Annotated in this window: 49 protein-coding genes and 2 pseudogenes (1 of these 51 only partly in view); 28 read left to right on the forward strand and 23 right to left on the reverse strand. The window is 71.4% G+C overall.

All coding sequences use genetic code 11. The features are described from left to right. A protein-coding gene (locus ACIODU_RS01940; RefSeq protein WP_356418356.1) for a glycosyltransferase crosses the window boundary here: on the forward strand, positions 1-603 show its 3' portion. It extends 273 nt beyond the left edge of the window; the window shows 603 of its 876 coding nt (coding positions 274-876); its start codon lies beyond the left edge, outside the window; the stop codon is at positions 601-603. A gap of 217 nt (positions 604-820) precedes the next feature. After that, positions 821-1,831 (forward strand): ABC transporter substrate-binding protein, encoded by a 1,011-nt coding sequence (locus tag ACIODU_RS01945; protein WP_401763496.1) that lies wholly within the window; start codon positions 821-823, stop codon positions 1,829-1,831. Positions 1,832-1,841: 10 nt separating this feature from the next. Here ACIODU_RS01945 and ACIODU_RS01950 read toward each other — a convergent pair whose 3' ends face one another. The 4 genes and pseudogenes from ACIODU_RS01950 to ACIODU_RS01965 all read right to left on the reverse strand — a co-directional run bounded on the left by ACIODU_RS01950 (position 1,842) and on the right by ACIODU_RS01965 (position 7,513). After that, positions 1,842-3,242, reverse strand: a complete 1,401-nt coding sequence (locus tag ACIODU_RS01950; protein ID WP_401762819.1) for a lysine N(6)-hydroxylase/L-ornithine N(5)-oxygenase family protein — start codon at positions 3,240-3,242, stop codon at positions 1,842-1,844. Further along, positions 3,239-4,798: a pyridoxal phosphate-dependent decarboxylase family protein gene (locus ACIODU_RS01955; RefSeq protein ID WP_401762822.1), complete on the reverse strand. Its 1,560-nt coding sequence runs from the start codon at positions 4,796-4,798 to the stop codon at positions 3,239-3,241. Before ACIODU_RS01955 ends, ACIODU_RS01950 begins: the two co-directional genes overlap by 4 nt. 629 nt (positions 4,799-5,427) lie before the next feature. Continuing rightward, positions 5,428-6,816 (reverse strand): annotated as a pseudogene (locus ACIODU_RS01960) (diaminobutyrate--2-oxoglutarate transaminase family protein); the annotation flags it as partial. 109 nt (positions 6,817-6,925) lie between these two features. Then, on the reverse strand, positions 6,926-7,513 hold the full coding sequence (locus ACIODU_RS01965; RefSeq protein ID WP_401762824.1) for a GNAT family N-acetyltransferase: 588 nt from the start codon (positions 7,511-7,513) through the stop codon (positions 6,926-6,928). Positions 7,514-8,067: 554 nt separating this feature from the next. Between ACIODU_RS01965 and ACIODU_RS01970 the strand changes: the two genes are divergently transcribed. Next, complete coding sequence (locus tag ACIODU_RS01970) at positions 8,068-8,460, forward strand: VOC family protein (protein WP_401762826.1); 393 nt, start codon at positions 8,068-8,070, stop codon at positions 8,458-8,460. Positions 8,461-8,494: 34 nt separating this feature from the next. Here the strand turns inward: ACIODU_RS01970 and ACIODU_RS01975 are convergent, their stop codons facing one another. Then, the gene (locus tag ACIODU_RS01975) at positions 8,495-9,001 is read right to left on the reverse strand and encodes an Imm1 family immunity protein (protein WP_401762829.1); all 507 of its coding nucleotides are present in this window, start codon (positions 8,999-9,001) and stop codon (positions 8,495-8,497) included. A gap of 57 nt (positions 9,002-9,058) precedes the next feature. After that, a complete protein-coding gene (locus tag ACIODU_RS01980) occupies positions 9,059-9,484 on the reverse strand; it encodes a hypothetical protein (RefSeq protein ID WP_401762831.1) in 426 nt (141 codons plus the stop codon). A 152-nt stretch (positions 9,485-9,636) separates the two neighbouring features. Here ACIODU_RS01980 and ACIODU_RS01985 point away from each other — a divergent pair, with 152 nt between their 5' ends. Continuing rightward, positions 9,637-11,643: an FG-GAP repeat domain-containing protein gene (locus ACIODU_RS01985; RefSeq protein ID WP_401763498.1), complete on the forward strand. Its 2,007-nt coding sequence runs from the start codon at positions 9,637-9,639 to the stop codon at positions 11,641-11,643. Here ACIODU_RS01985 and ACIODU_RS01990 read toward each other — a convergent pair. From ACIODU_RS01990 to ACIODU_RS02000, 3 genes and pseudogenes are all read right to left on the reverse strand, one after another. Continuing rightward, positions 11,644-12,822: pseudogene (locus ACIODU_RS01990) on the reverse strand (Cmx/CmrA family chloramphenicol efflux MFS transporter); the annotation flags it as partial. 244 nt (positions 12,823-13,066) lie between these two features. Continuing rightward, a complete protein-coding gene (locus ACIODU_RS01995) occupies positions 13,067-13,258 on the reverse strand; it encodes a hypothetical protein (protein ID WP_356418344.1) in 192 nt (63 codons plus the stop codon). Next, on the reverse strand, positions 13,255-13,425 hold the full coding sequence (locus ACIODU_RS02000; protein ID WP_356418342.1) for a hypothetical protein: 171 nt from the start codon (positions 13,423-13,425) through the stop codon (positions 13,255-13,257). The genes ACIODU_RS01995 and ACIODU_RS02000 overlap by 4 nt, the downstream gene beginning before the upstream one ends. A 121-nt stretch (positions 13,426-13,546) precedes the next feature. Between ACIODU_RS02000 and ACIODU_RS02005 the strand changes: the two genes are divergently transcribed. Next, positions 13,547-14,377, forward strand: a complete 831-nt coding sequence (locus ACIODU_RS02005) for a helix-turn-helix domain-containing protein (protein ID WP_401762835.1) — start codon at positions 13,547-13,549, stop codon at positions 14,375-14,377. Beyond that, positions 14,374-14,589, forward strand: coding sequence for a DUF397 domain-containing protein (locus tag ACIODU_RS02010; protein WP_401762838.1), 216 nt, complete (start codon positions 14,374-14,376; stop codon positions 14,587-14,589). The genes ACIODU_RS02005 and ACIODU_RS02010 overlap by 4 nt, the downstream gene beginning before the upstream one ends. Before the next feature lie 166 nt (positions 14,590-14,755). Here ACIODU_RS02010 and ACIODU_RS02015 read toward each other — a convergent pair whose 3' ends face one another. After that, entirely contained in the window at positions 14,756-15,781 is a 1,026-nt protein-coding gene (locus ACIODU_RS02015) for a hypothetical protein (RefSeq protein WP_401762841.1), read from the reverse strand. Positions 15,782-15,998: 217 nt separating this feature from the next. Between ACIODU_RS02015 and ACIODU_RS02020 the strand changes: the two genes are divergently transcribed. The 3 genes from ACIODU_RS02020 to ACIODU_RS02030 are packed head-to-tail and all read left to right on the forward strand — an operon-like array spanning position 15,999 to position 18,306. Further along, positions 15,999-17,093, forward strand: coding sequence for an LLM class flavin-dependent oxidoreductase (locus ACIODU_RS02020; RefSeq protein ID WP_401763500.1), 1,095 nt, complete (start codon positions 15,999-16,001; stop codon positions 17,091-17,093). 2 nt (positions 17,094-17,095) lie between these two features. Then, on the forward strand, positions 17,096-17,812 hold the full coding sequence (locus ACIODU_RS02025; protein WP_401762844.1) for an FMN reductase: 717 nt from the start codon (positions 17,096-17,098) through the stop codon (positions 17,810-17,812). 11 nt (positions 17,813-17,823) lie between these two features. Further along, complete coding sequence (locus ACIODU_RS02030) at positions 17,824-18,306, forward strand: universal stress protein (RefSeq protein WP_401762846.1); 483 nt, start codon at positions 17,824-17,826, stop codon at positions 18,304-18,306. 82 nt (positions 18,307-18,388) lie between these two features. Here the strand turns inward: ACIODU_RS02030 and ACIODU_RS02035 are convergent, their stop codons facing one another. Then, on the reverse strand, positions 18,389-18,766 hold the full coding sequence (locus ACIODU_RS02035; protein ID WP_356418332.1) for a hypothetical protein: 378 nt from the start codon (positions 18,764-18,766) through the stop codon (positions 18,389-18,391). Positions 18,767-19,009: 243 nt separating this feature from the next. Here ACIODU_RS02035 and ACIODU_RS02040 point away from each other — a divergent pair, with 243 nt between their 5' ends. The 5 genes from ACIODU_RS02040 (at position 19,010) to ACIODU_RS02060 (ending at position 24,606) form a co-directional block, all read left to right on the forward strand. Beyond that, on the forward strand, positions 19,010-19,963 hold the full coding sequence (locus ACIODU_RS02040; protein ID WP_401762849.1) for a hypothetical protein: 954 nt from the start codon (positions 19,010-19,012) through the stop codon (positions 19,961-19,963). 342 nt (positions 19,964-20,305) lie between these two features. Next, positions 20,306-20,662, forward strand: coding sequence for a hypothetical protein (locus tag ACIODU_RS02045; RefSeq protein WP_237531260.1), 357 nt, complete (start codon positions 20,306-20,308; stop codon positions 20,660-20,662). Positions 20,663-20,866: 204 nt separating this feature from the next. Then, positions 20,867-21,919 carry an endonuclease/exonuclease/phosphatase family protein gene (locus ACIODU_RS02050; RefSeq protein ID WP_401762853.1) on the forward strand — a complete coding sequence of 351 codons (1,053 nt, stop codon included), beginning with the start codon at positions 20,867-20,869 and terminating at the stop codon, positions 21,917-21,919. A gap of 47 nt (positions 21,920-21,966) precedes the next feature. Then, positions 21,967-22,227, forward strand: coding sequence for a DUF2630 family protein (locus tag ACIODU_RS02055; protein ID WP_356418328.1), 261 nt, complete (start codon positions 21,967-21,969; stop codon positions 22,225-22,227). A gap of 51 nt (positions 22,228-22,278) precedes the next feature. Further along, on the forward strand, positions 22,279-24,606 hold the full coding sequence (locus tag ACIODU_RS02060) for an FUSC family protein (RefSeq protein ID WP_401762856.1): 2,328 nt from the start codon (positions 22,279-22,281) through the stop codon (positions 24,604-24,606). On the opposite strand, the gene ACIODU_RS02065 is transcribed toward ACIODU_RS02060, so the two are convergent. Both ACIODU_RS02065 and ACIODU_RS02070 read right to left on the reverse strand, forming a co-directional pair. Continuing rightward, positions 24,599-25,033: an ATP-binding protein gene (locus tag ACIODU_RS02065; protein WP_356418324.1), complete on the reverse strand. Its 435-nt coding sequence runs from the start codon at positions 25,031-25,033 to the stop codon at positions 24,599-24,601. The genes ACIODU_RS02060 and ACIODU_RS02065 overlap by 8 nt on opposite strands. A gap of 690 nt (positions 25,034-25,723) precedes the next feature. Next, positions 25,724-26,203, reverse strand: a complete 480-nt coding sequence (locus ACIODU_RS02070; protein WP_401762859.1) for an RNA-binding S4 domain-containing protein — start codon at positions 26,201-26,203, stop codon at positions 25,724-25,726. A gap of 178 nt (positions 26,204-26,381) precedes the next feature. Here ACIODU_RS02070 and ACIODU_RS02075 point away from each other — a divergent pair, with 178 nt between their 5' ends. Next, the gene (locus ACIODU_RS02075) at positions 26,382-27,881 is read left to right on the forward strand and encodes an APC family permease (protein ID WP_401762862.1); all 1,500 of its coding nucleotides are present in this window, start codon (positions 26,382-26,384) and stop codon (positions 27,879-27,881) included. 19 nt (positions 27,882-27,900) lie between these two features. Continuing rightward, positions 27,901-28,932 (forward strand): hypothetical protein, encoded by a 1,032-nt coding sequence (locus ACIODU_RS02080; protein ID WP_401762865.1) that lies wholly within the window; start codon positions 27,901-27,903, stop codon positions 28,930-28,932. 117 nt (positions 28,933-29,049) lie between these two features. On the opposite strand, the gene ACIODU_RS02085 is transcribed toward ACIODU_RS02080, so the two are convergent. Then, entirely contained in the window at positions 29,050-31,116 is a 2,067-nt protein-coding gene (locus ACIODU_RS02085; protein WP_401762868.1) for a PhoX family protein, read from the reverse strand. Between the two features lie 458 nt (positions 31,117-31,574). Between ACIODU_RS02085 and ACIODU_RS02090 the strand changes: the two genes are divergently transcribed. Both ACIODU_RS02090 and metG read left to right on the forward strand, forming a co-directional pair. Next, positions 31,575-33,977, forward strand: a complete 2,403-nt coding sequence (locus tag ACIODU_RS02090) for a VWA domain-containing protein (RefSeq protein WP_401762870.1) — start codon at positions 31,575-31,577, stop codon at positions 33,975-33,977. A gap of 128 nt (positions 33,978-34,105) precedes the next feature. Beyond that, positions 34,106-35,710, forward strand: a complete 1,605-nt coding sequence (metG, locus tag ACIODU_RS02095; protein ID WP_401762873.1) for a methionine--tRNA ligase — start codon at positions 34,106-34,108, stop codon at positions 35,708-35,710. Between the two features lie 160 nt (positions 35,711-35,870). Here the strand turns inward: metG and ACIODU_RS02100 are convergent, their stop codons facing one another. Next, on the reverse strand, positions 35,871-36,695 hold the full coding sequence (locus tag ACIODU_RS02100) for a L,D-transpeptidase family protein (protein WP_401762876.1): 825 nt from the start codon (positions 36,693-36,695) through the stop codon (positions 35,871-35,873). Between the two features lie 400 nt (positions 36,696-37,095). Between ACIODU_RS02100 and ACIODU_RS02105 the strand changes: the two genes are divergently transcribed. Next, entirely contained in the window at positions 37,096-37,566 is a 471-nt protein-coding gene (locus ACIODU_RS02105; RefSeq protein ID WP_401762879.1) for a DUF5707 domain-containing protein, read from the forward strand. A gap of 128 nt (positions 37,567-37,694) precedes the next feature. Here the strand turns inward: ACIODU_RS02105 and aspS are convergent, their stop codons facing one another. Further along, positions 37,695-39,479 (reverse strand): aspartate--tRNA ligase, encoded by a 1,785-nt coding sequence (aspS, locus tag ACIODU_RS02110; protein WP_401762881.1) that lies wholly within the window; start codon positions 39,477-39,479, stop codon positions 37,695-37,697. Positions 39,480-39,614: 135 nt separating this feature from the next. On the opposite strand from aspS, the gene ACIODU_RS02115 reads away from it, so the two are divergent. Continuing rightward, on the forward strand, positions 39,615-41,879 hold the full coding sequence (locus tag ACIODU_RS02115; RefSeq protein ID WP_401762884.1) for a SpoIIE family protein phosphatase: 2,265 nt from the start codon (positions 39,615-39,617) through the stop codon (positions 41,877-41,879). Between the two features lie 211 nt (positions 41,880-42,090). Here the strand turns inward: ACIODU_RS02115 and ACIODU_RS02120 are convergent, their stop codons facing one another. The 3 genes from ACIODU_RS02120 to ACIODU_RS02130 form a co-directional block, all read right to left on the reverse strand. Beyond that, positions 42,091-43,347 (reverse strand): AI-2E family transporter, encoded by a 1,257-nt coding sequence (locus ACIODU_RS02120; RefSeq protein WP_401763502.1) that lies wholly within the window; start codon positions 43,345-43,347, stop codon positions 42,091-42,093. A 93-nt stretch (positions 43,348-43,440) separates the two neighbouring features. Beyond that, positions 43,441-44,397, reverse strand: coding sequence for a pirin family protein (locus ACIODU_RS02125; RefSeq protein WP_401763505.1), 957 nt, complete (start codon positions 44,395-44,397; stop codon positions 43,441-43,443). A gap of 157 nt (positions 44,398-44,554) precedes the next feature. Further along, positions 44,555-45,040 (reverse strand): SseB family protein, encoded by a 486-nt coding sequence (locus ACIODU_RS02130; RefSeq protein WP_161307010.1) that lies wholly within the window; start codon positions 45,038-45,040, stop codon positions 44,555-44,557. Positions 45,041-45,276: 236 nt separating this feature from the next. Between ACIODU_RS02130 and ACIODU_RS02135 the strand changes: the two genes are divergently transcribed. The 3 genes from ACIODU_RS02135 to ACIODU_RS02145 all read left to right on the forward strand — a co-directional run bounded on the left by ACIODU_RS02135 (position 45,277) and on the right by ACIODU_RS02145 (position 49,012). Further along, a complete protein-coding gene (locus tag ACIODU_RS02135; protein ID WP_401762887.1) occupies positions 45,277-47,103 on the forward strand; it encodes an acyl-CoA dehydrogenase in 1,827 nt (608 codons plus the stop codon). A gap of 263 nt (positions 47,104-47,366) precedes the next feature. Continuing rightward, complete coding sequence (locus tag ACIODU_RS02140) at positions 47,367-48,665, forward strand: M18 family aminopeptidase (RefSeq protein WP_401762889.1); 1,299 nt, start codon at positions 47,367-47,369, stop codon at positions 48,663-48,665. 131 nt (positions 48,666-48,796) lie between these two features. After that, on the forward strand, positions 48,797-49,012 hold the full coding sequence (locus tag ACIODU_RS02145) for a DUF6458 family protein (RefSeq protein WP_356418299.1): 216 nt from the start codon (positions 48,797-48,799) through the stop codon (positions 49,010-49,012). 77 nt (positions 49,013-49,089) lie between these two features. Here the strand turns inward: ACIODU_RS02145 and ACIODU_RS02150 are convergent, their stop codons facing one another. The 3 genes from ACIODU_RS02150 to ACIODU_RS02160 are packed head-to-tail and all read right to left on the reverse strand — an operon-like array spanning position 49,090 to position 51,206. Further along, entirely contained in the window at positions 49,090-49,632 is a 543-nt protein-coding gene (locus ACIODU_RS02150; RefSeq protein WP_401762892.1) for an NUDIX hydrolase, read from the reverse strand. 5 nt (positions 49,633-49,637) lie between these two features. Then, positions 49,638-50,759, reverse strand: coding sequence for an adenosylhomocysteinase (locus tag ACIODU_RS02155; RefSeq protein ID WP_401762894.1), 1,122 nt, complete (start codon positions 50,757-50,759; stop codon positions 49,638-49,640). A gap of 12 nt (positions 50,760-50,771) precedes the next feature. Then, a complete protein-coding gene (locus tag ACIODU_RS02160; protein WP_401762897.1) occupies positions 50,772-51,206 on the reverse strand; it encodes a hypothetical protein in 435 nt (144 codons plus the stop codon). A 153-nt stretch (positions 51,207-51,359) separates the two neighbouring features. Here ACIODU_RS02160 and ACIODU_RS02165 point away from each other — a divergent pair, with 153 nt between their 5' ends. The 3 genes from ACIODU_RS02165 to ACIODU_RS02175 are packed head-to-tail and all read left to right on the forward strand — an operon-like array spanning position 51,360 to position 53,972. After that, positions 51,360-52,460 (forward strand): helix-turn-helix domain-containing protein, encoded by a 1,101-nt coding sequence (locus tag ACIODU_RS02165; RefSeq protein WP_356418293.1) that lies wholly within the window; start codon positions 51,360-51,362, stop codon positions 52,458-52,460. Positions 52,461-52,474: 14 nt separating this feature from the next. Further along, positions 52,475-53,143 carry a YdcF family protein gene (locus ACIODU_RS02170; RefSeq protein WP_401762900.1) on the forward strand — a complete coding sequence of 223 codons (669 nt, stop codon included), beginning with the start codon at positions 52,475-52,477 and terminating at the stop codon, positions 53,141-53,143. Beyond that, on the forward strand, positions 53,112-53,972 hold the full coding sequence (locus tag ACIODU_RS02175) for a WbqC family protein (protein ID WP_401762903.1): 861 nt from the start codon (positions 53,112-53,114) through the stop codon (positions 53,970-53,972). The genes ACIODU_RS02170 and ACIODU_RS02175 overlap by 32 nt, the downstream gene beginning before the upstream one ends. Positions 53,973-54,003: 31 nt before the next feature. On the opposite strand, the gene ACIODU_RS02180 is transcribed toward ACIODU_RS02175, so the two are convergent. After that, entirely contained in the window at positions 54,004-55,851 is a 1,848-nt protein-coding gene (locus tag ACIODU_RS02180) for an NHL domain-containing thioredoxin family protein (RefSeq protein WP_401762906.1), read from the reverse strand. 69 nt (positions 55,852-55,920) lie between these two features. On the opposite strand from ACIODU_RS02180, the gene ACIODU_RS02185 reads away from it, so the two are divergent. After that, positions 55,921-56,631: a phosphotransferase gene (locus ACIODU_RS02185; RefSeq protein ID WP_401762909.1), complete on the forward strand. Its 711-nt coding sequence runs from the start codon at positions 55,921-55,923 to the stop codon at positions 56,629-56,631. Positions 56,632-56,640: 9 nt separating this feature from the next. Next, complete coding sequence (locus tag ACIODU_RS02190; RefSeq protein ID WP_356418283.1) at positions 56,641-57,135, forward strand: LURP-one-related family protein; 495 nt, start codon at positions 56,641-56,643, stop codon at positions 57,133-57,135. Positions 57,136-57,138: the final 3 nt, after the last annotated feature.

Here is a 57,138-nt window from a genome sequence, read left to right on the forward strand (position 1 = left end):
CTGCTCATCGAGGCCGACGTCATCACCCGTGTGGCCGATCTGTACGAGGCCGACCCGGAGCTGGGCATCGTCAGCTTCCGCATCGCGGACGAGACCGGCTTCACCCAGCGGCGCCACGTGCCGCGGCTGCGCGCCGACGACCCGATGCGGGCCGGCGAGGTGACCACCTTCCTCGGCGGCGGCCACGCGCTCTCGATGCCGATGCTGGCGGAGACGGGCGGCTGGCCGGACGCGTTCTTCTTCACGCACGAGGAGACCGACCTCGCGTGGCGCGCGCTCGACGCGGGCTGGAAGATCCGGTACGAGCCCGGCCTGGTGCTCCAGCACCCGCGCACGTCCCCCGCCCGGCACGCCGAGTACTACCGTATGACCGCCCGCAACCGCGTCTGGCTGGCCCGCCGCAACCTGCCCGCCCCGCTCGTCCCGCTCTACCTGGGCACGTGGATCCTGCTGACGGTGGCCCGTACCCGTTCCATGACCGGGCTGCGCGCCTGGTTCGGCGGCTTCGCCGAGGGCGTCAGAACGGCGTGCGGCACGCGCCGCCCGATGCGCTGGAGCACGGTACGGCGCATGACGGCGCTGGGCCGCCCGCCGGTCATCTGACCTGAGCGCGGGTCACCTGATCTGAATACGAGTCACCTGAGCCCACGTCACTCTCGCCACCTTCCTCGCTCTCCTCGCTCCCGTCCGAAACGCGTCGCCCCGAGGCCGTCTGGCCCCACCCCCCTCCTCATGGTTAGGCTCGCCTAACCCACGCCACGTCCCGGACCGACCCCGGGGCACCGCCGAGGAGGCCCCCGCCGTGTCCGTCGTGTCCGTCGTGTCCACACCCCTCGCCCGCCGGCTCACGGCCGCCGCCACCGCCGCCGCCTTCCTCCTGACGCTCACCGCGTGCGGCGGCAACGGCGCCGGAAACGGGGCGTCCGGTACGGACAGCTCGTCCGGGTCGTCCGGCGGGGACGGGGCACCGCCCGCGGCCACGCACACCCTCGCCACGGTCATGGGCGACGTGAAGGTCCCCCACACCCCCCGCCGGATCGTCGTCCTGGACACCGACGCGCTGGACTCCGTCGTCACCCTCGGCACAACTCCGGTCGGCGCCACCACCGTTGCCGACGGCGCGCCCCTCTCCGCCTACCTGCCCGCCGACCGCCTCAAGGGCGTCGAGCCCGTCGGCCTGATCGGCGCGCCGAACCTGGAGGCGATCGCCGCGCTCAAGCCGGACCTGATCCTGAGCAGCAAGGTCCGCGACGGGAAGAACTACGGCGCGCTGTCCGCGATCGCCCCCACCGTCTTCTCCGAGACCACAGGCCCCAGTTGGCGCCAGAACTTCGCCCTGCACGCCGAGGCCGTCGGCAAGAAGCCCGAGGCCGACAAGATCGCCGCCGCCTACGACGCGCACGTGGCCCGGCTCACCACCGCGCTGGGCGGCCCCGCCGAGGCGAAGAAGACGAAGGTCGGGTTCGTACGGTTCGTGGAGGGCGCCGACACCCGCCTCTACCTCAACGACACCTTCGTGGGCTCTCTGTTCAAGGACCTCGGCGTGGGCCGCCCCGCCAACCAGGACACCGCCGGCTTCTCGCTCGACGTCAGCCCCGAGCAGATCGACAAGGCCGACGCGGACGTCCTCTACCACTCCACGTACGGCGACCCGGCCAAGGCAAAGGAGACCGCGACCACCGCGGGCCCCCTGTGGAAGAACCTCACCGCCGTGAAGAAGGGCCACGCGTTCGCGGTGGACGACAACCTGTGGATGCTCGGCATCGGCTACACCGGCGCGGACAAGATCCTCGACACGATCGAGAAGACGTACGTCTCCGCGCGGCGTTGAGGCAGGCACCCTAGGGCGTGTCCGGCGCCCCGTCCGGCACCCCGTCCGGCACCCCGAACGTCGTCCACGCCGCGCGCTCCGGAAGCCTCAACACCGTACGTCCGGCAACGGCGTTGAGGATCGTCGCCGCCCGCCACGCGCCCAGCGTCAGGTCGGGGGCGCTCACGCCGTGCGTGTGCAGCTCGGCGTTCTGGACGTACAGGCCGCCGGACACGTGGGGCGCGAGGGTCACCCGATAGTCCGCGTCGACGCGGTAGCGGCCCTTCCCGTCCCAGTCCACGAGCTTCGACAGGGGCTCCAGGAAGGCGGGGCGGACCGCCGCGTACCCCGTGGCCGACACGATCGCCGACGTACGGACCTCGAACCGCTCGTCGCGCTCGGTGTGCAGGCAGGTGAGCCGGTACCCGCCCCCGTCCGGTACGGGCTCCGCCGCCACGACCGCCACGCCGGGATGCAGGGCGGTACGCGGCTCCGTACCGCCCACCGTCCGTTCGTACAGCTCGTCGTGGATCGCGGCCAGCGTCTCCTCGCTCACGCCCTTGTACAACTGCCACTGCTCCCGCACCAGTTGCTCGCGCCGCCGCTCCGGGAGCCCGCGGAAGTAACGGATGTAGTCGGGGGTGAAGTGCTCCAGGCCGATCTTGGAGTACTCCATGGGCGCGAAGGCGGGGGTCCTGGCGAGCCAGCGGACGTACGGCCCTGTCGCCCCGCCGACCATCCCCTCTCCCACGGGCTGCTGCCGCAGCAGATCCAGCACCACCTCCGCCCCCGACTGTCCGGCCCCGATCACCGTGACGTCGCCGAGACCGGCCAACTCGGCGCGGTGCGTGCGGTAGTCGGCGCTGTGCAGGACCCGGCCCCGGTGCTCGGGGCCGCCGGTGATCAGGGGCAGCAGCGGCTCGGGGACGACGGGCTGCGTGCCGACGCCCAGCACCACGTGCCGCGCCAGGACCCGCGTCGGGACCCCCGCCGCAGAGCGGTACGTGACGGCGAACGCCTCGGCGCCCTCGACCCACGCCAACTCCGTGACCCGCGCGTCGAATCGGCAGGACGCCAGGCGCCCGGCGACCCAGCGGCAGTAGTGGTCGTACTCCCTGCGGGGTATGTGGAACCGTTCCGAGAAGAAGAACGGGAACATCCGGTCGTGCTCCCGCAGGTAATTCAGGTACGACCAGGGGCTGGTGGGGTCGGCCATCGTCACCAGGTCGGCCAGGAAGGGGACTTGGAGCGTGGTTCCGTCGAGGAGCAGTCCCGGGTGCCAGGAGAAGTCCGGCTTGGCGTCCAGGAACAGCGCGCGCAGGCCGGGCACGCCGTCGCAGAGCGCGGCGAGGGAGAGGTTGAACGGCCCGATGCCGACGCCCAGGAGGTCGTGGACATGCGGCAGTTCATGTGCGTCCGTCTGAGGGGTCACAGCAGGTCCTCCTCGGCCCGGCCGGCGGCGACCACCGCGTGCAGCAGACGCTCCACCTCGGCCGGAGTGGTGTGGGGGTTGAGCAGGGTGAGCTTGAGCCGGACGCGGCCGGGGCCCTCGCCGGGGAGTTCGGTACGGCCGATGACGGCGCGGCCCTCGCGCAGGAGCCGGCGCCGCAGGGAGGCGTTGACGCGGTCGAGAACAGCCGGATCATCCCCCTCCCTCACCAGGTACCGGAACAGAAAGACGGTGAGCACCGGTTCGGCGTGCAACTCCAGGCAGGGATGCTCCCGTACGGTACGCGCCCCCGCCACCGCGAGGTCGTGGCACGCGTCGACGAGCCGCCCCAGCCCCTCCCGCCCGAGGGTCCGCAGCGTCACGGCGATCTTGAAGGCGTCGGCACGCCGTGTCGTACGCAGCGAAAGCCCCAACAGGCTTGGATAGCCCGCCTCTTCGTCGTCGGCCGGGTTCAGGTAGACGGCGCGGCGGGCCAGCGAGGCGTACGTCTCCGCCTGCCGCACCAGGAACACACCGGCGGCGGCCGGCTGCCACCCGAGCTTGTGCCAGTCGAGGGATACGGAGTCGGCGGCGCCGATCCCGTCCAGGAGGGGCGCGAGCCGGTCGGAGAGCAGGGCGCCCCCGCCGTACGCGGCGTCCACGTGCAGCCAGGCCCCGTGCGCGGCGGCCAGCTCGGCGCAGGCGCGCAGCGGGTCGACGGCGCCGGTGTCGGTGGTCCCGGCGGTGGCCACGACGGCGACGGGCACGTCCCCGCGACGCCGGCACGTTTCGAGGAGCGCGGCCAACTCCCCTTCGTCTATGCGGAGGTTGCGGTCCACCGGTACGGGGATCACCGCGTCCTCCCCGAGGCCGAGGAGAGCGGCGGCACGCTGGACGGAGAAGTGCGCGGCGGCGGAGGCGAGAATCCGGCCCCGGGGCCGGCCGGACACCCCACTGATCTCCACGCGCCGCCCGTCCGCACCCCCGTTGGCACCCCCGTTCACGCCCTCGTTCACGCCCCCGAGCACCCGGTCGCGGGCGAGCATCAGCCCCATGAGGTTGGACTCGGTCCCCCCGGAGGTGAGCACCCCGGCGGCGTGCTCGGGGTCGTACCCGACCATCTCCCCCAACTCCCGCAGCAGCAGGGTCTCCAGGGCGGTGCCGGCGGGCGCCTGGTCCCAGGAGTCCTGGGACGGATTGAGCGCGGAAACGGCGAGATCGGCGGCCACGGCGACGGCAAGCGGCGGACAGTGCAGGTGCGCGGCGCAGGCGGGGTCGGCGGGATCAGCACTCCCGGCGGCAAGCAGCCGGGTGAACCGGAAGAGGGGCTGATCGCGGCCCACCCCGGAGGCGGCGACACGCTCCTCCGGCGCCCCGCCGAATCGGCCCGCCCCGGCCGCGAACTCCTCCGCGACCGCTGCGGCGATGTCCTGCGGCCGGCCGGCGGGAAGGGGCCCGCCCCGAAGCTCGGCCCCTTCGGCGAGGGCTGCGAGCACGGCGGCCAGCAGGGGCTCCAGGGCCGGAGGGCCGCCGACCCCGCCGGAAAGGTCAGCGCTCAAGACAACCGCTCCCGCGGCGGGGCGCCCTCGCCAGGCGTCGGCTCGTCGGCCGCCTCCGCCTGGACGTCCGACCGGGCTGCCCGGTCCAAGTCCGGCGACGTCGTGACTCCCGTACCGGAAGTCACGTCGCCTCCGGCCACCGACCCACCGTCGGGGACCCGCGCCGATGCGCCCCGGCCCGGCGTCAGATACCCGAATCCGTGGGTCGTAGGTCCAACCGGCGCCGGGATGGGGCCAGTTCCACCCGCACCTTCACCTGCCCGCCGTGCCGACGTACCGTCACCGGCGCCGGGAGGCGCCACCGCACGGCGGACAACCCGCGAGCCGCCGGACGAACCCGGTTCGGGCACCGAGACCGAACTCGGACGAGGGCCAACGCCGAAACAGGCCTCGGGCTCCAGGCCCGAATCCGGGCCGACACCAGGCCTCGGACCGGGACGCGAACCCTGGCCGACACCAGCCCCCGAACCGGCCCCCGGACCGCGCTCGGGCTCCACACCCGGACCTGAACCGGACCCCGAACCCGAGCCGATACGGGCCCCCGAACCGTTCCCCGGACGCACAGAACCGGGGCCCGGGCCCGCGCCCGGAACCGGGCCAACACCGGGACGCGGGCGTCCACCCGAATCCCCACCAAAACCCCGCCCCCGCGCCCCCGCCGCAACCGCCGCCACCGCGTCGCTCACCCGCTCCAACACCGCCCCCGCCTCCCCATCCGTGATCGTCAGCGGCGGCAACAGCCGCAACGTCGCGTCGTACCGGCCGCCCAACTCCACGATCACCCCCCGCTCCAGGCACGCCGCCCGCACCCGCCGCGCCAGGTCCGGGTCCGCCGGATACGCGCCGCACGCGTCCAACGGGCCCTCCGGGTCGACCAGTTCGACGCCGATCATCAGCCCCCGCCCCCGCACGTCACCGATCACCGGCAGCGCCGCCCGCAGTTCCTCCAGCCGGGCCGTCATCCACGCCCCCACCGTCGCCGCGCGCGCGACCAGGCCCTCCCGGGCCACGTACCGTAACGTCGCCGCACCCGCCGCCATCGCCAGCGTGTTCCCCCGGAACGTGCCCGTGTGCGCCCCCGGCAACCAGCCGTCGTACCGCTCGTCGTACACGATCACCGCCAGCGGCAGACTCCCGCCGATCGCCTTCGACATCACCATCACGTCCGGTACGACCCCGCTGTGCTCGACCGCCCAGAACGCCCCCGTCCGCCCCACCCCCGTCTGCACCTCGTCCACGACCAGCGGGATCCCCCGCTCGCTCGTGATCCGCCGCATCGCCCGCAGCCACCGGTCCGGCGCGACCACCGCGCCCCCCTCGCCCTGCACCGCCTCCAGGATCATCGCGGCGGGCGGCACGACACCGCCGGAGGGATCGTCGAGGAGCCGTTCCGTGTACGTGACGGCCAGATCCGTACCCCCCTCACCCCCCACCCCGAACGGACAGCGGTACGGGTACGGATACGGCAGCCGCGTCACCTCGCCCACGCCCCCCGCCGCCACCGCCTCCTTCACCGCGACCGCCCCGCTCGCGGCCAGCGCCCCCGCCGTCATCCCGTGGTACGCCCCGGTGAACGCCAGCACCCCGCGCCGCCCGGTCGCGGTCCGCGTCAGTTTCAGCGCCGCCTCGACGGCGTCCGTACCGGCGGGACCGCAGAAGTGGATCCGCGCCCGGTCGGCGAATCCCTTCGGGAGGGTCGCGAAGAGCGCGTCGGTGAAGTCGTCCTTCTCGGGCGTGGCGAGGTCGAGGACGTGCAACGGCGCGCCGCTGTCGATCGTGCGCCGCAACGCCTCGCGTACGACGGGATGGTTGTGCCCGAGCGCCAACGTCCCCGCCCCGGAAAGGCAGTCGAGATACCGCCGCCCGTCCGCCCCCTCCACGGTCATGCCGTGGGCGCGCGCCGGGACGATGGGAAAGGAACGGGCGTACGTACGCGCCGAGGACTCCCGCTCACGCTGCCGCCGCAGAATCCCACCCTCGGGCGTCTCGGACGGAGCGGTGGGGTGGGGCACTGTCATCGGTACGGCTCCGGGGTACGACGAACCAACAGAACTTAGGCGAGCCTAACCTAACGCCCCGTCGGCCAAGCAGCAATCCACCGCACCCCACCCACCGACCCACCCACCGTCACGGAGTCAAAGCACGACACCAAACATCAGTAACAGCCCCCACACCCACACCCACACCGACCCCCACCGAAGGAACCACGGCCGCCGCGGGCGGAGTAGCGGCCCCGAGCCGCGTCCACCCCCAGGACCGCAACGCTCCGACGCCGGCCTCGTTCGCCGGATCGACCCGGAGGGTCACCAGAGCCGCGTCCGTACGGAGAAGAAGCTGCTCCACCATCCGCGTGGCGACCCCGCTCCTCCGGTACGCGGGAAGGACCATCAGCTCCGCGAGCCCGAACACCTGCCCGGACACGGTGAGTTCCTCGACGTCCCACGGCACATCCGCGTCGAGCCCACGCCACCACTCCCCGTCCCGGTCGAGCAGGAACCCGTACGCGTGCGCGGCCGGCTTGCCCCCGCCGCTCGCGACCACCATGTCGAACCCGGTCCGCTGCACATCCTCGGCGAAGGCCCGCAGGAACTCCTGCCGGTCGTGAAACTCCTCGCCGTGCACGCGGTGGTACGCCTCGACGTACACATCCGCGACGTCCTCCCGCTGCTGTTCCGCCTGCCACCGGCTCAGGCGCCGAATGAACACCTCTGGCACGTGCCCTCCCGCCCGGATGTACGTCAGCCCGCTGGACACCCGCTGTACGAGGCGTACGCGATTGTCCACCGCCACGTCCATCGTCGCAGGACACACACGATCACGGGAACACCGCTCAAGCCCCGCTTTCCGTAAATCCCGAGGATCCGGACACCGGAGTACGGTGAGAGAGGGGGACGTCTCAGAGGTGGGCCCCAGATGGACAGCACATGGATCTCGGTGGCGGTGGCACTGGTGACCACGGCACTCCTGGTGGGCGGGATCTTCGTGATCAGACGCCTGAACGGCCAACACAGGACCCGCAACAGCGCGTTCCCCTACGCAAGAAACCTCTGGGACCCAGAAGTCCGCTCCAAAACAACCCGCCACGAGACCCCCACAAACCCCCCGGACCACCACCGGCACTGACCACCCCGCCGGGGCGCCGATCAAGCCCGTCCGGCGATTGAGGACCGGGGCCCGGGGCAGAGCCCCGCAACGCACCGCAACACCACCCCCACGCTCAGCGCACCCCCACACCCCCAGCGCACCGCCGTCCGGCGTCATGGGACAGGATGACCAACATGCGCATCCTAGGCCTGGTATTCGCGGGTTCGTCCACCTCCAACCGCCAGGAGATGACGGACTTCCTCCACCACACCCTCTCCCTCGAACCCACCCAGGTCGAAGGCGTAGAAGCAGACCTCTTCACCCTCCCCGACGGCTCAACCTTCGCGGTGGCATCCCCCGCCGGCATGGGCGACACCCCCCGCTCCATCGGCTTCCTGGTGGACAACCTCACCGAGGCCGCGGAAACCCTCCGTGCATCAGGCGCCACGGTAGGCCCCATCGCAGAAAACGCCCAAGAACGCTACCTACACTTCCGCGCCCCAGACGCCCTACTCTACGAACTAGTAGAACGCAAGCCACTGCACCTCACATCGGCCGACTCAAAGATCACACGCTGATCCCGGCCGTCCTCATCCGAAGATTCCAACAGACTCAGTCGTGGCGCTGTCCATTCATCTCTCCATGCACCCACTCGATACACTCGGGCCGATCTCCGCTTCCAAGTCGGCAGAACTCTTCAAGTGCTGCCCGAATCTGATCGACCGGTAGGGCGCTTCTGGGGTCAAAGAAGTACGGCACCGCCGGGTCGGAAACAACACGCGGATCGAAATCCGGAGGACTTGGGTTATCAGAAACCCAAATATATTCCGAAACACTATCCTTCGTCGCACGCTCTTGCGTTGCAAACCAAACGAGCCCCCCGTAACCAGTCTCCAAGTTGACTGCGGCCTGAAGAGTGTTGTCGGGCCACCAGTCACGCGCCAGCTCCGAATGACGCCCGTCCGCGAACATGAGGGATGCGACTTCCCCTGGACTGATCCATGGCTGGTCAAGTCGCTCTGACCGCAATTTTTCCATGACCTCGGAAACTATCTCAGATTTCTCCGGCCAGCTCTCCGCATAGTAATAACGACCATGGATCACAGCGTTCAGAATCATGCACCACGGGCCTCTCTAAAAATTACAGAGCGGGCGGGAGGAGGACAACAAATAAGTCTAGGCAGCTCCCTTCCGGATCTCAGCCAAGGCGCCGACCGCTTTCCGGATAGACATTTCGAGCCTGTCGCCAGTCTCACGGACCAGTGCGCGAGCATCTTCGCCATCCCTCTGGAAATTCAGACTGGCCTCGAACTTAGTCCATGTTTCGAACACCAATCGAGTCTGCTCGTTGCTGGCACTCAACAAGAGGGCTACGTCCTGCATACTCCTACTAGAGCCCTTCACGTCTTCGAGGAACCAAATAGTGAAGAGTGAACTCTCCGTAATAAAACGCCCGACAAGCGCGCAGGCATCTTTGCTCAGAATATTACAGGAGAGCATTCTGATGGAAAGGTTGACCGCCGGAGAACTGGCCGGACCGAGCAATTCATCGGGAATGATCCACTGAGGAACTTCATCGAGCCACTCCCACCCTTCAGGCATAGACAAATCTCTTCACCCTCCGCATTCTCAGACAAACATACAGATTCTCAACCATCTCCCCCACCCTCACCTTCCGGCTCGACCCGGCCTCCGACATCGTCACCGCCGAGAACAGCGACGGCGACGAGATCGCCCTGTCGCCCTCCCCCGTGATGTGGGACAACGCCGGCTCCCCCGCCGTGACCGACGGCGAGGTCGGCGCGACCGCCCAGCCCACGGAACCCGAAGTCCTGCCCTCCGACACGGCGACCCCCGAGGACACGCCCGCCCCCTCCCAGACCGGGCCGGCCGCCACGCTCTCCCTGCCCGCCCTCGACGGCCCGTCCCCCGACTCCCACGGCGCGCTGGTTGAAGCGGAACTCGCGGGCGGCAAGTGGCTCGTCACCCCGGACGCGGACCTGCTGACCGACCCGTCCACGGTCTACCCCGTCTTCATCGACCCGTCGGTCAAGAAGCACGTACAGAACTGGACCACGGTCTACGACCGCCGCCCCGGCACGCCCACGTCCCTGGACCTGGGGCCCGACGCCCGGTGCACCACCACCGAGCCGTACGTCCGCATCGGGGCCGGAGAGATCACCTTCACCGCGTCCGGCGCCGACGCGGACCGCAACCTCGAATACCTGGACTTCGACCTGTGGCCCACCGGGAAGTGGGACACCGTCGGTGACCTGCTGAAGTCCACCGGCAAGGTGTCCGTGGGCGGCGACACCGGGAGTGCCCGCCGGACCACCCCCGGTTTCTCCACCAGCAAGCTGACCAACAACACGAAGTACTCCTGGCGGGCGAGGTCGTTCGACGACACCGGTTCCAGCTCCGGCTACGCGCCGAGCGGCACCCCCTGCCGGTTCATCATGGACACCGTCGCGCCCCGGCCGCCCGTCGTCACCTCCACCGACTTCCCCAACGCCGACGCGGCCCAGAACGGCTTCGGCGTCTCGCCCGAGGACAGCGTCTGGAGCACCACCCCGTTCGGCACGGCGGGTTCCTTCACCTTCCGCGCGCTCAACACCGACGTGATCCGGTACGAGTACGGCTTCAACTCGGCGAGCTACCCCTTCTCCGTGTCCCGCGCCAACGGCGCGGCGACCTCGGTCACCACGAAGATCTCGAGCGCCAAACCGCCGACCGCCGGGCCCAACGTGCTGTTCGTACGGACCGTCGACGCGGCCGGGCACGTCTCCGAGCCGAACAAGTACCTCTTCTACGCGTCGCCGAAGACCAAGGCCGACACCCCCGGCGACTTCACCGGCGACGAGCTGCCCGACCTCTTCACCGTCGCGCAGGACGGCCGCCTCTTCATCTACCCCTCCCAGGCCACCAACGACCTCACCAAGGGCACGGGAGACCTGGACTACTCCATGCCGGGCGCCTACCGCGGCAACCCCGACAAGGACCCGAACGGCGACACGCTCGCCGCCCAGGTCCCCGCGCCGACCGCGCACTTCGACAAGGCGCTGATCACCCACAACGGGGACATCTACGGAGGTGACGGGCTCCAGGACCTCGTCGTGCGCGTCGAGGGCAAGCTGTGGGTCTACCCCGGCGACGGCTACGGCGCCGTGAACATCGACAAGCGCCGGCAGATCCTCCTCCCGCCCGGCGCCCCCGACCCCGCCTCCTTCACCCAGATCCTCGCCGCGGGCGACGCCACCGGCGACGGCAAGACCGACTTCTTCGCCACCATCGGCGACACCCTCTGGGCGCTGACCGGCTACAGCGGCGCCACCGTCGAACAGGCCACGCAGCTCTCCGCCGCGCCCTGGGCGGCGCGGGAACTCGTCACCGCCCAGGACATCACCGGCGACGGCGTTGCCGATCTGCTCTATCGGACCGATGTCACCGGGCGGCTGTTGCTCCGGGCCGGGATCAGGCGGGTGGGTGGGGGTGGGGGTGTGGATCTCAACTCACTTGCCTCGGAGGCCAATTCGCAGGGCGGACACGATTCCGAGTACGCGGCGTCCGGATGGTCGAGCATCGCCGTGCCCCACATCCTGGGGACCCCCGACACCAACGGCGACGCCGTCCCCGACATCTGGGCTCTCTACGCCGACGGCTCCATCCGCGTCCATCTCGGGAGCAGGACAGCCCTCTCCGGCAGTGGCACCGAGGTCATGGGAGCGTCCGCGGGCTGGGCCGCCCGGCAGACGATCGGGTGACCGGCGGGCGGCGGGGCCTCGGGGCGTCGTGAGCGTCGTGCGGAAGAGGGATGCGATCAGTAGCGCGGTCGCGACCAGGGCGCCGCTCGTCCAGAGCGGGCCCAGGTTTCCGGCCCCGGTGTCGAGGGTCGTCGCGGCGGCGAGTGGGCCGGCGGCGGCGCCGAGGTTGAGTGCCGCCGTCGCGTACGCGCCGGCCATGGTGGGCGCGTCCGCCGCCTCGTAGAAGACGCGCGTGATCAGCGTGCTCCCCAGCGCGAACGACAACGCGCCCTGTACGAAGACCAGGACGCACAGGGCGACCGGTACGTCGGCCACGACCGCCAGGGCCGGCCAGCCCACGAGCAGCAGCGGACCCCCGACCGCCAAGACCGCCCCCGGACGGTGGTCCGACAGCCGCCCGGCCACGGTCACACCGGCGAAGGAACCGGCGCCGAACAGCACCAGGACCACCGAGATCCACAGATCCCCCAGCCCCGCCGTGTCCGTCACCACGGGCGCGAGAAAGGTGAAGCTGCCGAACGTCGCCGCGTTCACCAGCGCGCCCAGCAGCATCGCCAGGATCAACCGCGGCCTGGTCAGTACGGCCAACTCCCCGCGCAGCGAGGCCGGTCCGCCCGTCACCTCGTCCCTCACGCCGTCCGCCGGGACGCCCCTCAAAATGCCGAGAGCCGCCGGCAGACAGAGAAGAGCGACAGCCCAGAACGTGGCCCGCCAGCCGAACACCGTGCCGAGCACCGCCCCACCGGGAACACCGGCGATCGTCGCCACCGTCGTCCCCGACAGCAGCACCGCCACCGCACGTCCCCTCCTGTCGGACGGGACCAGCCCCGCGGCCGCCGTCAGAGCCACGGCGAGGAACCCCGCGCAGGTGAGCGCGGCGACGACCCGGGTGGCGAACAGGACCGGGAAGCTTCCCGTCACAGCCCCCGCGACATGGGCCGCCGCGAACGCCAGGAGGAATCCGAGTAGGACCGAACGCCGGGGCCAGTTGCGGGCAAGCCCCGCCACCAGCGGGGCGCCGACGACCATGCCGGCCGCGAAGGCCGGGGTGAGCACGCCCGCCGTCCCGACCGTGAGGCCGAAATCCGAGGCGATGTCCGGCAGCAGGCCGGCGAGCATGAACTCCGAAGTGCCCATGGCGAAAATCGCCATGGCGAGCAGGTACAGCGGAAAAGGCATCGAAGGCTCCGAGGTGAGGAGAAGCACGAGAGGGTCATCTCGTCACCGCCGCCGGCCCCCACGGGCACACCCGGTCCCGCCGCGGAACGCGGCGGCGACAACAGGGCTACGGGCTCGGGGCTTCAGGGGGCTGACGGCGTGTGACCGAAAGCCCCCACCGTGTCCGACTCAGGACTCGACATGCCTCGCACGCTACCCGACCGGCCCCCACCGGGGCAGCCGAGTTGCCCGGCAACGGCCGGTGTCACGGCGGGTCGTAGTCGGGGCACAGCTTCTGGCCGCACTCGCACTTGGGCCAGCGCAGGGCCGCCCCCGGTACGAGGTCGGCGTCGCCGTCGCCGACGCCGGTCTCGGGCTTCCGTACGACCAGAACGCCGTCCGTACCGAACTCCTCCGTCAGTCTCGCCAGCAGATGCCGCGCTTTGCTCTGTGTCATTTCGCCACTCGCCTCAATCCTTCCAGCACACGTTCCAGGAGTTCTTCCGTCACGGGGTCGTACAGCCGAGGAATCCGCTCGGGTACGAGCCGCCAGAAGCCGCCGCCGTGGACCGTGGCCTCCAGTTCCGCCGTACCGTCCGCCGTACCCGCGGCTCGCTCGCACATGGTGGGGGTGCGCCTTCCGTCATCGCAATGTCACCGTCTGTGCACCAAGCATCGGCAACTCTGCGTAATATCAGAAGCCATTTCCCTCCCAACCCGGCCACGGGGATAAGGAGTTCCTGGCATGGCACCACGAGCACGAGAACTGACACCCGACCGTTCCGCCCGGCATCTCTTCGGGTCGGAGATGCGACGCCTCCGCGAACAGGCCGGCATGAGCCTGGAGAGCCTGGCGGGTGTGGTGAGGTACGCGAAGAGTTCCCTGGCGCGGTACGAGACGGCGGACGCGATGATCCCCCCGGACCTCGCGGAGCGCCTGGACGCGGCGTTCGGTACGGACGGGCTCTTCGTGAAGCTGTACGGCCTCGCGCGGAACGAGTTCCACCCGGACCAGTTCCGGCGGCTGATGGAACTGGAGAGGAGGGCGCGGCTGATCCATGAGTATTCCGGCCAGCTGGTACCGGGCCTCGTCCAGACGGAGGGGTACGCCCGCGCCCTGTTCCAGCTCCACTATCCGCGAGCGACAGAGGACGAGATCAACGAGCTGGTGGCGGCGCGTATGAGCCGACAAAGCCTGCTCACCGCCGACCCGGCACCTGACTTCTGGGCCGTCCTCGACGAGGCGGTGTTACGACGGCCCTTCGGCGGACCCGCCGTCATGCGGGAGCAACTGGCCCGCCTGCGCGACCTGACACTGACCCCCACGACCGTCGTGCAAATTCTCCCGTTCGCGCATGGGGGGCACGCCATGGTCGGGGGCTCGGTGAAGCTGATGACTCTCGGAAACGGCGAGCGAATGGTCTGGGAGGAGAACAGCGTCACCGGGACATTGATCGAGGAAAAGGATGTCGTGACGGCGCGTCAGCGGGCCTACGATCTGTTGAGGGCAAGTGCCCTGTCGCCCAAGGAGTCGGCGGCCATGATCCAGTCCGCAATGGAGGCGCTACCAACATGAGCACCATCCCCGAGCTCATTCACACCGTGTGGGTCAAGTCGTCGTTCAGCGGCACCGGCGGCAACAACTGCCTTGAGTGGGCGCCCGGCCACACCACCTCCACGGACCTCGTCCCGGTCCGGGACAGCAAGAACCCCACCGGCCCCGCCCTCCTCCTGACCCCCACCGCCTGGTCCACCTTCGTCGCGTTCGCCGCGCGTCAGGCGAACTGACCAGGTCACCCATGTCCGGCGGCGATCGCCTGGTCAGCGATCGCCTTGAACGGCCGGCGGCTGCGTCCCCGTCCGCGACAGCAAGCCACCCTCCTCCTCACCCCCACCGCCTGGACGCCCTTCGTCGCGCACGTCGCCGCGTAGAAGACGCCGGGCAGGGCCGGTCCTACGCACGCGACGCGGTGATCTCCACGTTCGCCTCGTCCACGCGCAGCAGCTTCACCGTCACCGTGACCGTCTCCCCGCCCGGCCCGCCGTACGTGCCCCTGCCGCCCTCGCCGAGGGTCATCGAGCCCGAACCGCCCGTCGGGTACGCGGTGCGCAGCCGTACCACCCTGTTCTTCACCCAGGCGGTCAGCTTCGTGTCACCGACCTTGATGTCCACCGGATCCGGCGTGAGCCGGACCTCGCACTTTCCGTCCGCGCAGGCGGCGAAGTCGGTGCCGTCCGCCGGTGGGGGCAGCTGAGGGGACGGGTCGGCCGGCCTGACCGGTCGTCCCGCCGCCGGTGTCGGGACACAGCGGGGCGCCAGGTGGTACGCGGCCGCCAGCTCCGGGTTTTTGTCGGCGAGCGCGGGCAGGTCGGGGCGCGGCTGCTTCAGGGACGCCAGCAGCGCGCCGACCCGTTTCGCGCGTTCGGTCTTCTCCGCCGGGGACAGGCTCGTCAGCGCGAAGTAGTCGGAGAGTCTCGTGACCTCGGGGCGGATCTCGCCGACGCCCGCCGCCAGTTGCGCGCGCAGGCGGTCCGCGGCGGGGATGCCCGACGGCCGCAGTCCGGCGTACCCGGCCGCGACGGCTTCCACGGAGGACGAGGCCCAGTTCAGGTAGCTGTCGGCGGTGAACCCGGCGTCGGGGCGGTAGGGCGGGCCGGGGACGGGGTCGGGGGCGGACGCGGGGGCGTGGGCGCTCGCGGGGTCGTTCGTGGGGTGGGCGAGTTCCTTGATCTTCCGCGCGCTCTGCTTCCGGGTCGCGTCGAGGGTCGCGGTGGTGGCGCACATCGTGTCGGTCCACACGACCAGCGCCCGGCTGGGGGCGGTGGCGGTGGTGAGGGCCGGTTTGTCGTCCGTACGAGCGGGCGCGGCGTCCTTGCCCGGGACGCAGCCGCTCACCAGCGCCAGGCCGGTGACGAGCGCGAGCGCCGCGCCCGAGCGGCGACCGGCTGCCCGTACCTCTGTCCGTACCGTCTTGAGCATGCGAGATCCTCTCCTGGTCCGGGTGCGGAGCGTAGCGAGAGGTTGCCGTGTGTGGTCGCGATGCGCGATTTCCGGTGGTCACGTTCACTCGTCAGGAGGGACGGCGGCGGCGCGGGTGGACGGATGGAATAGCCGGAGGGGGGTGCCCGTTGTACGGGGCAGAATCGGTTTAAGATTCAACCAATAGCCACTGAGTGACCAGCGAGAGGTGAGCACGATGCAGTTCGGGATCTTCACGGTCGGCGACGTCACGCCCGACCCGACCACCGGACGGACACCGAGCGAGCACGAGCGGATCAAGGCGATGGTCACCATCGCGCGGAAGGCGGAGGAGGTCGGGCTCGACGTCTTCGCGACGGGGGAGCACCACAACCCGCCCTTCGTCCCGTCCTCGCCGACGACCATGCTCGGCTACATCGCGGCCACCACCGAGCGGCTGATCCTCTCCACGTCCACCACCCTCATCACCACCAACGACCCGGTGAAGATCGCGGAGGACTTCGCGATGCTCCAGCACCTGGCCGACGGCCGGGTGGACCTGATGATGGGGCGCGGCAACACCGGCCCCGTCTATCCGTGGTTCGGCGAGGACATCCGGCAGGGCATCCCGCTCGCCATCGAGAAGTACGCGCTGCTGCACCGGCTGTGGCGCGAGGACGTCGTGGACTGGGAGGGAAAGTTCCGTACGCCCCTCCAGAGCTTCACGGCGACCCCCCGGCCGCTGGACGGCACCCCGCCGTTCGTCTGGCACGGCTCGATCCGCTCGCCCGAGATCGCGGAGCAGGCCGCGTACTACGGAGACGGCTTCTTCGCGAACAACATCTTCTGGCCCAAGGAGCACTACCAGAAGCTCATCCGCCTCTACCGGAAGCGGTACGCGCACTACGGGCACGGCACGCCGGAGCAGGCGATGGTGGGGCTGGGCGGGCAGGCGTTCATCCGGAAGAACTCGCAGGACGCGGTACGGGAGTTCCGGCCGTACTTCGACAACGCGCCGGTCTACGGGCACGGCCCGTCGCTGGAGGAGTTCACCGAGCAGACGCCGCTGACCGTGGGCAGCCCGCAGGAGGTCATCGAGAAGACGCTGACGTTCCGGGAGTCCTTCGGGGACTACCAGCGGCAGCTGTTCCTGATGGACCACGCGGGGCTGCCGCTCAAGACGGTGCTGGAGCAGCTCGACCTGCTGGGCGAGGAGGTCGTACCGGTGCTGCGGGCGGAGTTCGCCAAGAACCGGCCGGCGGAGGTGCCGGACGGTCCGCTGCACCCGGCCGCCGCCGCGGCCCGTACCGGCTCCGACACCAGGGAGGTCTGACCATGGATCCGACCAGGGAAACGCTGAAGATCGTCGCCGTGTCGGCGGGGCTGAGCAAGCCGTCCTCGACGCGCCTGCTGGCGGACCGGCTGGCGGAGTCGGCGACGTGGGAACTGACCGCCCTGGACGTCAAGGCGGAGGTCACGGTCGTCGAACTGCGCGAGCTGGCCGTCGACATCGCGAACCACCTGGTCACCGGATTCCCGTCGGCCGCGCTGCGGACGGCGCTGGAGTCCGTGACCGGGGCGGACGCCCTGATCACGGTGACGCCGGTGTTCGCGGGGTCGTACAGCGGGCTCTTCAAGTCCTTCTTCGACCTGGTCGAGCCGGACGCGCTGCGCGGGACGCCGGTGCTGCTGGCGGCGACGGGCGGGACGGCCCGGCACTCGCTGGTCGTGGAGCACGCGATGCGGCCGCTGTTCTCGTACCTGCGGGCGCTGACGCTGCCGACGGCGGTCTTCGCGGCGACGGACGACTGGGGCGCGGGGGCGGACACGTACGGGGGCGGGCTGCCGGCGCGGATCGAGCGGGCGGGGGCGGAGCTGGCGCGGCTGGTGGCGGGCTCCCGGGCGGGTTCCGGCTCAGGGGTCGGGCCGGGTTCCGGCGGGACGGGGCGGAATGCCCCGGGCGACGGGGACGCTGATGATGCCGACGAGGTGGTGCCGTTCGAGCAGCTCCTCGCGAACCAGACGGGCACGACCAGAACGACCAACCGGTAGGAGAGCACGACATGAGCACCACCCCCAGCCCTTCCTCCACCTCCACCTCCACTCCCACCAGCGGGATCGTGGTCGGCGTGGACGGTTCGGAGCCGTCCTTGAAGGCCCTGCACTGGGCGGTACGGCAGGCGAAGCTGACCGGCGAGCAGGTGACGGCGGTCATCGGGTGGGAGTACCCGGCGACCGGCTGGGCGGCGATGCTGCCGGGCACTCCGGCGGAGTTCGACCCCGAGTCGCTGGCGCGCCAGATCCTCGACGAGACGCTGGACAAGAACCTGGACGACACGGTCACGGCGACGATCGAACGCCGCGTGGTGAACGGCCCGGCGGCCCAGGTCCTGATAGACGCCTCCAAGGACGCGACACTGCTGGTGGTGGGGGAACGCGGTTACAGCGGCTTCACGGCGACCCTGCTCGGCTCGGTGAGCCTCCACGTCACCCAGCACGCGAAGTCCCCGGTGGTGGTGGTCCGGGGAGACCACACCGGGAGCTGACCTGCCTGTACGCATGTGCCTCGCGGCCCGCCCGGGAGTTGTCCGGGGGGCCGCGAGGTCGTGTGGGGGTGTTCCGGGTGCCTCAGGGCTCGTGCATGTAGAAGAGGTAGAACGTCACCAGCGTCGTACTGACGCCGAAGGTCAGGCCGATGCCCGCGGACAGCAGCACGCTGTGCTGGGTCAGGCTGTAGAGGAAGCCGATCGCGCAGCCGACCAGGACGCCCCAGGCGCCGGCGCGCAGTTCGCGAATCAGACGGTGCTGGACCCGTACCAGACCGTAGATCAGCCCGGTGAGGACCAGCCCGGACGCCAGGGCGAGGGCCAGCTGCCCGAAGTTGGCGGCGCCGCCGCTGCGCGCGATGAACTGCGCGTAGATGCCGTACGCGGTGCCGAAGAGCAGCGGCACTCCCCAGCCCCGGAGCGAGATGTGCGGCCGGGTGCGGATTGCTGCGTGTGCCATGGCAGGAGGCTCCTTCCCCTCACACCCCCCACCACTCCAGGGCACACCAGCCGTCCGTGACCGGCAACTCAGGAGGGGTGGGGGCGACGGGCGGCGTCTTCGGAGACGTGGCTTCCCAGCCTGTTCGAAGACGTGGCTTCTCAGCCTCTTCGAAGACGTGCTCCGGAGCCCGGCTCCGCCGCCGCTCACTGAGTCGGCGGCGCACCGCTCGCGCCGCCCCGTCCCGCCGCGTTCCCTTGAGACGTGCGGACCCTCTCCCATACCCGCCCCGCCCTCCCCACCCGTCCCTCCTCCCCCCTCTCCACCGCCCTCACCGCCGTCTCCGCCGCCGCCCTGATCGTCCTGCTGACCGTGCTCGTCCCGGTGAGTTCGCTCGCCGCCTGGTCCGAGCTGGAGATCGGTAACAGCGACCGGTTCGTCGCCACCATGAAGCCGCTCGCCTCCGAACCCGCCGTGCAGGACGCCGTGGCCGACCGCATCACGCAGCAGGCGATGCGTCAGATCGACGTGGGTCCGCTGGAGGGTCAGGTACGGGACCTGCTCCACGACGCCGTACGGTCCTTCACCACCACCGCCTCCTTCCGGGCCGCGTGGCGGACCGCGAGTCTGGCCGCGCAGTCCGCCGCGAACCAGGTCCTCACCGAGGACACCGACAAGGCGGTGACCCTCGACCTGGCGCCGGTCACGGAGCAGGTGAAGCGCCAACTGCGGGACGACGGGGTGCCGTTCGCGGACCGGATTCCCGTACGGCACACGGAGATCACGGTCCTCAAGGCGGACGGGCTGGGCGGGCGGCGGGACGTGGTGCAGGGGATGCGGACGGCGGGGATCTGGCCGGCCGTCGGGACGGTGGCCGTCGCGGCCCTGGCGGTGGCGGGGGCCGCGTTCCGGCGCCGGAAGGGGCGCGGGCGGCGGGCCCGGCGGGCGCTGGTGGTGGCCGGCACGGGCTTCGCGGCCGGCGGGCTGCTGCTGTTCCTCGCGGTGGGGGCGGTACGGGGCTACACGCTGGACGGCCTGCCGAACGACGGCGACCGGGCGGCGGCGGCCGCGGTGTACGACGCGCTGACCTCGTCGCTCCGTACGGTGTCCTGGATCGTGCTCGCCTCGGGGCTCGCGGTGGCGGTGGTCTGCTGGTTCGCGGGGACGGGGCGGGGCGGGCGGCTGTGGCCGTGGCGGGGCGTGCGTGGGCACGGCTGAACCCCCCGCTCGGCAGCGCTGAACGGCTCGCTCGGCACTGCTGAACGGCTCGCTCGGCACCGCTGACCGCCCTGCTCGGCGCCGTCCCGCGCACCGCCCCGCACCCCGTCCCACCGGGCGCTTTACTTAGTCTTTATGCCAATTCTTTCGTCCCAAATTTCCCTTTTGGGCCATTTGGCGCATGGTGGGGATATGAGCCAGAACACAGCACACAGGCCCCCCCACACGGGCATGGGCAACGGATCGAGCGCGAGCAACGGAACTGGCATGGGTACCGGGACCGGAGCAGGCACCGGTATGCACGCGGGAAGGACAGCGAGCCGCTGGGTGGGCGGAAGCTTCATGGCGGGGATCCTGATGCTCGTCGCGGGTGCCACGGAGATCCTCCAGGGCGCCGTGGCGGTCAGGTCGGACAACGTGCTGAACCGTGTGACCGGCTACGCCTACGCGTTCAACCTGGACGCGTGGGGCTGGATCCACATCGGGCTCGGCATCCTGGTCGCGGTGGTCGGCCTCGGCATACTCGCCGGGTCCAGGCTCGCCCGCTGGGTGGGGCTCGGACTGGCGATGGTGAACCTGGTCGCCCAGTTCATGTTCCTCTTCTACCAGCCGGTCTGGGCCGTGGTGGGCATGGCGCTGTCGGCGTTCATCATCTGGGCGCTGACCACGGACCGGGTGACGTCACCTCAGATGCGGTGACCCTCGGAGCCGTACCAACTGATTGACCGTCGAACCCTTCGTCCGTCACTACGGGCATACCTAGGGACAGCAGCCTCTTGGCTACTGTCCCTGTATGCGTGCCCGGTACGGCACGGCGTGCCCCACCGGGCGACAGCCCACCGAGCGAGAGCCCACGAGCGACAGCCCACCTGGCGACAGCCCACCGAGCGAGAGGCCGGCCCCTTGGACAGCACGGGCAGCGACACCGTCGTCCCGCACCAGCTCGGCCACCCCTCCTCCGCGCCGCCCACCGCGCGCCCGGCCCACCAGCGGCTCCTGATCTGGGCCTGCGCGCTCTTCCTCGCCGCCGCGACCCTGCTCGTCGGCTGCCGCGCCGCCGGCGTGGACGCGGTCACCCCCGTACCGCAGCTGCTCGCCTTCCTCCCCTGGCTCCTCGTCCCGGCCGGGGCCGCCCTGCTGCTCACCGCCCTGCTGCGCTGGCGCGCCGGGGTGGTCTGGGCGCTGGTGCTGCTGGCCGGGACGGGGTGGTTCGTGCGGCCGTACGACGCGGGCGCCGCCGGGCCGCGCGGTCCGGTGCTCGCCCGGGTGGACGTGCTGACCTCCAATGTCGAGTTCGGGCAGGCGACGCTCGGCCTGATCGCGGCGATCCGCCGGGAGAAGCCCGACCTGGTCTTCGTCCAGGAGTGCGAGTTCGTCTGCGCGCGGCTGCTGGACACGGAGATCCCGCGCTCGGCGTACCCGTACCGCCACGTCGTGGAGGCGAGCGGCGCCGAGGGGTCCGCGATCTTCTCCGTCTTCCCGCTCACGCACACGGCCGGCGTCGACGGCACGCTCGCCATGCCCGGCTCGGACGCGCGCGTCGGCGGCCGTACGGTCGCGCTCCAGCTCGCCCACCCGCTGCCGCCCGTTCCCGGCGGGGTCGACGACTGGCGGGAGGAGCTGGGCCGGGTCCGTAACTACGCCGCCGCGCACCGGCGGGGGCCCGTCATCCTGGCGGGCGACTTCAACGCGACCCGCGACCACGCCGCCTTCCGGGACGTCCTCGACGCGGGCGGGCTGCTCGACAGCGCCGCGCTGGGGGGCGCGGGCCGTACCCCGTCCTGGCCGTCGGACGCGCCGCGACCGCTGGGCGCGCAGATCGACCATGTGCTGGTCAGCGAAGACTTCTCGGTACGGGACGCGCGCTTCCTGGACCTCGCGGACACCGACCACCGGTCGCTGCTGGTGAGCTTGGAGCTGCACGGCAAACAGCGCGCAAAACAGCGCGCGGAATAGGCACCACCGAGGTGCGCTCGCGGTCGGGGATTGCGAGGATCGGAGACATGAGCACCCCGCAGAGCGGCGACAACCAGATCTTCCAGAACATCAACGACCTGGTCGCGGAGGAGCGCGCGCTGCGCGACCGTTCGACCGATCACCTCGGCCTCGGCGCCGAGGACCGCGAGCGGCTCCGCGCGGTCGAGGTCCAGCTCGACCAGTGCTGGGACCTGCTGCGCCAGCGGCGCGCCAAGTCGCAGTACGGCGAGAACCCGGACGACGCGGCGGTCCGCCCGGCGAGCGAGGTGGAGGGGTACCAGGGGTAGGGAGCGGTGGGGGTGTCCCGCTGGGGGCGGCGACAGGCGAAGCTGACCGCCATGGGAGAGAACCCGAAGTCCCGGCCGTGGTCCCGGCGCCGGTCAGAGCCGTCGTCCCGGCACCCGCCCCGGCCGTCGTCCGGGTCCCCGTCCCGGCGCCCCGGTGCCGTCGCGCGGCGCAGGGCCGCCGCCGCGGCGGCGCGGCTCTCTCCGCCCGCCTGGCTGCTCGACAACCTCCGCCCCCAGCCCGCCCCGATCCGCTGGCCCGCCGTCGCCCGCGCCTCCGTCGCCCTCGCGGCCCCCCTGGCGGTCGGCTTCGGCACCGACCAACGCGCGAACGGGGCGCTCGTCGCGCTCGGCGCCCTGAACGGTGTCCTCAGCGACACCGCCGAGGCGTACCGGATGCGGATCCTCCACGTGGCGGTCCCGCAGTTCTTCGGCGCCGTCGGCGTCACGCTCGGCACGCTCGTCTTCGGGCACGAGTGGGCCGCCGTCGGCGTCCTCGCCCTCATCGCGCTCGTGTCCGGCATGATCTCGTCCATCGGCGCGGTGGCGTCGTTCGCCGGGCTGCTGCTCCTGCTCAACGCCGCCGTCGGGGCCGGGCTCGACCTGCCCGCGCCGTGGTGGAAGCCGCCGCTGCTGATCATGCTCGGCGGCCTGTTCGTCCTCTTCCTCTCGCTGCTGGCCTGGCCGTTCCGGGCCGGCGTGCCGGAGCGGGCGTCGGTGGCGGGGACGTACCGTGCCACCGCCGATCTGCTGGCGGCCTCGGCCGCGCCCGACGCGGAGTTCGACGGCCGCCGCCGGGCCGTGACCCTCGCCCTGAACCAGGCGTACGACCTCCTGCTCGCCCGCCGCGCCCGCGACCACGGCTGGCGGGGCCCGCTCGTACGGCTGCTCGCGCAGCTCAACGTGATCATCCCGCTGGTCGAGGCGGCGCACCTGCGGGGCCGTACGCCGCCGCCCGAGGTGACGGCGGCCCTGCGGCACCTGGCGGACCTGGTCGCCGAAGGCCGTACCGGCGCGGGCGTGCTCGACCTGCCACCGCCCAGGACGGCGTCCGACCGCGCCGTCGACACCGCGCTGCGGCACGTCGCGGCGGTGGTGCACGAGGCGGACGGCGATCCGGGCAACCCCGCCACCCTGGACGACCGGCTCGGCCGCCCGGCGGCGCTCTCCGTCCGCGTCCGCCGCGCGACGCGGAGCGTCCTGTTCTCGGAGGCGTCCTGGCGGTACGGGCTGCGCCTCGCGCTCTGCATCGGCCTGGCGCAGACGCTGGTGGCGGTGATCCCCGTACAGCGGTCGTACTGGGTGGCGCTGACCGTCACCTTCGTACTGAAGCCGGACTTCGGTTCGGTCTTCTCGCGCGCGGTGCTGCGCGCGCTGGGCACGGCGGTGGGGCTGGTCGTGGCGGGGGTGGTGCTGGCGGAGGTCCCGGTCGGGTGGTGGGACGTCCTGGTCGTCGCGCTGCTCGCGCCGCTGATCCCGGCGGTGTCGGCGAAGGGGTACGCGTTCCAGACGGCGGCCATCACGCCGGTGATCCTGCTGATCTCCGACGTCCTGAACCGGCAGGGCTTCGACCTCGTGGTGCCCCGGCTGGTGGACAGCCTGATCGGGTGCGCGATCGTGCTGGTCGCGGGGTATCTGCTGTGGCCGGAGAGCTGGCACACCCGCCTCGGCCACCGGTTGGCGGACGCGGTGGAGGAGACGGCGGAGTACGTGCGGCGGGCGTTCGGGATGCCCGACGCGGCGGGGAGGACCGCCGGCCAGGCGGAGGTGGAGCGGGCGCGGCGGCGTATCTACCGGGACCTGTCGGCCGTACGGTCCGAGTTCCAGCGCGCGCTGACCGAGCCGCCGCCCATCGGCAGGCGGGCGGCGGCCTGGTGGCCGCTGGTCGTGGCGACGGAACGGATCGTGGACGCGACGACGGCGGCGCGGGTGCGCGTCTCGTACGGCGCGAGGCCGCCGGCGCCGGCGGAGGCGGCGGATATCGCGGACGAGCTGACGGCCATGGCGGGGCGACTGCGGTCGAGCGAGGTGCTGGTGGAGGTACGGGGGGAGGTGGGGGCGGGGGCCGGCGCGGCCGGGGCCGGGGCGGCCGGGGCCGGGGCGGCCGGGGCGGCCGGGGCCGGGGACGGGGCGGCCGGGGAGGCCGGGGCCGGGGACGGGGCGGCCGGGGCGGCCGGGGCTGGGGAGGAGAGCGTACTGGCGGGGCTGCGGCAGGAGGTGGGCGCGGCGAAGGCGATCGCGTCGCCGGGGGCGGGTCCTCCGGGGGCGGGGGCGGGTCCCGGGGCGGGTTCGGGTGCGGGGCCGGAGGCGGGTGCGGGTCCAGGGGCGGGTGCGGGTCCGGGGACGGACGCGGGGGCGGGTCCTGGGGCGTCGCTCACGTGAGGGTGGTGTCGGTCGACACCTTCAGGGCTACCCAGACGCACTTGCCGGGGCCGCGCCGGGGCGTCACCCCCCAGTCGTCCGCGAGCGCGGCGACGAGGGCGAGACCTCTGCCGCACTCGTCGTCCAGGTCGGGTTCGGCGGTACGGGGCCGGGGCAGGTGGTCGCCGGCGTCCTCGACCTCCAGCCTGAGCAGCCCCTCGGCGCGGTGAAGGGTGACGGCGATCTGCCGTCCCGGCGGGCTGCCGTGGCGCAGGGCGTTGGTGACGAGCTCGGAGAGGAGCAGGGCGGCGATGGCGGCGGTGTCGCCTGTCAGCTCCGTGCACCTCCGGAGGGCGTCCCTGGCGCGGGGGACGCTGCGGGGGTGGCGGGGGAAGCGGAAGGTCACGGAGCGGTCGTAGCGGGGGCGGGGGTCGCCGTCGAGGTTCATGGAACTGACCTTCCCTCCGACGACCGGTTTTACTTTCCGTCCAACAAGGGTCACGGAGGGTGAGGCGTTGCGGGGCGGTTCGCGGCGGTTCGCTCTTGTCCTCAATCGCCGGACGGGCTTGATGTGCCCCTGGGGCGTGCGCTCCGTGCGGGTCACGGCTGTCCTCAAACGCCGGACGGGCTGGATGTGCCCCTGCGGGCCGCGCTCGGTGCGGGTCACGGTCGTCCTCAAACGCCGGACGGGCTGGATTTTGCCCGCTGCGGGGCACTGTTGTCCTCAAGCGCCGGACCGGCTTGATATGCCCCTGCGGGCCACGCTCCGTGCAGGTCACGGTCGTCCTCTAACGCCGGACGGGCTGGATTTTGCCCGCTGCGGGTTGTCGGTCATGCGCGGGCGGGACCGAGGCTTCCAGCCCAGCCGGCACCATCAAGCCCGTCCGGCGCTTGAGGACACCCTGACCCGCGGAGGTCGCAACCCGCACGGGGCAGCAGGCCGCACCATCAAAGCCCGTCCGGCGATTGAGGACGACCGTGACCCGCGGAGGTCACCAGCCGCGGGGGCCCGCCGGGCAGCGCCGTCGAAGCCCGTCCGGCGATTGAGGACCCGCGGAGGTCGCCGCCCGCGCGGGCGTGGTCGGCGGGATCGAGCCCGTCCGGCGATTGAGGACACTGTGACCCGCAGCCCGTCGGCTCAGTGGCCCTGGAGGCGGTCCATTTCCCGGCGTTCGCGCTTCGTGGGGCGCCCCGCCCCCCGGTCCCGCGCAGCGATCGGCGCCACGAACTCCTTCGGAGGCGGCGGCGGGCTGTTGTCCACGAAGCACTCCACCGCCACCGGCGCCCCCACCCGCTTGCGGACGATCCGGGACACGACCACCACCCGGTCCCGCCCCGCGTACCGCAGACGCACCTCGTCGCCCACCCGAACCGCGTGCGCCGGCTTGACCCGCTCGCCGTTCACCCGGACATGGCCCGCCCGGCACGCGGCCGCCGCCTGGGAGCGCGTCTTGGTGAGCCGTACCGACCAGATCCAGGTGTCCGCCCTCGCGGAGCCCCCCGTGTCCGCCCTCGCGGAGCCAACGCCCATACCGGCGCCCGCACCGGCACCGGCACCAGCACCGGCGCCCACCTCGGCGGACGCCGTCCCGTCCGGTACCTCCGTCGAAGAAGCCATGCCGCCAGCCTAGCGAGACCCCACCCGTCCCGGACCGCCCCGGACCGCTCCGTACACCGCAACAAGTCCGCAACGCATCCGTCGCACCTCACCGCGCACTCGCGGCTACTATGCGCTCGATCTCCCATTTCCGCGGCCGGACCGATCCTCAGACGCACTTCCGGAAGCAGTGAACGCCATGCGCAGCAACTCCGGCAGAGGGCTCCAGCCCAATGTCCTCGGTACGTTCGACACCATCGTCATGGCGGTCGCGGGCAGCGCCCCCGCCTACTCGCTCGCCGCCACCACCGCCGTCCTCGTCGCCTCCGTCGGACTCGCCGCGCCCGCCGCGCTGCTCTACTGCGCGATACCCATGCTCGGCATCGTGCTCGCGTACGGCCGCCTCGGCCGACTCGACGCGAACGCCGGTGCCGCGTACTCCTGGGTGGGCCGGACCCTCCACCCCGCGCTCGGCTTCCTCTCCGGCTGGGCGCTCGTCGTCTCCGCCACGATCTTCATGGTCGCCGGGTCGCTGCCCGCCGGCGCGATGACCCTGGCGCTCTTCGACACCGGTCTCGCCAACAACACGAGCCTGGCGCTGCTGGTCGGCGGCGGCTGGTTCCTGATCATGCTGCTGGTGGTCCTGGGCGGCGCCCGGCTCACCGTACGGGCGCAGCTCCTGCTCTCCGGCGTGGAGCTGGCCCTGCTGCTGATGTTCGTGCTGGCCGCCCTCGCCCACCACGGCGCCGCCGTCGCCTTCGACTGGTCGTGGCTGGGGTTCGGCCACTTCGACGGTACGTCGGGCTTCGCCTCGGGCGCCCTCGTCGCCGCCTTCTACTACTGGGGCTGGGACGTCACGAGCAACCTCAGCGAGGAGACCCGCAACAGCCGCAGGACCGCCGGGCTCGCCGCCCTCGTCGGCATGGGCATCGTCTTCCTCCTCTTCGAGGCGTTCACGATCGCCGTCAACGTCATCCTCACCGAGGACCAGATCATGGCGGGCAGCGCCAACGTCCTCGGCATCCTCGGCGAAGCCATCTGGCCGGGTGTCGGCGGCAAGCTGCTGATCGTGGCCGTGATGCTGTCCACCGTGGCGACGCTGGAGACCACCCTCATCCAGGTCACCCGCTCGCTGTTCGCGATGGGCCGCGACCGTACGATGCCGTCCGCGCTCGGCCGCGTCCACCGCACGTGGAACACCCCTTGGGTCGCCATCACCGCCGTCGGGTTCGTGGCGTTCGCCCTGCTCGCGGCGGCGAGCGCGCTCGGCTCGGTCACCGAGATCCTCTCCGACGCCGTCACCGCCATCTCCCTCCAGATCGCGGTGTACTACGGCCTGGCCGGCATCGCGGCCGTCGTCGCGTACCGCACGGTGATGTTCCGCTCCCCCGGCGACTTCTTCTTCGGGGTGCTCTGGCCGCTGCTCGGCGCGCTGTTCATGTTCTGGATCTTCTTCGAGTCGCTGAGCGAGCTGACCACGACCGCGCTCACCATCGGGATCGGCGGACTGGCCGCCGGCCTGGCGCCAATGATCTGGTACTGGCGCAAGGGCAGTTCGTACTACCGCCCCGCGAAGCTGGACGCCGCGCGGGTGCCGGACGGCCCCCGCCACGAGCCGTACGCGGACTCCGCCGCCGGCCGGCCCGGCCGCCCCGACCGGTCCGACCGGGCCGGCGAGTCCCTGTCGACCGACTTCTGACGGGGACGGGACCGCAGCCATGGCGGAACACCGTCACCGCGCGCCCGGCAGGAGCCGCACACCGGGGAAAGGGCGCACACCGGGGAAAGCGCGCCCGCCCGGGAAGCAGGGCGCGCCCGACTTCGACCCGGACTTCGGCGACCTGCCGCTCACCGAGGCGCGCCAGGACATCGTCATCGGCCGCTGGCAGGGGGTACGCGACCTCCTGCGCGCCACCGGCACCGACTGGCCGCGCCGGACGCACCGTCAGCGGATCCTGTCGCACGCGGCGGCGGGCAGTTCGGCCGTGGAGAACTGGCGGGCGGCGGAACCGGACAGTCCGGACGCGGCGGTGCTGCGGGCGGCGACGGAGGTGGTACGGGTCTTCGACCACGCGATCGCGGCCGGGCGCGGCATCGGCATCGACCGGGCGCGGCTCGACGGCGCGGTCCTGACCTGCCTGGACGCGGCCGACGCCAGCCCCGCCGACCCGATGCCGTGGGTGTCGCTGCTGACGGTCGCCCGGCTGTACGAGGGCGGGATCGCGCAGAGCGAGCTGCGGCGCTGGTGGGACGAGATGCGGCGGCGCGACCCGTACAACATGGAAGGGCATGTGCAGCTGCTCCGGTACTTCTCCGCGCGGTGGCACGGCACGCACGGCCGGATGTACGACTTCGCCCGCGACGCGGCGGGCGCGGCGCCGCCGGGGTCGTCGCTGTCGGTGCTGGTGCAGATCGCGCGGGTGGAGGAGTTCCGGTACGGGGCGGAGGCGGCGCGGGGGCGGCGGCCCGTACGGGACTTCGGGCAGCACTGGCACCACGAGCTGGCGGTGACCGAGGTGCGCAGGACGTTCGAGCGCTGGATCGGCGGGCGGGCGGCGGGGCCTGTCGTACCGGAGGAGGTCGGGGAGCTGAACTACCTGACGCACGCGGCGTGTTACGCGGGGCTGGACGACGAGGCGCGGGCGCTGTTCGCGCTGCTGGGCGCGCGGGCGGCGCGGGTGCCGTGGTCGTACACGGGGGACGCGGCGGAACAGTTCACGGCGTTCAGGGCGGCGCGGCTGGAGGGCTGAGGTACGGGGTCACTTGGCTCACGTACGACCGGGCTGACGTACGGCCGTCACTTGGCTCGCGTACGACCGGGGTGGCGCCGGTCCGAGTCGGCGCCACCCCGGGGCGGATCGGGCAGGTCAGACGCCGATGTCCCGGCCGTCCTTGCGCCACACCGCGACCACCGACGGACGGACGATCCTGCCGGGTCCGTCCGGCCACGCGCTCGCGGGCTTCTCGACGCTCGCGCCGTCGAGCTCCCCCGGGTGCTGGACGGCGACCAGGACGCGGCGGTCCTGGATGATCGGCCCGCAGGTCTCCGCGCCGTTCGGCATGGTCAGGAACTGCTTGAGCTCACCACGCCGTTCGCCCTGCGTCGCGACGCCGAACAGGCCGTCGTGCGTGCCGAGCGCGTTGCCGTCCGTCGAGATCCACAGGTTGCCGTGCGGGTCGAAGGCGACGTTGTCCGGGCAGGAGATCGGGCTGACCTTGTCCTTGGGGAAGCCCGCGAAGTACGTCGCCGGGTCCTTCGGGTCGCCCGCGACCAGGAAGAGGCGCCAGGCGAAGCCGTCGCCCGCCGGGTCGTCCCAGTTCTCGGCCAGTTCGAGGATCTGGCCGTGCTTGTTGGCGTTGCGGGGGTTGGCCTCGTCGGCGCCCGCCTTGCCGGCCTTGCCGCGGTCGGTGTTGTTCGTCAGCGCGATGTAGACGCGGCCGGTGCGCGGCGAGGGCTCGACGTCCTCGGGGCGGTCCATCTTGGTGGCGCCGACCTTGTCGCCCGCGAGGCGCGTGAAGACGTACACCTCCTCGGCGGTCATGCCGGGGACGTGCGAGACGTCGCCCGTGGCGAGGGGGATCCAGACGCCGGAGCCGTCGAACTCGCCGTCCGCGGGGAGCTTGCCCGTACCGTCGAACTCCCCGGCCGGGGAGTCGCCGGTGAGCTTGGCGACGTACAGCGTGCCCTCGTCCAGCAGGGTCAGGTTGTACGCGTGGTCGGCGCGGCTGCCGCCCTTGCGCATGCGCTTGGAGGAGACGAACTTGTAGAAGTAGTCAAAGCGTTCGTCGTCGCCCATGTAGACGACGGGGCGGCCGTCGGCCGTCAGGCGCGGCTGCGCGGCCTCGTGCTTGAAGCGGCCGAGGGCGGTGCGCTTGCGGGGCGTGGACTCCGGGTCGTACGGGTCCAGCTCCACGACCCAGCCGAAGCGGTGGACCTCGTTGGGCTCCTGCTTGACGTCGAAGCGCTTGTCGAACAGCTCCCACTTGCGCTCGGTGGCGCCGGTGCCGATGCCGTAGCGCAGGTCGGTGGTGCTGGAGGCGTTGGCGAAGTACTGGTTGAAGTTCTCCTCGCCGTGCAGCGTGGTGCCCCAGGGGGTGGTGCCGCCCGCGCAGTTGTTGAGCGTGCCGAGGACCTTGGTGCCCGTACGGTCGGCGGAGGTACGGAGCAGTTCGGAGCCGGCGGCCGGTCCGGTGAGGCGGAACTCGCTGGTCGCCGTGAGGCGGCGGTTGAGCTGGTGGCGGGTGACGGCGGTGAGCTTGCCGCTGCCCCGGTCCTCCTCGACCACGACGACGGACAGGCCGTGCGCGGCCCAGGCGATCTCGACCTGCTCGCGGGTGGGCGCGGCGGCGTTGTAGCCCTTGAACATCAGGATCTCGTCGGTGTACTCGTGGTTGGCCACGAGGACCTGACGGCCGCGCTCGCCCTTGAGCGGGAGGAGGCTCAGGAAGTCGTTGTTGTAACCGAACTGGCCGGCCTGCGCCTTGGCCGTCTGCTTGTCCGGGTCGAAGGCGGGGGCGCCGCGGAGGATGGGCTCGCCCCAGCGGATGACGACGTGCTGGCTGTAGCCGGCGGGGACGGTGACCTGGTCGGCGAGGTTGGGCGCGACGGGGGTGAAGCGGAGGCCGCGGGCGCCGTCGGGGGTGGGTGTGTGGCCGTGGCCGTGGCCGCCGGTGGCCGCGGCGGCGGAGGCCGGGGTGTCACCGGTGCCGACGGCGAGGGCGGTGCCGGTGGCGGCGGCGACGGTCACGATGCCGGCGGCGCGTACGAGGGAACGTCTCGACAGGGCACCGGCGATGACGTCGCCGAGGTACTCGTTGTCGGTCTTGTTCGGGACCTCGTGGAAGCAGGCGTCGCCGCAGCGGTACTTGCAGGTGAGGGCGGAACGCCCGCCCGGGTGTGACGATGAGCCGATCAGCGGCAGAAATGTGCGCACTTTACCCCTCCGATGGTGCGTGAACTCGCACGTGGTCGCGTCGCCGGGGAGGCCGCCGGGCAGGTCGCCGTGCCCCGGTCCTCGCCCTGACAATCCGACAAGGTGTCGGGATGTCCCGGCGGTGACGCTAGGTGCGGTGGCCACCACGGTGGCGGCCTGGGGGTAAAGGGCGGATGAACGCGGGGCGGACGGATGGTCATGACAGACCCATGGCTGTACCACGTGTTGGCGGTGTTGATGGTGGGGTTGTCGTTGCCGGGAGGTACGTTGACGCTGACGCCGGCCGCGCACATCTGCGGCCGCTGATCGCTCACCCGATCGGATGCCGGGTCCGACGCCCGGTCCGACCCTGCCGAAGATCGCCGGGGGCGGCCGCTAACCTTACGTATCCGCCCTGGCCAGGGATGCCGCTTTCCCGGGGGCGGGCACGCACCCAACTCATCTGAAAGGCCTCGCCCATGGGCATTCGGAGCTTGCTGCGCAAAGTGTTCGGACGCGACCGTGCGGAGGAGCGTCCCGAGTCGTCGGCAGCGTCCGTCCCGCCCCAGGCCGACCGTACGGAAGCGGTGTCGACGGCGGAGCCGGTGACGGCGTCTGCGACGGCGTCGGCCTCTGGCTCCGCCTCGACCTCCGCCTCGGCGAAGGCGTCGGCCGCCGGTCAGTCGACGACGGTGCCGACGCCTTCGCCCTCGCCCGCGCCCGCGCGGAAGACGCCCTCGCCGGAGGACGCGGCGGCGGAGCTGGTGGCGGCGGCGTTCGACAACCCCCGCCCCCCGAAGCAGGACCCCACGGTCCCGGCCCAGGCCACCCGCCCCCAGGAACCCCAGCCGACCCCGACACTCCCGACCCAGAAGTCGACGGAGCCGTCGGAACCGACGGCGGGGCCGGAGCCGACCGCGCCGGACGACGACCACACGGCCGAGGCGACCCTCGCAACCCCCGAGGCCGACACCAAGCCGACCGAGAACGCCGACGCGACCGACCCGGTCGCGCTGAACAGCGACGACACCGCCGCCGAGGCGGTCGCGTTGGACACCGACGACCAGACGGCCAAGGCCGCCGACACCACCACGAGCGCGCCGGTCGCGACCGACCCGATCGCCCTGAACGACGACGACACCGCCGCCGAGCCCAAGACGGCACCCGCAGCCGCAACGACCCCCGTAGCCGGGGCCACTGACGGACCGACGGCCGACACAGACGTCGAGCAGGTCTCCGCCCCAGAGCCCGTCGCGGTGGCGAGCACCACGGACACCACACCGGTCGCGACCGACCCGGTCGCGCTGAACACCGACGACACCGCCGCCGAGGCGGTCGTACCGACGCCCGAGACCGACACCACGCCGGTCGCGGACACCGACGACCAGACGGCCAAGGCGGCCGACGCCACCACGACCGACCCGGTCACGCTGGGCAGCGACGCCGCCGTCGGCGCGGACAAGGGTGACGAGGTCGCCGAGGCGGTCGACACCGCGCCGCTCGTGACCGAGCCGGCCGCGCCGACGGCCGACGCGGACGCCTCCGCCGGGGCGGTCCTCACGACGCCGGACACCACGCCGGTCGCGACGGACCCGATCGCCCTGAACAACGACGACACCGCCGCCGAGGCGGTCGTACCGACGCCCGAGACCGACACCACGCCGGTCGCGGACACCGACGGCCGGACGGCCAAGGCGGCCGACGCCACCACGGACACCGCACCGGTCGCGACCGACCCGGTCGCCCTCAACAACGACGACCTCGTCGCCGAGAACGAGACTGCGCCCGCCGCCGCAACGACCCCTGTAGTCGAGGCCGCTGACGGACCGACGGCCGACGCGGACGTCGAGCCCGTCTCCGCCCGCGAGTCCGTCGCGGTGGCGAGTACCCCGGACACCACACCGGTCGCGACCGACCCGGTCGCGCTGAACAGCGACGACACCGCCGCCGAGGCGGTCGCCTCGGACACCGACGACCAGGCGGCCAAGGCGGCCGACGCCGCCACGACCGAGCCGGTCGCCACCGAACCCATCGCCCTCAACGACGACGACCTCGCCGCCGAAACGTCCGCCCCCGCGGACATCGCCGACGCCCCCGTCAAGGCGGTCGCCGGAGGCCGCGGCGCGGACGTCGGGAGCGAGCCGGGCGTCGACCTCACGGCCCCGACGCCGACGCCCGAGCCCGGCGCCCTCGCGGACACGGCGAGCACCGCCGCCACCGCCGCCACCGCGAGCACCGCCGGCACCCTGCCCGACGCGCTGCTCGCTCACCACTCCGCCGCCGGCGACGCGCTCCGTGCTCGTGGGCTCCAAGGGGTTCGCGCCGTCGTGTATCTCGTTCTCGACCGGTCCGGGTCCATGCGGCCCTTCTACAAGGACGGCAGCGCCCAGCACCTCGGCGAGCAGGCCCTCGCCCTCGCCTCCCACCTCGGGGACGGGGACACCACCGTCCACACCGTCTTCTTCTCCACCGACATCGACGGCACCGCCGACCTCTCCCTCTCCTCCTACGAGAACGTCGTCGACCAGACCCACGCGCGCCTCGGCCGTCTCGGCCGTACCAGCTACCACCGCGCCGTCGAAGAGGTCGTCGCGCACTACGAGAAGTCCGGCGCGACGGACCCCGCGTTCGTCGTCTTCCAGACCGACGGCGCCCCCGACGCCAAGCAGCCCGCCCGCCAGGCCCTCGTGGACGTCGCGGGCAAGCCCCTGCACTGGGCCTTCGTGGCCTTTGGGGAGCACGACTCCAAGGCGTTCGACTTCCTCCGCAAGCTGGGGCTCGACAACGCCAACTTCACACACGCGGGCCCCACCCCCCGCGAGGTCCCCGACGCCGACCTCTACCGCGACCTCCTCGCCGGCTGGAACCCCGCGAAGCCGTAGCCCGACGAGGAAGCCCACCGCCGCCGGCCCCGCGTCCCCCCGCGCGACCGGCGGCGGTCCGCTTTGACCGGCGGCGGTCCGCTTTATGGATGTGAAGCCACCACCACCGGCCCTATACCATTTCGACCATGGCGGCCACTGGATCCGAAGAGCAGGGTGGGAAGGCGTATTACGTCACCACCCCCATTTACTACGTCAACGACGCTCCTCACCTGGGCCACGCCTACACGACCGTCGCAGGGGACGTGCTCACCCGCTGGCACCGCCAGCGCGGCGAGAAGGTGTGGTACCTCACCGGCACGGACGAGCACGGTCAGAAGATCATGCGCACCGCGGAAGCGAACGGCGTCACCCCGCAGGCCTGGTGCGACAAGCTCGTCGAGGAGTCCTGGAAGCCCCTCTGGGAGCACCTGGACATCGCGAACGACGACTTCATCCGTACGACGGAGAAGCGGCACACCGACCGGGTACGGGAGTTCGTCCAGGACCTGTACGACAAGGACGAGATCTACAAGGGCGGCTACGAAGGCCCGTACTGCGTGGGCTGCGAGGAGTACAAGCTCCCCGGTGAACTGATCGAGGACCCCGACGGCGTCAAGCTGTGCGCGATCCACAAGACACCGGTGGAGATCCTCAAGGAGGAGAACTACTTCTTCAAGCTCAGCGCGTGGGGCCCCAAGCTCCTCGCCCACTACGAGGCCAACCCCGGCTTCATCCAGCCCGAGTCCGCCCGCAACGAGGTCGTGAACTTCGTCAAGCAGGGCCTCCAGGACCTCTCCATCTCCCGCTCGACCTTCGACTGGGGCGTCCCGGTGCCGTGGGACGAGAAGCACGTCATCTACGTGTGGATCGACGCCCTGCTGAACTACGCGACGGCCGTCGGCTACGGCGCCAACCAGGAGAAGTTCGACACCACCTTCCCCGCCGACGTGCACCTCGTCGGCAAGGACATCCTCCGCTTCCACGCGATCATCTGGCCCGCGATGCTGATGGCGCAGGGCCTCCCCGTACCGGGCAAGGTGGCCGCCAACGGCTGGCTGCTGGTCGGCGGCGAGAAGATGTCCAAGTCGAACCTGACCGGCATCAAGCCGCAGGACCTCACCTCGCACTTCGGCGTGGACGCCTACCGCTGGTACTTCCTGCGGGCCATCGCCTTCGGCCAGGACGGGTCGTTCTCCTGGGAGGACTTCAGCGCCCGCTACACCTCCGAGCTGGCGAACGACTACGGCAACCTCGCGTCGCGCGTCGCCGCGATGGTCGGCAAGTACTTCGGCGGCAGGCTGCCGGAGGCGACGGCGTCGGGCGACGCCGAGCAGGCCGTACGGGACGGGCTGGCGAAGGCCCTCGCCGAGGCGGACCGGAAGATCGGTGAGGAGCTGGACTTCGCGGGCGGGATCGCGGCGGTGTTCGACTTCGTCAAGCAGGTCAACGGCTATCTGACCGAGCAGGAGCCCTGGAAGGTCGCCAAGGACACGTCCGAGGCGGGCCAGGCCAGGCTCGCGACGATCCTGTATACCGCCGCCGAGGCTCTGCGCGGGGTCGCGGTCCTGCTCAACCCGGTCATGCCCGGGACGTCGCAGAAGCTGTGGGACTCCCTCGGCGCCGCCGAGTCCCTGGGCGCGCTCGCGGACCAGCGGGTCCAGGAGGCGGCGGACTGGGGCCGCCTCGCGGTCGGCACGACGGTGACGAAGGGCGCGGTGCTCTTCCCCCGCCTGGAGGAGAAGCCGGCGTAGGGCGCGGGGGCGGCGCGGGTACGGTGCGTACGGGGCAGGGGGGTACGGGGCCGGAGGTACGGGCCGCACGTACGGGCCCTCCGCGTGGGCCGTACCCGCGGCGCGTGCGTGACCGTACCCGGGGCCGTACGGGGGCGGCGTGTTCCCCCGTACCGCCCCCTCACCGGGCCAGCGACGCCTTGTCCCCCATCACCACCACCGGCCGCTTCCCCGGGTCCAGCGTTCGCAGCAGTTCCTTCATCCGGGGGCGCGCCAGCGACACGCAGCCCTGGGTCGGGCCTCCGTGGTCCACGTGGATCCAGATGCCGCCGCCCTTCTCCTCGCCCAGGGGGCGGCCCAGGTGGCGGGGGGTGTGGCCGGGGCGGCGGTTGTAGTTGATGGCGACGACGTAGTCGAAGGACCCCGCCAGCGGCTCGTCCTCGAAACCGGTGCCGGAGATCGCGTAGTCGGAGGAACGGTCGTACGGGAGTCTCGACCCCGGGTCGCGCAGTTCGCCGCCCGCGTCCGTGAGGCCGAACACCCCGATCGGCGAGCGCCGGTCGCCCGCGTCGTGGTCGTCGGTCCAGCCGCGCAGCCCGTTGTGGGCGGGCCACGGGCCCGACACGACCTGCCAGCCCGCCACCGGGTCCCGCTCGTAGACGAGGACGGTCGTGCGGTTGGAGTTCCGGGCGCGGCCGACGGCCACGACGGCCTGGTTGCTGTCCTCCGGGAGACGCGCGCGGGTCTTCGGCCCCAGGCCGGGAATCTCGGCCGGTACGTCGGTACGGAGGACCTCGGCGCCCCGGTGCTCGGCGGCGGCCCGCCGGGCGGGCGGGCCCCCGGCCGCCACGGCCTCCGCCGGCCCCTTCCCCCGCGAGTCGGCGTCACCCCGGTCGGGATCGGGCGCCGCGCACCCGGTGAGCAGCGGTCCGGCGGCCAGCAGTCCGGCGGCCAGCAGCACGCCGACGAGGTGCGCCGGACGCGTCGAACGGGAGCGGGGTCTCATTTCGCCTTCCGGGGGAGCAGCAGCGAACACAGACGGTGCGTCGGTCGAGCGATGGAGCGGCCGAGCAGTCGAGCGGTCGAGCGGTCGAGCGGTCGAGCGGTCGAGCGGTCGAGCCGACACGGCCACAGATGCGCACAAAGCGGCATGCACCAGAGCATCTCACCTCACGACGTTTCATCCATACATAAAGTCACCATAGACGTCATATGCGTGACGCCCCGAGAACTGACGCGGAACCGGCGGCGCGGAGCGCCTGAACGGGGGCGGGTTGCCGCCGCTACTCAGGCCGTCCTGAGTGGGAGTGCTCATGCCCGCCGCGCCCGGCGCGGCGAGGATCGGTGCAGCGGCGCCACCGAGAGCGCCGAACCGATCCCGCCGAAACGACCATGGAGAAGCCCTCATGTCCCGTCGCATCGTTCTGTCGCTCGCCGCCGCCGTCGTGGTGCTCGGAGGCGCCGGCGCCTTCGCGTTCGCGCACACCGGGGAGCAGCCGCTCTCCCTGACGCAGAGCACGGCCCGCTACACGGCACCCGACGGCGGGCGCGACGGTTCGCTGACCTTCACGACCGAGGTGACCTCGGCCTCCGGGGTGAAGGACGCCAAGGACGTGAAGGACGTGAAGGTCCTGGCCTGGCCGGCGAAGTCCTCCTTCGCGAAGGACGGGCTGACCGCCAAGGACATGGCCGCGGTCGAATCGGCGGTCTGCGAGCCGTCGGGCGAGGACACCCTGCGGTGCACGTACACCACCCCCGTCAGCGGCGCCGACGCGGCGGAGTCCCCGCGCGGCACCTGGCACGTCGCCGTACTGGTCGAGGCCGCGAACGGCACGACCACGCTGGACAACAAGGCGGCCGACTTCACCGTGGCATGACCGGTGCGGCGCAGGACGGGCCGGCCCCCGGGCGCCGCACGGGCCGGCCCCCGGAACCTGGTGGTTCCGGGGGCCGGGGTGATCGAGGCGTTCGCCGGCGCCTCGGAGCCGTAGCCGTACCGCCGCCGTTACTCGCCCGGCTTCGCGGCCGACTTCGCGACCGGCTTGCGCAACGCCACGTTCAGCTCCCGCAGGCGCGACTCGTCCAGCTCCGTCGGCGCGCCCATCATCAGGTCCTGGGCGTTGCCGTTGAGCGGGAACGCGATCGTCTCGCGGATGTTCGGCTCGTCCGCCAGCAGCATCACGATGCGGTCGATGCCGGGGGCGATGCCGCCGTGCGGCGGGGCGCCGAGGCGGAACGCGCGCAGCATGCCCGCGAACTCTTGCTCGACGGTGTCGCGGTCGTAGCCGGCGATCTCGAAGGCCTTGATCATCAGCTCGGGCTCGTGGTTGCGGATCGCGCCGGACGACAGCTCGATGCCGTTGCAGACGATGTCGTACTGCCACGCCAGGATGTCCAGCGGGTCCTTCGTCTCCAGGTCGGACAGGCCGCCCTGGGGCATCGAGAACGGGTTGTGCGAGAAGTCGATCTTCCCGGTCTCCTCGTCCTTCTCGTACATCGGGAAGTCGACGACCCAGCAGAACCGGAAGACGCCCTCCTCGAAGTGCCCGGCGCGCTTGGCGGCCTCGACGCGGACCGCGCTCATGATCTTGGAGACCTCACCGAACTCGCCCGCGCCGAAGAAGATCGCGTGGCCGGGGGCGAGGGAGAGGCGCTCGGTGAGGACCTTGACGTTGTCCTCGGTGAGGAACTTGGCGATCGGGCCGCTGAGCGCGCCGTCGTCGCCGACCCGCACCCAGGCCAGGCCCTTGGCGCCCAGGCCCACGGCGAAGTCGCCGAGGCCGTCGAAGAACTTCCGCGACTGGCCGGCCGTGTCCGGCACCGGCAGGGCGCGCACGTGCTTGCCGGCGAACGCCTTGAAGTCGGAGTCCTCGAAGACGTCCGAGATGTCGCTCAGCTCCAGCTTGGCGCGCAGGTCCGGCTTGTCGTTGCCGTACTTGACCATCGACTCGCGGAACGGGATCCGCGGGAAGGGCGAGGTGACCTCGCGGCCCTCGCCGAACTCGGTGAACAGCTCGGTCATGAGCTTCTCGATCGGCCGGAAGACGTCCTCCTGCTCGACGAAGCTCATCTCGACGTCGAGCTGGTAGAACTCGCCCGGCGAGCGGTCCGCGCGGGCGTCCTCGTCGCGGAAGCAGGGCGCGATCTGGAAGTAGCGGTCGAAGCCGGAGACCATCAGCAGCTGCTTGAACTGCTGCGGGGCCTGCGGGAGCGCGTAGAACTTGCCGGGGTTCAGCCGGGACGGCACGACGAAGTCGCGGGCGCCCTCGGGGGAGGCCGCGGTGAGGATCGGCGTGGCCATCTCGTTGAAGCCGAGCGCGGTCATCTTGTGGCGGATGGCGGAGATGACCGCCGTACGCAGCATGATGTTGCGGTGCATGCGCTCGCGGCGCAGGTCGAGGAAGCGGTACTCCAGGCGCCGCTCCTCGTTGACGCCGTCCTCGGCGTTGATCGTGAAGGGCAGCGGGCCGGCCGCGCCCAGGATCTCGACCTCCGAGACCTCGATCTCGATCTCACCGGTCGCGAGGTCCGGGTTCACGTTCTCCGCGCCGCGCGCCGAGACCGTGCCGTCGATGCGGACGACGGTCTCCTTCGTGAGCCTGGACAGCTCCTCGTTCGCGGCGGTGCCGGGACGGGCGACGAGCTGGACGAGACCGTAGTGGTCCCTCAGATCGATGAAGAGGATGCCGCCCAGGTCTCGGCGATTGTGCAGCCAGCCGCTCAGCCGGACGTCGGTGCCGACGTCAGAGGCGCGGAGCTCGCCGCAGGTGTGGGACCTGTACCGATGCATCGTCTTTCATCCAGTCTTCGCAACTCGGGGTCATGGTGGTTGAACAGCGCTTGTGTGTGACCGCCATAACCTTATCGCCCGCCGCCGAGGCCTCCTCATTGGCGTTTGCTCTACAGATGTTCATAAAGTGTGACAATGCGCACCGAGGAAGTCCTGGCCGCGATCGCGACCGGCATCTGGCGCTGGGACGACGCGACCGGCCGCGTCACCCTGGACGCCGAGGCGGCCCGGCTCCTCGGCCTGCCCGCCGAACCGGCCTCCCTCACCGCGTCGGGCGCGCGCTCCCACTTCCACCCGGTGGACTGGAACGAGATCCAGGGCATCGTCAGCCTCGCGGTCACGGAGGGGACCCTCGCCGAGGCCCGGCTGCGGATCATGAACGAGAAGGGCCGGGTGCTCCGTACCGTACGGGCGCGGTCCAAGCCGCTCGTCAGGACGCTGCCCGACGGGGTCCAGGTGTACGAGCTGATCGGCACCCTCCAGGAGGTGGCCGAGCCGCGCCCCGGCACCGCCATCGAGGGCAGCTCGATCACCGGGGACTGGCGCAGGTCCCGCGAGGCGTTCCTGCTCGACGCGGGGCGGGCGCTGGCGGAGGCCCGCTCCACGGCCGAGGTGCTGCGGGTCGCGTCGTCGCTGTCCATGCCGGGGTTCTCGCCGGACGGGCTCGCGGTGTTCAGCACCTCGCCGTCGCAGGAGGCGCTGCGGATCGTCGGCCTCCTCGGGAACACGCTGGCGGACGCGGACGACTTCTCCAGCCTGACGGTCGACTCCGACTACCCGGCGTCCGAGGTCATCAGGACCGGCCGGGCGATCTACCTGCCGACGGCGGAGTCGTACAAGGAGCGCTACCCGGACATCTGGCCGCGCATCGAGCCGTTCGCCCGCAACTCCTGGGCCTTCCTGCCGCTGACCGTCGCGGGGCGCACGCTCGGCACGTGGATGGCGGCGTTCAAGAACCGCGTGGCGTTCTCGCCGGACGAGCGCTCCGTCCTGAACACGGTGGCGCGGATGCTGGCGCAGGCGCTGGCGCGCGCGGGGGTCACCGAGAGCGAGCGGGAGCTGTCGCTGGGGCTCCAGCGCTCGATGATGCCGACGCTGAACACGGACATCCCGGGGATGTCGGTGGCGGCGCGGTACGTGCCGACGGGCGGCGGGCTCCAGGTCGGCGGCGACTGGTACGACATGATCCCGCTGCCGGGCGGCACGACCGAGGCGGAGGGGCGGGGCAGCGGGCGGTTCGCGCTGGTCATCGGGGACGTACAGGGGCATGACGTACGGGCGGCGGGGCTGATGGGCCAGCTGCGGATCGCGCTGCGCGCGTACGCGGCGGAGGGGCACCGGCCGGACGCCGTGCTGTCGCGGGCGTCGCGGTTCCTCGCGGGGATGCGGCAGTTCCCGGGGCCGGAGAGCGACGGGGGTACGGGGGCGATGGCGCCGTACGGCGTGGCCGCGGACGGTTCCGCGGACGCGGCCATGACCGACGAGGAGTACGAGAAGACCGGGCCGCGCTTCGCGACCTGCCTGTACATGGAGGTCGACCCGGAGAACGGGACGCTGGAGATCGCGCGGGCGGGGCATCTGGACCCGGTGTTCCGCATGCCGGACGGGACGGCGTTCATCCGGCAGACGGCGGGCGGGCTGCCGCTGGGCATCGAGGCGGACTCCGACTATCCGACGACCCAGATCACGCTCCAGCCGGGGGAGCTGCTGATGCTCTGCACGGACGGGCTCGTCGAGACGGGCGGCCACGACCTGGCGACCGGCTGGGACCGGTTGCGGCCGGTGCTGGAGGGGGACACGGGCTCGTCCCTGGAGGAGCTGGCGGACGCGCTGATGGGCGTGGTGCACGGCCCCGGCTCCCACTACATGACGGGGCCGCTGCCCGAGCACCGGGAGGACGACATCGCGCTCGTCCTGCTCGCGCGGGACGGCTCCCAGCCCCGCGCCGACCGGCAGCCGCCGCCGCGGCGCACGGCGCTGACGATCGCGCAGGCGGAGCCGGAGGGGATCTCGGGGGCGCGGCGGCAGCTGCGGGACCTGCTGCACGACTGGTCGGACGACGAGCAGGTCGACGCGGCGGTGCTGATGGTCTCGGAGATGGTCACGAACGTCCTGGTCCACACGGACGGGGACGCGCTGCTGGTGGCGGAGGCGGCGGGCGAACGCGGCGATCGGCGGTTGCGGGTGGAGGTGGCGGACGTGAACGACGAGCTTCCGCATCGGCGCCGGCCCGGCGAGCTGGCGTCCAGCGGGCGGGGGCTGGTGCTGATGGAGGTGCTGGCGGATGCGTGGGGGGTGAATCCGCGGGGGGAGGGGAAGTCGATCTGGTTCGAACTGTACGAGTCGGAGGACCACGAGCCGGTGGACGCGGCGGGGCGCGCGGACGGCGCGACGCCGTAACGGGGCCGCGCGACGCGGCCGCGCCCAGGCGTTGTCCTCAACCGCCGGACGGGCTGGCCGGGGCCCCGACGCCCCCCGGGCCAAGCCGTGTCCTCAATCGCCGGACGGGCTGGAGAGGGCCCCCGCGCCCCCGGCCCGCCCGACGACCGGACGCGGCCTACGGCCACGCTTCGTCCTCAAGCGCCGGACGGGCTTGATAAGCCCGTCCGCATCACCGGAACCGCCTACGCCACCGCCACCGCGAGCCACCCGCAGATTTCCGACCCGAGGCACCCAAATCAAGCCCGTCCGGCGATTGAGGACGAGGCGTGGTCGTGGGCCGCGTCGACGCGCCTGCGGGAGCGCCCCCATCCAGCCCGTCCGGCGATTGAGGACCCGGCGGGGGCGGGGCGTCGGGCGGGGGCGGGGGGCCGTCGTCAGGGGCGTCGCCCGGGCCCATCCGGAGCCGCGCCTCCGACAGGACCCCCAGCGCCGCCGCCGTCAGCGGCACCGCCAGCAGCGTCCCCAGAACCCCCGCCGTCCCCGCCCCCGCGGTGATCGCCAGCAGGATCACCACCGGGTGCATCTGCACCGTACGACTCTGGATCAACGGCTGGAGCAAGTGCCCCTCCACCGCCTCCACCACGATCAGCACCGCCAGCACCCACAGCCCGATCGCGAAGCCGCGGTCGGCGATCGCGACCAGGACCGCGATCGAGCCGGAGAGCAGCGCGCCGACGAACGGGATGTACGCCCCCACGAACACCAGCGCGCCCAGCCCGATCGCCCCCGGCACCCGCAGGATCAGCAGCCCGATCGTGATGCACACCGCGTCGATCAGCGCGATCAGCGACGTCCCGTGCATGAACCCCGCCACCGCCCGGAACGCGTGCCGGGCCATCGCCTCGACCGTCTCCCCCGTCGACGCCGGCGCCAGCGAGCGGAACGCCCGCGCGATCCGCTCCCCGTCCCGCAGGAAGAAGAAGATCAGCAGCAGCGCCAGCACCGCCGTGGCGATCAGTTCCGCCACCAGGCTGATCCCGTTGACCACCTCGGACGCCGCGGTCGCCCCGTACCGCGAGAGCAGCGACTTCGCGTTCTTCGCGAGGTCGTCCAGCGACGTCCCCGCGAACCCGAAGTGCTCCGAGAGCGTCTTCGCCGCGTCCCGTACCGACGCGACGATCTGGTTCCCGTTGTCGACCAGCGCGTTGACGACGATGTATCCCGCCCCGCCGACCACCACCACGACACACAGGCACGTCAGGAAGGCCGCGACCGACCGGTTCACCCTCAGCCTGACGAGCCATCCGTACACGGGACCCAGCAGCGCCGTACCGAGAATGGCCAGCAGCACCGGCGTCACGACCGCCTTGAGCGTCAGCGACAGCCAGATCACCACCGCCCCCACCGCGGCGGCCAGCACGATCACCCCGCACCAGGCGGCGAACCGCGAGGCACCCCGGGGCAGCAGCGGTGACGGCGAGGGCATCTTCACCCGCCCACCCGACCACGCCGGCCCCCGGTCCGCCGGGCTGACGCGCCCGCCGGACCAGAGGCCGGTGGTCCCCGCTGACCGAAGGTCTTACTGCACGTGCGGGACCGGCACGGTCCCCAGCCGGCCCGCCTGGAAGTCGTCGAACGCCTGCTTGAGCTCCGCCTGGCTGTTCATCACGAACGGCCCGTAGTGCGCCATCGGCTCACGGATCGGACGCCCGCCGAGCAGCACGACCTCCAGGTCCGGGGTGTTCGAGTCCTGCGACTCGTCCGCCCGTACGGTCAGCGAACCGCCCGCCCCGAACACCGCGGTCTGCCCGGTGTGGACCGGCCGCCGGTCGGTACCGACCGCGCCGCGCCCCGCCAGGACGTACGCGATCCCGTTGAAGTCCTCGCGCCACGGCAGCGTGACCTCCGCGCCGGGCCGCAGCGTCGCGTGGACCATCGTGATCGGCGTGTGCGTGATGCCGGGGCCCTCGTGGCCGTCCAGCTCGCCCGCGATGACCCGCAGGAGCGCGCCGCCGTCGTGCGAGGTGAGCAACTGCACCTGGCCGCCGCGGATGTCCTGGTAGCGGGGGTTCATCATCTTGTCCGCCGCCGGCAGGTTCACCCACAGCTGGAGGCCGTGGAACAGCCCGCCCGACATCACCAGCGACTCCGGCGGCGTCTCGATGTGCAGCAGGCCGGAACCCGCCGTCATCCACTGCGTGTCGCCGTTCATGATCGTCCCGCCGCCACCGTTGCTGTCCTGGTGGATGAAGGTGCCGTCGATGATGTACGTCACGGTCTCGAAGCCGCGGTGCGGGTGCCACGGGGTCCCCTTGGGCTCGCCCGGCGCGTAGTCCACCTCACCCATCTGGTCCATCATGATGAACGGGTCGAGATGGGTGTAGTTGATCCCCGCGAACGCGCGGCGCACCGGGAAGCCCTCACCCTCGAAGCCTCCGGGCGCCGTCGAGACGGCGAGCACGGGACGGGCGACGGCGTCGGCGGGGGCAGCGACGCGCGGCAGGGTCAGCGGGTTTTCGACGGTCACGGCGGGCATGAGGTCCTCCTCGATGATGTCCACGCTCAATTTAGTTGAACGGTGAACATCTGGCAAGGCGCGCTTCATTCCCGGGCGGTCACGCATCCATGCCAGGGCACGCGAAAGGGCCCGCACCGCGTCGGTACGGACCCTCGGCGCAGGCCGGGCCGAGCCCTCAGCCGTACATCCGCCGCATCGCGAAGTCCACCATCTGCTCGACCGCCTTCGCGTCGAACACCATCCGGTGGTCCCCCTCCATGTCGAGCACGAAGCCGTACCCCGTCGGCAGCAGGTCGATCACCTCCGCGCCCGTGATCACGAAGTACTTCGACTCCTTGCCCGCGTACCGGCGCAGCTCCTTGAGCGTGCTGAACATCGGGATCACCGGCTGCTGCGTGTTGTGCAGCGCCAGGAACCCCGGGTTGTCGCCGCGCGGGCAGTAGACCTTCGACGTCGCGAAGATCTGCTGGAAGTCCTCGGCCGACAGCGACCCCGTCGTGAACGCCCGTACGGCGTCCCCCAGTGACGGAGGTGATGGTTCCGGATACAGGGGCTGCTCGCCGTACCCGCCGACACCGACACCGCCCATCGGCTGCTGCGGCTGCTGCTGCGGGTGCGCGTACTGCTGCTGAGCGCCCGGGGTCTGGTCGTAGCCGTACATGACCGCAAGAGTACTGAGAATCAGCGCCCGCAGGGGCCCGGTCCGCCTCCGGATGCCCCTCGACGCCCCCCGGCGCCCACTCCGTGCTCCCGGACGCCCCCGAACGCCCCCCGGTCGACCGCGTCACAGTGGCCCGGACGAGGTTGCGTCTTATTACCCATGGGTAGCATCATCGGAGCTACTAACCGGTACATGTCTGAGGAATCCGCCTCCCCGAGCCTTACGGAGCAGTCGCCATGGGGCACTACAAGTCGAATCTCCGCGACATCGAGTTCAACCTCTTCGAGGTCCTCGGGCGCGACAAGCTCTACGGCACGGGTCCGTTCGCGGAGATGGACGTGGAGACGGCCAAGAGCGTCCTCGGCGAGATCGCCCGCCTGGCGGAGAACGATCTGGCCGCGTCCTTCGCCGAGGCCGACCGCACCCCGCCCGTCTTCGACCCGGAGACCCACACCGCCCCGGTCCCGGCGGCCTTCAGGAAGAGCTACCAGGCGTTCATGGACGCCGAGTACTGGCGGCTGGGCCTGCCCGAGGAGATCGGCGGCACGACGGCCCCCCGCTCCCTGATCTGGGCGTACGCGGAGCTGGTGCTCGGCGCCAACCCGGCGGTGTGGATGTACGCGTCGGGCCCGGCCTTCGCCGGCATCCTCTTCGAGGAGGGCAACGAGGCCCAGAAGAAGGTCGCCTCGCTCGCCGTCGAGCGGCAGTGGGGCTCCACGATGGTCCTCACCGAGCCGGACGCGGGCTCGGACGTCGGCGCGGGCCGCACGAAGGCGGTCCAGCAGGACGACGGCACGTGGCACATCGAGGGCGTGAAGCGCTTCATCACGTCCGGCGAGCACGACATGTCGGAGAACATCCTCCACTACGTCCTCGCCCGCCCCGAGGGCGCGGGACCCGGCACGAAGGGCCTGTCCCTCTTCCTCGTACCGAAGTACGAGTTCGACTGGGAGACCGGCGAGCTGGGCGAGCGCAACGGCGTGAAGGCCACGAACGTCGAGCACAAGATGGGCCTCAAGGCCTCCAACACCTGCGAGATGACCTTCGGCGACGGCCGCCCCGCGCGGGGCTGGCTCATCGGCGACAAGCACGACGGCATCCGCCAGATGTTCCGCATCATCGAGTTCGCCCGGATGATGGTCGGTACGAAGGCCATCGCCACGCTCTCCACCGGCTACCTGAACGCGCTGGAGTACGCCAAGGAGCGCGTCCAGGGCCCCGACCTCGCGCAGTTCATGGACAAGGCCGCGCCCAAGGTCACCATCACGCACCACCCCGACGTCCGCCGCTCGCTCATGACGCAGAAGGCGTACGCGGAGGGCATGCGCGCCCTCGTCATGTACACCGCGTCGGTGCAGGACGAGATCGCCGTCAAGGAGGCCGCAGGCGAGGACGTCAAGGCGCTCGCCGGGCTCAACGACCTGCTGCTGCCGATCGTGAAGGGGTACGGCTCCGAGCGGTCGTACGAACAGCTCGCCCAGTCGCTCCAGACGTTCGGCGGCTCCGGCTACCTCCAGGAGTACCCGGTCGAGCAGTACATCCGGGACGCCAAGATCGACACGCTCTACGAGGGCACCACCGCCATCCAGGGCCAGGACTTCTTCTTCCGGAAGATCGTCCGCGACCAGGGCCAGGCGCTGAACTCCCTCGCCGAGGAGATCAAGAAGTTCCTCGCCGTCTCCACGGGCGGTACGGACCTGGCGCCGGCCCGGGACGCGCTCGCCAAGGCCGCCGTCGACCTGGAGGCGATCGTCGGCCGGATGCTGGCGGATCTCACCGCCACGGGCGAGGACGTCAGCAACATCTACAAGGTCGGCCTCAACACCACCCGCCTGCTGATGGTGTCGGGTGACGTGGTCGTCGCGTACCTGCTGCTGCGCGGCGCGGCGGTGGCGGCGGAGAAGCTGGAGACGGCGGCGGCGAAGGACGTGGCGTTCTACCAGGGCAAGATCGCGGCGGCGAAGTTCTTCGCGGCGAACGTGCTGCCCGGGGTGTCGGCGCAGCGCACGGTGGCGGAGTCGGTGGACAACTCGCTGATGGAGCTGCCCGAGTCGGCGTTCTGAGCGCAGCGGGCGAACCCGGCGGACCGGCCACCGACACCGGCCGCCGACCACCAGACACCGACCACCACCCACCGCAGGACGCTTCCCCCAGGGATTTCGGGGGGGGGGGAGGCGTCCTGCGGCGCGTCCGGGGTCCTCCGGCCGCCCGCGACCGGGCCCCCGGGCCGGCGTGCGCCCCCTTCCCGCCCCGTACCGTCGCCGCATTCCCCCCGTAACAACCTGTGGCGATCCCACTGTCACGCCCCGTCGTTATGGTGAACCCCATGAGCACATCCGCCCGCTTCGACCGCGGCCACACCGACGACCTCATGTCCTTCCTCGCGGCCAGCCCTTCGCCGTACCACGCGGTGGCCAACGCTGCGGAGCGGTTGGAGAAGGCCGGGTTTCGGCAGGTGGCGGAGACGGACGCCTGGGACGGGGCGGCGGGTGGGAAGTTCGTCCTGCGCGGCGGCGCGATCATCGCCTGGTTCGTACCGGAGGACGCCCCGCCGCACACCCCGTTCCGGATCGTCGGCGCGCACACCGACTCGCCGAACCTGCGGGTCAAGCCGCTTCCCGACACCGGTTCGTACGGCTGGCGGCAGATCGCCGTCGAGATCTACGGCGGGACGCTGCTCAACACCTGGCTCGACCGGGACCTCGGACTGGCGGGCCGCGTCACCCTGCGCGACGGCTCGAACCGGCTCGTGAACGTCGACCGCGCGCTGCTGCGGGTCCCCCAACTCGCCGTCCACCTGGACCGGTCGGCGAACACGGACGGCCTCAAGCTCGACAGACAGCGCCACATGCAGCCGATCTGGGGACTCGGCCGGCCCGAGGAGGGCGACCTGATCCGCTTCGTGGCGGAGGAGACGGGCGTCGAGGCCGACGACATCACCGGCTGGGACCTCATGCCGCACGCCATCGAGCGCCCCGCGTACCTGGGCCGCGACGAGGAGCTGGTGGCGGGGCCGCGGATGGACAACCTCCTGTCCGTGCACGCGGCGACGGCCGCCCTCGCCGCGGTCGCCGGCCCCGGCGCCGGCGCGCTCCCCCACATCCCCGTCCTCGCCGCCTTCGACCACGAGGAGAACGGCTCGCAGTCGGACACCGGCGCGGACGGCCCGCTGCTCGGCACGGTGCTGGAGCGCTCGGTGCTCTCCCGGGGCGGTACGTACGAGGACCGCGCGCGGGCCTTCGCCGGTACGGTCTGTTTGTCGTCGGACACGGGCCACGCCGTGCACCCCAACTACGGCGACCGCCACGACCCGACGCACAAACCCCGCCCCAACGGCGGCCCGATCCTCAAGGTCAACGTCAACATGCGGTACGCGACGGACGGCAGCGGCCGGGCGGTGTTCGCGGCGGCCTGTGAGCGGGCGGGGGTGCCGTGGCAGTCGTTCGTCTCCAACAACTCGATGCCGTGCGGCACGACGATCGGCCCGATCACCGCGGCCCGGCACGGCATCCAGACGGTCGACATCGGCGTGGCGATCCTGTCGATGCACAGCGCCCGCGAACTGTGCGGCGCGGACGACCCGTACATGCTGGCCAACACGCTGGTCGCCTTCCTGGAGACCTGACCAGGAGCCCTGACCCAGGAGCGCCAACGGAAAGACGAACTTCCGCCCCCCGCATGGCTGTTCCAGACCGGGGTACCCGAGGCACAGGCCCGGAACGGCCAACTGTCAACGGTCAACAGGAGGCGGAAGTCATGGGCATCGGCGGATGTATCGCACTGATCGGCGTGGGAGCCATCCTCACGTTCGCGACCGACTGGCACTCCGACAGCGTGAACGTCGACCTGGTCGGCCTGATCATGATGGCGGTGGGCATCATCGGCATCGCCACCTTCACCAGCATCGCCCGCCGCAGGCGCGCCGTGGTCGCCCCCACGGTGGTCCAACAGGACGACCGCAGGGGCTTCTGACCGGGGCCCCTGACCGGGGGACGGCCACGGCCGAGCCCCCGGCAGCGGACGACATCGACGCCGCCACCGAGGTCAGATCAGAGAAGCGCTCTGGCGACCCGCTGCTTCAGCCGCTCGTCGATGAGGCTTTCCACCGTGCGCCACATGGCGTCGGTGACCTCGTCGGTCTGTAGTTCGCCGACGTCGGCGGTGGTACGGAAGAGGAATCGGAAGTCGACGTGCTGGTGCGCGGGCTCTTCCTTGGCCGGGTTCGCGTCGATGGGGTGGACGTCGATGTGCAGCGGGGTCTCGCTGTGCGGGGTGACGAGGTAGGGCGGGATACCGGTCTCTTCGGCGAGTTCCCGGCCGGCGGCTTGCAGGAGCGTGTTGTCGGACGGCTCGATGTGGCCGCCGGGGAGCAGCCATTTGCCGGTGGCGATGTGGAGAATGTGCAGGACACGGCCGTCGCGGCCGACGAGGATCGCGCCCGCGGTGACGTGTCCCGGCAGGGACGTGCGGCTGGTGAGGTCGCCGCCGCTGTCGAGGAGGTCCTGAAGGATCTCGATCTCGTCCTTGTCCTCGGGGTGCAGGTCGAGGTACGCGGTGACGGTGGTGCGGATGTGGTCGGCCGTGATGGGCATGGTGATCACCTGTTGAAGTAGGAGAGCCAGGTCGCCGCGATGGCCTCGCGGTCGGGGGCGGGGACCTCGTGGATGCCAGGAGCGAGATCCCCGCGGGTGAGCGTCCGGATCGCGGCGAGGATTTCGGCCTGGATCAGGAAGATGAACGGCCCAACGCTCGCGCCGTGGAGGAAGTTGACGGCATTGCCGCCGTTCGCCAGATAGAAGTAATGGCCGATGGTTTGGTAGCGGGTGATGTGGTCACCGACGACCGTGCGGGTGTAGACGTCCGGCAGGCCGGCGAGGTCCAGCTCGTCCTCGCTGGACGTGACAGTGGCGACGTAGGCGCCGTTGCGCAGATGGGAGAAGTCTTCCCCGCGCAGGGAGACCGCGCCTGTCGCACAGAGCACCAGGCCGGCGCCGGTGAGCGCGCTCTCGCGGTCGCGGGCGACGGTGAAGCCCTGGGACAGGGCTTGGGTACGGCGTACGGAGTCGATGTCGAAGACGGTGACCTGGACGCCCTTGGCATGCAGGAGCCGGGCGATGGAGGAGCCGAGCTTGCCGAATCCGATCACGAGGGCGGGGCGGCCATGGAGGATGTCGCCGCGGCCACGCATGACGGCCTCGGTGGAGAACACGACGGACTGGCCGACGAGGTAGTCCTCGGGGTCCTTGAGTGGAGAGCGGGCCACCGAGACGACGGGGCAAGGCAGTTTGTCGAGAGCTTCGTAGCGGCGGTGGCCGTTCTCGGTGTCCTCGACGACGCCGGCCAGGCGTCCGGTGAAGTGGCTGTGGAGGTCGGTGAGGGCGGGGGCGAAGTAGCCGCCGACGTCGAGAAGGCAGATGGGTTCCCCGGCCGCCCGGGATTCGAAGTAGTCCAGCGCGGTGTCCGGTTCTGTGAACAGTTCACGCGTCAGGGTGTCGACAGCGACGGTCCGCTCGATCTCGCGCCGGGCGGCCGGGTGGACGGACTTCGGCTTGGGCAGCACAGCCGTGAGCCGGGACATCGCGGCAACGGCGCGGACGAATGCCGGGCGCTCGGCCAACAGGTGGGTGATCAGGAACGAGGAGGTCCGCTCGTCGGGGGCGAACTGGGATGCGATCCGGGCGAAGTAGGCGTCCAGCCTCGCGCGTTCGAAGGTTTCCACGGCAGTTCCCTCTCATCCGTACAACCGAGGCCTTGCGGAAAGTTCCGCACCGCACGCTCGCCGACTGCCCACCGGGCCGGTGACAGTCGGCGGCCATACGGTGCGGGGCCGGCGGACCAGAAGCAGCCGGGATCCGACCGCCTCGATCCGCCGACCGCGTTGAGCGGCCATCGTCTTAGGGCCGAGGTGTGACGCGGCCGGGGCCAGCACGCCGTAGATGTCAGGCAAGGCCAACACGTCCAGGAGACCGATGAAGGCCACGGAATTGACGTCGGCACTCGCCTCGCGGTCGGTGAAGACGCCGGACAGCTCCAGTTCGTGGCTGCGGCAGTACTCGGCGAGCGAGGCGACCAGCGCCGCGTGCCGCGCCGCGGAGACGCGCACCAGCCGCAGAAAACCGTAGACGACAGGCCCGCTGACCGGGCGGTGTTCCGTAAGGGGCTCCATGCCGGGGGACCGTCCCAAGGGTCGACAAGTGGTGACGATCCTGAGCATGGAGGTCGCCGGACTCCCGGCCAATCACCCGGCGTTCTACTTCCGTTCCACTTTCGTCCCGCCCCTTGCACGCGTCTGCTTCGATGACGGCGGAAGGGAGTGAGCGTGGCAACCGTGCACCACTGGACCGGCCTGGAGGCCAGGGCACTGCGTCTCGCCCTGCGTCTGAGTGTGCGGGCCTTCGCCGAGCATCTCGGCGTGGCCGTCGCGACGGTCTCGAAGTGGGAGAGCAAGCGGGCCGAAACCGAGCCCAGACCCGACACCCAAGCCATCCTCGACACCGCCCTGGGACGCGCGGACGCCCACGCCCACCTGCGCTTCGAGACATTCCTGTCCGAGATGGCCGGGACCACGCGAGGCGCCGGGCGGCGCGTCACCGCCGTCGGTCCCCGAGCCTGGGAGTACGAATCGTGGGCCGATGACCTGGACCGCGTCGTGGGCGCGCTCTCCCGTCAGAACTTCGTCTTCGCAGACAGCCTGCTCAGCCGCTGGTTGGCGCGGTTCAACGCCAGAGAGCTGGACGAGAAGGGCCTGTACCTCTTCGCTCGCTCAACGGCGCTGATCGGGGATCTCAAACGTGACCAAGGGGCGCTGCTCGGCCCCCTCTCCGCCCAGCACTCATACGCCGGAGCGCGCGCGGTCTTCACCCAGCTCGACATCCCGCGTCGTGTCGCCCAGCTCGACCTCTCCCTCGCGGTGATCACGGAAATGTCCGGCAGGCTGGAGGTTGCCGCCCGCCACTACGAAACCCTCGCGGTTGACGACCGGCTCTCCCGCCGGGACCGTGCCAGGGCCCGCCTGTGGGTGGGCACGGCGCTGAGCAAGAACGGTCGCCACGACTACGCGACCCGCGTCATGCGGGCCGCGACCCGCGACTTCGAGGACCTCGCCGAACCCGACGACTGGTCGGTCGCCCACCAGAAACTCGCCCTCGCCCGCCGCGGCGCCGGCGACCTCACCCAAGCCCTGCACTTCATCGACATCGCCCGCAGCAGCGGGACCACCGACTCTCCGATGCAACGCGTACGGCTGGACACCGCTCATGGCCACATCCTGCTCTCCGACGCGGCGACCCGTGATGATGGACTTCTCGTCCTCGATCAGGCCACCCGGGCGGCCGGACAGTACGGACTCGTACACCAACTGCGCAGTATCGAGGGCATCAAGGCCATGAACGAGGGGCCGACCGGCCCCCGGCGACGGTGACCAAGGAGAAAAAAGTGAGCGACAACCAGCGGGCCATCACGGAGGACCAGTGGCGCCGGGCCGCGCTCATCTGGGACTACCACCAGATGCATCACCGGCTACGGCCGGTCGACGTGGCGATCGGGCTGGGCAGCCACGACTTGGGCGTCGCCACTCACTCCGTCGAGTTGTACCGCGCCGGGCTGTTTTCGACCCTGGTGTTCACCGGCGGCAACAGCCCCACCACCGCCAAGGTCTTCCCGCGCGGCGAGGCCGTCCACTTCCGCGAGCACGCCATCGACCTCGGCGTCCCCGCCGAGGCGATCCTGCTGGAACCGAAGGCAGGTAACACCGGGCAGAACGTCACCCTGTCCCGGGAGGTCCTCGCCGCTGCCGGCATCACCCCGAGGACAGTGATGTTGGTTTCCAAGCCCTACATGGAACGGCGGTCGTTCGCGACCGCCCGAAAGCTGTGGCCCGACGTCGAGATCCTCTGCGCGTCGGAGCCGTTGGAGTTCGACGACTACGTGAAGTCCATCGGCGACGGGGAGCTCGTCCTGGACATGCTCGTGGGCGATCTCCAGCGGGTCATCGAGTATCCGAAGCTCGGATTCGCCATCGAGCAGGAGGTCCCGGAGGACGTGCATGGAGCGTACGAATCCCTTGTCCAGGATGGCTTCACCAGCCGTCTCATCTCTTCCTGACCTGCCCCGACCGGGCGGGCTGTGCGCAATTCACCAGCCCAATCTGTTCCCGAGACTGACGACACTCGCGAAGCTGTTCGCGGCGGACTACTGGATCGTCCTGGACGACGTGCAGTTCACCCGCCGCGACTACCAGCACCGAGCCCGCCTCGGGGCCCTCAATGAGCCGAACCGTTCGCAGTGGCTCACCGTTCCCACACGCCTTCCCCACGGACGGCCGACCCTCATCAGGGACGCGTTGATCGATGATCCGGACCGGAGCCGACGGAAGACCGCCGGGATGCTGCGGCAGCACTACGGGGCGAGCGCGCACTGGCCGGTACTCGCCCAGGCCATGGACCCCGTCCTGACCGCCTTCGACACCGGCAGGACCGCGGCCGTTGCCAAGGCCTCCACTCGCGTTCTGCTCGACCTGCTCGGCTGGCAGGGCCAGATCCTCACCAGCAGCGATCTGCCCTCCCGCCCAGGACGCTCCCAGAGGCTCGCGGATCTCTCCGCCGTAACCGGAGCCCGCGCGTACGTGTGCGGGACCGGCGGCATGACCTACCTCGACCCAGCACCGTTCGCCGCCGACGGCATCGCCGTCGTACCGTTCCGGCCGCCGACGACCCCCCTGTGGTCCTCCGGCCGACGGCTCAGTGCGATGGGGGCGTTGGCGGCACTCGGCCCGCGAGATCTGGCCGCCTGCCTGCGGAGAGTTGCCCTGGATCACAGCCGTCCGGCGCCGCGGTGGACGCGGTCAAGGCCCACCCTCCGCGAGTCGGCCGTGTCCGGGGCCGACGCCCACACCGTCGTCAACGCGGCCGGGCTCGCGCCGAAGCCGCGTTGATGACGTGATGACCACCCGGCCGACAACCCGCTCAGGCGTCCGTCGCCGGGGGGTTGGTGTCCATGCCTGCCAGGACCAGGGTGAGGCGGGAGGTGCCCTCCGGGGTTACGTGGAGCGGGACGCCCCAGTCCTGTTGGTGGACGTGGCAGGCCGGGTATTCGTTCGACGGGTCGTCGTCGCAGGACGCGGCCATCGCCGAGACGTGCAGGACGCCTTCCGTGATCCCGTCGGCCAGGAGCAGGGCGCGGTGGAGGTCCGTGCCGGCGCCGGAGCCGTCCGCCAGGAGTTCGGGCGGGGTCGCGGAGACCAGCAGGCGGGTCGACGGGCCGTAGCGGGTGTCGAGCTTCTGGCCCGAGGGGGCCGTGAAGACGACGTCCAACCGGAGCGCGCCCGGCGCCACTTCGGTGGCCGCGCGCCGCGTGCGGTGGGCGACGGACTCGACCCGTACCGCCTCCTCGGGGAGCCGCAGCCGGGTCAGTCGGTGGCGCGCCGACTCCACCACCACGATGTCCTCGCCGACCAGCACGGCGGCGGACGGCTCCCGCAGGTCCGTGGCGAGCGTCGTCACCTCGCCCGTCGCGGGGTCGAAGCGGCGCAGGGCGTGGTTGTACGTGTCCGCCACCGCGACGGAGCCGTCCGGCAGCGCGGTGACCCCCAACGGGTGCTGGAGCAGGGCCTGTTCGGCCGGGCCGTCGCGGTGGCCGAAGTCGAAGAGGCCCGTCCCCACGGCGGTGTGCACGGTGAAGTCCCCTGACGCGGAGGTACGTTCCACGTAGCGCAGCGCGCTCGTCTCCGAGTCCGCCACCCACAGCCGGTCCCCCGCCGCCGCGAGACCCGACGGCTGCGCGAACCACGCCTCGGCCGCGGGACCGTCCACCAGGCCCTCGTTGGTCGTGCCGGCCGCGACCTCGACCGTGCCGGTCGCCGGGTCGTACGTCCACAGCTGGTGCACGCCGGCCATCGCGATCCACACCCGGTCCGCCCACCACGCCACGTCCCACGGCGACGAGAGGTCGACCTCCAGCGCCGGCCCCGAGGTCGGCGAGCCCTGCCACCACTGCCGCCCCGTCCCGGCGACGGTCCTGATCTCGCCGCCGACCGGGTCGTACGTACGCAGCGCGTGGTTCACGGTGTCGGCGACGATCACCGTGCCGTCGGGCAGCAGCGCCAGCCCCTGCGGCTCGCTGAACGAATCCGGCCCGAACCCGCGCCCGCCGGTCCCGATCCGCCGTACGACCGTCTCACCGTCCGGCTCCAGCTCGACCAGCTGGTGGCGGGTGGAGTCGGACACGAGGAGGTTCCCGCTCCCCGGCAGCACGACCGCCTTCCCGGGGAACCGCAGATCCGTGGCCACGGCCTCGGGCGCCACATACGGCCCGTCCCCGCGCCGCAGCGTCCCTTTGGCCGCGTGCTCCGCCTCCAACTCCTCCACGAGCTTCTGGATGGCGTGCGCGTGCCCCTCGCCCGCGTGCTGCGCGACGACGTACCCCTCGGGATCGATCACGACCAGCGTCGGCCACGCCCGCACGGCGTACTGCTTCCAGGTCGCCAGCTCGGGATCGTCCAGGACCGGGTGGTGCACCTCGTACCGCTCGACGGCGTCGACCACCGCCTGGTGCTCGGCCTCGTGCACGAACTTCGGCGAGTGCACCCCGATGATCACCACCGTGTCCCGGTGCTTCTCCTCCAGCTCCCGCAGCTCGTCCAGGACGTGCAGGCAGTTGATGCAGCAGAACGTCCAGAAGTCGAGTACGACGATACGTCCCCGCAGGTCGGCGAGGGTGTAGGAGGTGTCACCCGTATTCAGCCAGCCACCCTTCCCGACCAGCTCGGGAGCGCGGACACGGACACGGCGCGGGGCCGGAGAAGCAGCGTTCATGTGTCAAGGGTGCCATTTCGGCCCGGGACCCTCTCGACCGGGAGGCCGGGGGCCGCTTACCTTCTCGGGATGCGAACTGGGGAGCTGCTGGGGACGGGCAGAAGCGCGGACGTGTACGCGTACGGCGAGGGGTGGGTGCTGCGGCGCTACCGGGTCGGGCTGGACGCCGGCCCCGAGGCGGTGGTCATGGAGCACCTGCGGGAGCACGGCTATCCGGTGCCACGCGTCCGGCCGCCCCGCCCCGAGGTGCCCCGCGAGCTGGTGATGGAGCGGCTGTCGGGGCCGACGATGCTGGAGACGCTGGCGCGCGGCGGGACCACTCCCGAGGCGGCGGGGGCGCAACTGGCCGGGCTGCTGCGGCGGCTGCACGCGGTGCCCGCGCGCGTCGGGGCGCGGCCCGGGGACCGGGTGCTGCATCTCGACCTCCACCCGGACAACGTGATGCTCACGCCGGACGGACCCGTCGTGATCGACTGGAGCAACACCGAGGAGGGCCCGCCCGGCCTCGACCTGGCGATGTCCGCGCTGATCCTGGCGCAGGTCGCGGTGAGCGGCGCACCCCTCGCCGAGGGCGCGGGGGCGGGGCTGGTGGCGCTGCTGCGGGCGGCGGGGCGGGTAAGCGGGCCGGGGGACGCATCGGGGGAGTCCTTCGAGGACCTTCTCCTGGACGTACGGGAGCGGCGCGCCGCCAATCCCACCCTCTCCGACGCCGAACGGGAACAGCTGGACGAGGCGGTGACTCTGGTGCGTCACCGGTACGACGCGGTGGTCCCCGGGTAGGCGTTCCGCATGAAATATCTCGTGCGCGACAAGATCTTCGCGATCGGCGACGACTACTGGATCGAGGACGAGGACGGCCGCAAGGCCTTCCTCGTCGACGGCAAGGCGCTGCGGCTCCGCGACACGCTGGAGCTCAAGGACACCGACGGGCGGGTGCTGATCACGCTGCGGCAGAAGCTGGTCAGCCTGCGGGACACGATGACGCTGGAGCGGGACGGCGAGACGCTCGCGACCATCCGCAAGAAGCGGCTGTCCCTGCTGCGCAACCACTACCGGGTGAGCCTCGCCGACGGCTCCGACCTGGAGGTCAGCGGCCGGATCCTGGACCGGGAGTTCGCGGTCGAGTACGACGGCGAGCTGCTGGCGGACATCTCGCGCCGCTGGCTGCGGGTACGGGAGACGTACGGCGTCGAGGTCGTACGGGACGACTCCGACCACGCCCTCCTCCTCGCCGTCGCGGTGTGCGTGATCCGGATGGCGGAGAAGGAGCGGGAGGACGGGTGAAGC

Source organism: Streptomyces sp. NPDC088261, assembly GCF_044740805.1.
In the GTDB taxonomy this organism is placed as follows: Bacteria; Actinomycetota; Actinomycetes; order Streptomycetales; family Streptomycetaceae; genus Streptomyces.

Coding starts and splice junctions, on each gene's coding strand:
- ACIODU_RS01970 (WP_401762826.1), top strand. CDS start 8,068: ATGACCAACATGCGCATCCTAGGCCTGGTATTCGCGGGTTCGTCCACC.
- ACIODU_RS01975 (WP_401762829.1), bottom strand. CDS start 9,001: ATGATTCTGAACGCTGTGATCCATGGTCGTTATTACTATGCGGAGAGC.
- ACIODU_RS01980 (WP_401762831.1), bottom strand. CDS start 9,484: ATGCCTGAAGGGTGGGAGTGGCTCGATGAAGTTCCTCAGTGGATCATT.
- ACIODU_RS01985 (WP_401763498.1), top strand. CDS start 9,637: ATGTGGGACAACGCCGGCTCCCCCGCCGTGACCGACGGCGAGGTCGGC.
- ACIODU_RS01995 (WP_356418344.1), bottom strand. CDS start 13,258: ATGACACAGAGCAAAGCGCGGCATCTGCTGGCGAGACTGACGGAGGAG.
- ACIODU_RS02000 (WP_356418342.1), bottom strand. CDS start 13,425: ATGTGCGAGCGAGCCGCGGGTACGGCGGACGGTACGGCGGAACTGGAG.
- ACIODU_RS02005 (WP_401762835.1), top strand. CDS start 13,547: ATGGCACCACGAGCACGAGAACTGACACCCGACCGTTCCGCCCGGCAT.
- ACIODU_RS02010 (WP_401762838.1), top strand. CDS start 14,374: ATGAGCACCATCCCCGAGCTCATTCACACCGTGTGGGTCAAGTCGTCG.
- ACIODU_RS02015 (WP_401762841.1), bottom strand. CDS start 15,781: ATGCTCAAGACGGTACGGACAGAGGTACGGGCAGCCGGTCGCCGCTCG.
- ACIODU_RS02020 (WP_401763500.1), top strand. CDS start 15,999: ATGCAGTTCGGGATCTTCACGGTCGGCGACGTCACGCCCGACCCGACC.
- ACIODU_RS02025 (WP_401762844.1), top strand. CDS start 17,096: ATGGATCCGACCAGGGAAACGCTGAAGATCGTCGCCGTGTCGGCGGGG.
- ACIODU_RS02030 (WP_401762846.1), top strand. CDS start 17,824: ATGAGCACCACCCCCAGCCCTTCCTCCACCTCCACCTCCACTCCCACC.
- ACIODU_RS02035 (WP_356418332.1), bottom strand. CDS start 18,766: ATGGCACACGCAGCAATCCGCACCCGGCCGCACATCTCGCTCCGGGGC.
- ACIODU_RS02045 (WP_237531260.1), top strand. CDS start 20,306: ATGGCGGGGATCCTGATGCTCGTCGCGGGTGCCACGGAGATCCTCCAG.
- ACIODU_RS02055 (WP_356418328.1), top strand. CDS start 21,967: ATGAGCACCCCGCAGAGCGGCGACAACCAGATCTTCCAGAACATCAAC.
- ACIODU_RS02060 (WP_401762856.1), top strand. CDS start 22,279: ATGGGAGAGAACCCGAAGTCCCGGCCGTGGTCCCGGCGCCGGTCAGAG.
- ACIODU_RS02065 (WP_356418324.1), bottom strand. CDS start 25,033: ATGAACCTCGACGGCGACCCCCGCCCCCGCTACGACCGCTCCGTGACC.
- ACIODU_RS02070 (WP_401762859.1), bottom strand. CDS start 26,203: ATGGCTTCTTCGACGGAGGTACCGGACGGGACGGCGTCCGCCGAGGTG.
- ACIODU_RS02075 (WP_401762862.1), top strand. CDS start 26,382: ATGCGCAGCAACTCCGGCAGAGGGCTCCAGCCCAATGTCCTCGGTACG.
- ACIODU_RS02080 (WP_401762865.1), top strand. CDS start 27,901: ATGGCGGAACACCGTCACCGCGCGCCCGGCAGGAGCCGCACACCGGGG.
- ACIODU_RS02090 (WP_401762870.1), top strand. CDS start 31,575: ATGGGCATTCGGAGCTTGCTGCGCAAAGTGTTCGGACGCGACCGTGCG.
- metG (WP_401762873.1), top strand. CDS start 34,106: ATGGCGGCCACTGGATCCGAAGAGCAGGGTGGGAAGGCGTATTACGTC.
- ACIODU_RS02100 (WP_401762876.1), bottom strand. CDS start 36,695: ATGAGACCCCGCTCCCGTTCGACGCGTCCGGCGCACCTCGTCGGCGTG.
- ACIODU_RS02105 (WP_401762879.1), top strand. CDS start 37,096: ATGTCCCGTCGCATCGTTCTGTCGCTCGCCGCCGCCGTCGTGGTGCTC.
- aspS (WP_401762881.1), bottom strand. CDS start 39,479: ATGCATCGGTACAGGTCCCACACCTGCGGCGAGCTCCGCGCCTCTGAC.
- ACIODU_RS02115 (WP_401762884.1), top strand. CDS start 39,615: ATGCGCACCGAGGAAGTCCTGGCCGCGATCGCGACCGGCATCTGGCGC.
- ACIODU_RS02120 (WP_401763502.1), bottom strand. CDS start 43,347: ATGCCCTCGCCGTCACCGCTGCTGCCCCGGGGTGCCTCGCGGTTCGCC.
- ACIODU_RS02125 (WP_401763505.1), bottom strand. CDS start 44,397: ATGCCCGCCGTGACCGTCGAAAACCCGCTGACCCTGCCGCGCGTCGCT.
- ACIODU_RS02130 (WP_161307010.1), bottom strand. CDS start 45,040: ATGTACGGCTACGACCAGACCCCGGGCGCTCAGCAGCAGTACGCGCAC.
- ACIODU_RS02135 (WP_401762887.1), top strand. CDS start 45,277: ATGGGGCACTACAAGTCGAATCTCCGCGACATCGAGTTCAACCTCTTC.
- ACIODU_RS02140 (WP_401762889.1), top strand. CDS start 47,367: ATGAGCACATCCGCCCGCTTCGACCGCGGCCACACCGACGACCTCATG.
- ACIODU_RS02145 (WP_356418299.1), top strand. CDS start 48,797: ATGGGCATCGGCGGATGTATCGCACTGATCGGCGTGGGAGCCATCCTC.
- ACIODU_RS02150 (WP_401762892.1), bottom strand. CDS start 49,632: ATGCCCATCACGGCCGACCACATCCGCACCACCGTCACCGCGTACCTC.
- ACIODU_RS02160 (WP_401762897.1), bottom strand. CDS start 51,206: ATGGAGCCCCTTACGGAACACCGCCCGGTCAGCGGGCCTGTCGTCTAC.
- ACIODU_RS02175 (WP_401762903.1), top strand. CDS start 53,112: ATGGCTTCACCAGCCGTCTCATCTCTTCCTGACCTGCCCCGACCGGGC.
- ACIODU_RS02180 (WP_401762906.1), bottom strand. CDS start 55,851: ATGAACGCTGCTTCTCCGGCCCCGCGCCGTGTCCGTGTCCGCGCTCCC.
- ACIODU_RS02185 (WP_401762909.1), top strand. CDS start 55,921: ATGCGAACTGGGGAGCTGCTGGGGACGGGCAGAAGCGCGGACGTGTAC.
- ACIODU_RS02190 (WP_356418283.1), top strand. CDS start 56,641: ATGAAATATCTCGTGCGCGACAAGATCTTCGCGATCGGCGACGACTAC.